The organism is Brevundimonas sp. NPDC058933, assembly GCF_049315965.1.
In the GTDB taxonomy this organism is placed as follows: domain Bacteria; phylum Pseudomonadota; class Alphaproteobacteria; order Caulobacterales; family Caulobacteraceae; genus Brevundimonas.
This window is the reverse complement of sequence record NZ_JBMOSL010000007.1, coordinates 1-57,446: the sequence shown is the minus strand read 5'-3', so window position 1 is coordinate 57,446 and position 57,446 is coordinate 1. Positions and strand designations below refer to the sequence as shown.

Annotated in this window: 46 protein-coding genes (1 of these 46 running past the window's edge); 19 read left to right on the top strand and 27 right to left on the bottom strand. The window is 68.8% G+C overall.

Features of this window, described 5'->3' with window-relative positions; all coding sequences use genetic code 11:
• The 6 genes from gspF to ACOZBP_RS12320 form a co-directional block, all read right to left on the bottom strand.
• On the bottom strand, positions 1–1,153 hold the 5' portion of the coding sequence (gene gspF, locus ACOZBP_RS12345) for a type II secretion system inner membrane protein GspF (RefSeq protein WP_422676733.1). 62 nt of this gene lie to the left of the window's left edge; the window shows 1,153 of its 1,215 coding nt (coding positions 1–1,153); its start codon is at positions 1,151–1,153; the stop codon falls past the left edge of the window.
• Positions 1,153–2,667 carry a type II secretion system ATPase GspE gene (gene gspE, locus ACOZBP_RS12340; protein ID WP_422676732.1) on the bottom strand — a complete coding sequence of 505 codons (1,515 nt, stop codon included), beginning with the start codon at positions 2,665–2,667 and terminating at the stop codon, positions 1,153–1,155. Before gspE ends, gspF begins: the two co-directional genes overlap by 1 nt.
• 5 nt (positions 2,668–2,672) lie before the next feature.
• Positions 2,673–4,787, bottom strand: coding sequence for a type II secretion system secretin GspD (gene gspD / locus ACOZBP_RS12335; protein WP_422676824.1), 2,115 nt, complete (start codon positions 4,785–4,787; stop codon positions 2,673–2,675).
• Positions 4,787–5,662, bottom strand: a complete 876-nt coding sequence (locus tag ACOZBP_RS12330; RefSeq protein ID WP_422676731.1) for a type II secretion system protein N — start codon at positions 5,660–5,662, stop codon at positions 4,787–4,789. The genes gspD and ACOZBP_RS12330 overlap by 1 nt, the downstream gene beginning before the upstream one ends.
• A gap of 124 nt (positions 5,663–5,786) precedes the next feature.
• On the bottom strand, positions 5,787–8,429 hold the full coding sequence (locus ACOZBP_RS12325) for a TonB-dependent receptor domain-containing protein (RefSeq protein ID WP_422676730.1): 2,643 nt from the start codon (positions 8,427–8,429) through the stop codon (positions 5,787–5,789).
• 97 nt (positions 8,430–8,526) lie between these two features.
• Positions 8,527–10,017 carry a hypothetical protein gene (locus ACOZBP_RS12320; RefSeq protein WP_422676729.1) on the bottom strand — a complete coding sequence of 497 codons (1,491 nt, stop codon included), beginning with the start codon at positions 10,015–10,017 and terminating at the stop codon, positions 8,527–8,529.
• A gap of 300 nt (positions 10,018–10,317) precedes the next feature.
• Between ACOZBP_RS12320 and ACOZBP_RS12315 the strand changes: the two genes are divergently transcribed.
• Positions 10,318–11,091, top strand: a complete 774-nt coding sequence (locus ACOZBP_RS12315) for a prepilin peptidase (protein WP_422676728.1) — start codon at positions 10,318–10,320, stop codon at positions 11,089–11,091.
• Here the strand turns inward: ACOZBP_RS12315 and ACOZBP_RS12310 are convergent.
• A complete protein-coding gene (locus tag ACOZBP_RS12310) occupies positions 11,088–11,960 on the bottom strand; it encodes a hypothetical protein (protein ID WP_422676727.1) in 873 nt (290 codons plus the stop codon). The two genes, ACOZBP_RS12315 and ACOZBP_RS12310, sit on opposite strands and share 4 nt — an antisense overlap.
• Before the next feature lie 296 nt (positions 11,961–12,256).
• Here ACOZBP_RS12310 and ACOZBP_RS12305 point away from each other — a divergent pair, with 296 nt between their 5' ends.
• A complete protein-coding gene (locus ACOZBP_RS12305) occupies positions 12,257–12,829 on the top strand; it encodes an OmpA family protein (RefSeq protein WP_422676726.1) in 573 nt (190 codons plus the stop codon).
• 44 nt (positions 12,830–12,873) lie between these two features.
• Here the strand turns inward: ACOZBP_RS12305 and ACOZBP_RS12300 are convergent, their stop codons facing one another.
• Both ACOZBP_RS12300 and ACOZBP_RS12295 read right to left on the bottom strand, forming a co-directional pair.
• Positions 12,874–14,493 carry an acyl-CoA dehydrogenase family protein gene (locus ACOZBP_RS12300; protein WP_422676725.1) on the bottom strand — a complete coding sequence of 540 codons (1,620 nt, stop codon included), beginning with the start codon at positions 14,491–14,493 and terminating at the stop codon, positions 12,874–12,876.
• A gap of 86 nt (positions 14,494–14,579) precedes the next feature.
• The gene (locus ACOZBP_RS12295) at positions 14,580–15,521 is read right to left on the bottom strand and encodes a rhodanese-related sulfurtransferase (RefSeq protein WP_422676724.1); all 942 of its coding nucleotides are present in this window, start codon (positions 15,519–15,521) and stop codon (positions 14,580–14,582) included.
• Between the two features lie 121 nt (positions 15,522–15,642).
• Here ACOZBP_RS12295 and ACOZBP_RS12290 point away from each other — a divergent pair, with 121 nt between their 5' ends.
• Entirely contained in the window at positions 15,643–16,728 is a 1,086-nt protein-coding gene (locus tag ACOZBP_RS12290; RefSeq protein WP_422676723.1) for a protein-glutamate methylesterase/protein-glutamine glutaminase, read from the top strand.
• Entirely contained in the window at positions 16,725–17,531 is an 807-nt protein-coding gene (locus tag ACOZBP_RS12285; protein ID WP_422676722.1) for a CheR family methyltransferase, read from the top strand. The genes ACOZBP_RS12290 and ACOZBP_RS12285 overlap by 4 nt, the downstream gene beginning before the upstream one ends.
• A 236-nt stretch (positions 17,532–17,767) precedes the next feature.
• Here ACOZBP_RS12285 and ACOZBP_RS12280 read toward each other — a convergent pair whose 3' ends face one another.
• The 3 genes from ACOZBP_RS12280 to ACOZBP_RS12270 are packed head-to-tail and all read right to left on the bottom strand — an operon-like array spanning position 17,768 to position 23,038.
• Complete coding sequence (locus ACOZBP_RS12280) at positions 17,768–19,711, bottom strand: PAS domain S-box protein (RefSeq protein WP_422676721.1); 1,944 nt, start codon at positions 19,709–19,711, stop codon at positions 17,768–17,770.
• 22 nt (positions 19,712–19,733) lie between these two features.
• Complete coding sequence (locus tag ACOZBP_RS12275) at positions 19,734–20,201, bottom strand: chemotaxis protein CheW (RefSeq protein ID WP_422676720.1); 468 nt, start codon at positions 20,199–20,201, stop codon at positions 19,734–19,736.
• The gene (locus ACOZBP_RS12270) at positions 20,198–23,038 is read right to left on the bottom strand and encodes a hybrid sensor histidine kinase/response regulator (RefSeq protein WP_422676719.1); all 2,841 of its coding nucleotides are present in this window, start codon (positions 23,036–23,038) and stop codon (positions 20,198–20,200) included. The genes ACOZBP_RS12275 and ACOZBP_RS12270 overlap by 4 nt, the downstream gene beginning before the upstream one ends.
• 169 nt (positions 23,039–23,207) lie before the next feature.
• Here ACOZBP_RS12270 and ACOZBP_RS12265 point away from each other — a divergent pair, with 169 nt between their 5' ends.
• The 5 genes from ACOZBP_RS12265 (at position 23,208) to ACOZBP_RS12245 (ending at position 28,778) form a co-directional block, all read left to right on the top strand.
• Positions 23,208–23,594, top strand: coding sequence for a response regulator (locus tag ACOZBP_RS12265; protein WP_292084241.1), 387 nt, complete (start codon positions 23,208–23,210; stop codon positions 23,592–23,594).
• A gap of 2 nt (positions 23,595–23,596) precedes the next feature.
• Positions 23,597–23,938, top strand: a complete 342-nt coding sequence (locus ACOZBP_RS12260) for a hypothetical protein (RefSeq protein WP_422676718.1) — start codon at positions 23,597–23,599, stop codon at positions 23,936–23,938.
• 163 nt (positions 23,939–24,101) lie between these two features.
• Positions 24,102–25,769: an MFS transporter gene (locus ACOZBP_RS12255; protein WP_422676717.1), complete on the top strand. Its 1,668-nt coding sequence runs from the start codon at positions 24,102–24,104 to the stop codon at positions 25,767–25,769.
• A 2-nt stretch (positions 25,770–25,771) separates the two neighbouring features.
• Positions 25,772–27,373, top strand: a complete 1,602-nt coding sequence (locus ACOZBP_RS12250; protein ID WP_422676716.1) for an alpha-glucosidase — start codon at positions 25,772–25,774, stop codon at positions 27,371–27,373.
• A gap of 151 nt (positions 27,374–27,524) precedes the next feature.
• The gene (locus tag ACOZBP_RS12245; RefSeq protein ID WP_422676715.1) at positions 27,525–28,778 is read left to right on the top strand and encodes a D-amino acid dehydrogenase; all 1,254 of its coding nucleotides are present in this window, start codon (positions 27,525–27,527) and stop codon (positions 28,776–28,778) included.
• A 177-nt stretch (positions 28,779–28,955) separates the two neighbouring features.
• Here the strand turns inward: ACOZBP_RS12245 and ACOZBP_RS12240 are convergent, their stop codons facing one another.
• Genes ACOZBP_RS12240 through ACOZBP_RS12180 form a run of 13 tightly spaced genes read right to left on the bottom strand, consistent with a single transcriptional unit; the run spans position 28,956 to position 39,290 of the window.
• Positions 28,956–29,408: a chemotaxis protein CheE gene (locus ACOZBP_RS12240; RefSeq protein WP_422676714.1), complete on the bottom strand. Its 453-nt coding sequence runs from the start codon at positions 29,406–29,408 to the stop codon at positions 28,956–28,958.
• Positions 29,405–29,995, bottom strand: a complete 591-nt coding sequence (locus ACOZBP_RS12235; RefSeq protein ID WP_422676713.1) for a response regulator — start codon at positions 29,993–29,995, stop codon at positions 29,405–29,407. The genes ACOZBP_RS12240 and ACOZBP_RS12235 overlap by 4 nt, the downstream gene beginning before the upstream one ends.
• Before the next feature lie 4 nt (positions 29,996–29,999).
• A complete protein-coding gene (locus ACOZBP_RS12230) occupies positions 30,000–30,356 on the bottom strand; it encodes a hypothetical protein (protein WP_422676712.1) in 357 nt (118 codons plus the stop codon).
• Complete coding sequence (locus ACOZBP_RS12225; RefSeq protein ID WP_422676823.1) at positions 30,356–30,874, bottom strand: chemotaxis protein CheD; 519 nt, start codon at positions 30,872–30,874, stop codon at positions 30,356–30,358. Before ACOZBP_RS12225 ends, ACOZBP_RS12230 begins: the two co-directional genes overlap by 1 nt.
• A 23-nt stretch (positions 30,875–30,897) precedes the next feature.
• A complete protein-coding gene (locus tag ACOZBP_RS12220; protein WP_422676711.1) occupies positions 30,898–31,287 on the bottom strand; it encodes a response regulator in 390 nt (129 codons plus the stop codon).
• A 9-nt stretch (positions 31,288–31,296) separates the two neighbouring features.
• Positions 31,297–32,337 carry a protein-glutamate methylesterase/protein-glutamine glutaminase gene (locus ACOZBP_RS12215; protein ID WP_422676710.1) on the bottom strand — a complete coding sequence of 347 codons (1,041 nt, stop codon included), beginning with the start codon at positions 32,335–32,337 and terminating at the stop codon, positions 31,297–31,299.
• Positions 32,334–33,200, bottom strand: coding sequence for a CheR family methyltransferase (locus ACOZBP_RS12210; protein ID WP_422676709.1), 867 nt, complete (start codon positions 33,198–33,200; stop codon positions 32,334–32,336). The genes ACOZBP_RS12215 and ACOZBP_RS12210 overlap by 4 nt, the downstream gene beginning before the upstream one ends.
• Positions 33,197–33,670, bottom strand: coding sequence for a chemotaxis protein CheW (locus tag ACOZBP_RS12205; protein ID WP_422676708.1), 474 nt, complete (start codon positions 33,668–33,670; stop codon positions 33,197–33,199). Before ACOZBP_RS12205 ends, ACOZBP_RS12210 begins: the two co-directional genes overlap by 4 nt.
• A 5-nt stretch (positions 33,671–33,675) precedes the next feature.
• On the bottom strand, positions 33,676–35,946 hold the full coding sequence (locus tag ACOZBP_RS12200) for a chemotaxis protein CheA (protein ID WP_422676707.1): 2,271 nt from the start codon (positions 35,944–35,946) through the stop codon (positions 33,676–33,678).
• Between the two features lie 10 nt (positions 35,947–35,956).
• Positions 35,957–36,322: a response regulator gene (locus tag ACOZBP_RS12195; RefSeq protein ID WP_422676706.1), complete on the bottom strand. Its 366-nt coding sequence runs from the start codon at positions 36,320–36,322 to the stop codon at positions 35,957–35,959.
• Positions 36,319–36,600, bottom strand: coding sequence for an STAS domain-containing protein (locus ACOZBP_RS12190; protein ID WP_422676705.1), 282 nt, complete (start codon positions 36,598–36,600; stop codon positions 36,319–36,321). Before ACOZBP_RS12190 ends, ACOZBP_RS12195 begins: the two co-directional genes overlap by 4 nt.
• On the bottom strand, positions 36,600–38,543 hold the full coding sequence (locus ACOZBP_RS12185) for a methyl-accepting chemotaxis protein (protein ID WP_422676704.1): 1,944 nt from the start codon (positions 38,541–38,543) through the stop codon (positions 36,600–36,602). Before ACOZBP_RS12185 ends, ACOZBP_RS12190 begins: the two co-directional genes overlap by 1 nt.
• Positions 38,544–38,561: 18 nt before the next feature.
• Positions 38,562–39,290, bottom strand: a complete 729-nt coding sequence (locus ACOZBP_RS12180) for a TorF family putative porin (protein WP_422676703.1) — start codon at positions 39,288–39,290, stop codon at positions 38,562–38,564.
• Positions 39,291–39,677: 387 nt separating this feature from the next.
• Between ACOZBP_RS12180 and ACOZBP_RS12175 the strand changes: the two genes are divergently transcribed.
• The 3 genes from ACOZBP_RS12175 (at position 39,678) to ACOZBP_RS12165 (ending at position 43,258) form a co-directional block, all read left to right on the top strand.
• Complete coding sequence (locus ACOZBP_RS12175) at positions 39,678–41,132, top strand: ATP-binding protein (RefSeq protein WP_422676702.1); 1,455 nt, start codon at positions 39,678–39,680, stop codon at positions 41,130–41,132.
• Positions 41,129–41,734, top strand: coding sequence for a response regulator FixJ (gene fixJ / locus ACOZBP_RS12170; protein ID WP_422676701.1), 606 nt, complete (start codon positions 41,129–41,131; stop codon positions 41,732–41,734). The genes ACOZBP_RS12175 and fixJ overlap by 4 nt, the downstream gene beginning before the upstream one ends.
• A 69-nt stretch (positions 41,735–41,803) precedes the next feature.
• Positions 41,804–43,258, top strand: coding sequence for an NAD-dependent succinate-semialdehyde dehydrogenase (locus ACOZBP_RS12165; RefSeq protein ID WP_422676700.1), 1,455 nt, complete (start codon positions 41,804–41,806; stop codon positions 43,256–43,258).
• Between the two features lie 24 nt (positions 43,259–43,282).
• Here ACOZBP_RS12165 and ACOZBP_RS12160 read toward each other — a convergent pair whose 3' ends face one another.
• Positions 43,283–43,435, bottom strand: coding sequence for a hypothetical protein (locus ACOZBP_RS12160; RefSeq protein WP_422676699.1), 153 nt, complete (start codon positions 43,433–43,435; stop codon positions 43,283–43,285).
• Between the two features lie 249 nt (positions 43,436–43,684).
• On the opposite strand from ACOZBP_RS12160, the gene ACOZBP_RS12155 reads away from it, so the two are divergent.
• Both ACOZBP_RS12155 and ACOZBP_RS12150 read left to right on the top strand, forming a co-directional pair.
• Entirely contained in the window at positions 43,685–45,358 is a 1,674-nt protein-coding gene (locus ACOZBP_RS12155; RefSeq protein ID WP_422676698.1) for an MFS transporter, read from the top strand.
• A gap of 256 nt (positions 45,359–45,614) precedes the next feature.
• Entirely contained in the window at positions 45,615–48,995 is a 3,381-nt protein-coding gene (locus tag ACOZBP_RS12150) for a PAS-domain containing protein (protein WP_422676697.1), read from the top strand.
• A 161-nt stretch (positions 48,996–49,156) separates the two neighbouring features.
• Here ACOZBP_RS12150 and ACOZBP_RS12145 read toward each other — a convergent pair whose 3' ends face one another.
• Positions 49,157–49,771 (bottom strand): response regulator, encoded by a 615-nt coding sequence (locus ACOZBP_RS12145; RefSeq protein WP_422676696.1) that lies wholly within the window; start codon positions 49,769–49,771, stop codon positions 49,157–49,159.
• 172 nt (positions 49,772–49,943) lie between these two features.
• Between ACOZBP_RS12145 and ACOZBP_RS12140 the strand changes: the two genes are divergently transcribed.
• From ACOZBP_RS12140 to recA, 5 genes are all read left to right on the top strand, one after another.
• Positions 49,944–51,299 (top strand): DcaP family trimeric outer membrane transporter, encoded by a 1,356-nt coding sequence (locus ACOZBP_RS12140; RefSeq protein WP_422676695.1) that lies wholly within the window; start codon positions 49,944–49,946, stop codon positions 51,297–51,299.
• Between the two features lie 27 nt (positions 51,300–51,326).
• Positions 51,327–53,264, top strand: coding sequence for an acetate--CoA ligase (gene acs / locus ACOZBP_RS12135; protein WP_422676694.1), 1,938 nt, complete (start codon positions 51,327–51,329; stop codon positions 53,262–53,264).
• A 258-nt stretch (positions 53,265–53,522) separates the two neighbouring features.
• Complete coding sequence (locus tag ACOZBP_RS12130) at positions 53,523–54,272, top strand: SDR family NAD(P)-dependent oxidoreductase (protein WP_422676693.1); 750 nt, start codon at positions 53,523–53,525, stop codon at positions 54,270–54,272.
• Positions 54,273–54,581: 309 nt separating this feature from the next.
• Positions 54,582–56,108: a CHAD domain-containing protein gene (locus tag ACOZBP_RS12125; RefSeq protein WP_422676692.1), complete on the top strand. Its 1,527-nt coding sequence runs from the start codon at positions 54,582–54,584 to the stop codon at positions 56,106–56,108.
• Between the two features lie 145 nt (positions 56,109–56,253).
• Positions 56,254–57,333, top strand: coding sequence for a recombinase RecA (gene recA, locus ACOZBP_RS12120; RefSeq protein ID WP_422676691.1), 1,080 nt, complete (start codon positions 56,254–56,256; stop codon positions 57,331–57,333).
• Positions 57,334–57,446: the final 113 nt, after the last annotated feature.

The window sequence follows — 57,446 nt, the reverse complement described above, 5'->3', positions numbered from 1 at the left end:
CGACCACGCCGCCCATGACGACGATGATCGCGGGTTCGAGGAAGCTGAGCATGACGGCGGTGAAGGTGCTGAACTCGCGCTCCAGATAGTCGGCGGCGCGCTCCATCATCGGCTCCAGCCGGCCGCTGGCCTCGCCGGAGGCCGTCATGTGGACCAGGATGGGCGGAAAGACGTCGGCGCGACGCATGGCGGCCGACAGGCCCCCGCCCTCGCGCACGGCGTCGGCCATCATCTCGGTCGCGGCGCGCAAGGCCCGGTTCGACACGGTGCGGGCCGTGATGGTCAGCCCTTCCAGCACCGGCAGGCCCGCCGTGATCATGGTCGACAGCGTGCGCGCCATGCGCGCCCCGTGCAGGTCGCGCGTCAGCCGCCCGACGACCGGCAGGCGCAGGATCCGCCGATCCACCGCCAGCCGAAACCTGGGATTGCGCAGCCCCGCGACCAAGCCCGCACCGCCGCCGACCAGCAGCAGCAGGAACAGCCAGCCCCAGTTCCGCATCAGGTCCGAAATCCCGATCACCGCCCGCGTCAGCAGGGGCAGGGTCTGGTTCATGCTGTCGAACTGATCGACCACCTTGGGCACGACGAAGACCATCAGGGCGATCACCACCCCCAGGGCCACCAGGGCGAGGACAGCGGGATAAACGAGCGCCGTGATCACCTTGCCGCGCACCTGCTGGTCGCGCTCCAGCCCGTCGGCCAGACGCTCCAGAATGGGGCCCAGCGCGCCGGACGCCTCCCCCGCCGCCACGGTGGCGCGGTACAGCGGCGGAAAGGCCGCGCCCTGTCGCGCCATGGCTTCCGACAGGCGCTGGCCCTCGACCACGCCCGCATGGACGCCCGAGAGGATGCGGCGCACGTTCGGCCGCTCGGCTTGCAGCATCAGGGTGCGCAGGGCCTCGTCGACGGGGGCGACGGTGATCAGGGTGGCTAGCTGGCGCGTGGTCAGGGCCAGGGTCCGCGCCGACAGCTTCTGGCGCAGGCGCGGGGCCTTGTCGCTCGTCGCGGCGGCTCCTGATGCCCGGCTGAGCGACAGGGTCATCAGGCGACGGCGCTCCAGCGCCTTGCGCGCGCCCGCCTCGTCCGGCGCGGTCAGCACGCCCGCGACGGTGCGGCCCGAAACATCCACGGCGCTGTAGTCGAAGGCGGGCATCAGGCCGCGCTTCCCAAGGCGGGCTCAGGCAGCGGGTGCGCCTCGGGCGTTTCCTGACGGGTCACGCGCACCGCCTCCTCGACCGAGGTCACGCCCGCCAGCACCAGGCCGCGCGCCCGGTCCGACAGGGTTCCGCCCTGGGGGAAGGCGGCGGCGATCAGGGCGTCTTCGTCCGCCTCGGCGGCGATCAGGCGGCGCACCCTGTCGTCGATCTTCAGCGTCTCATAGACGCCGACGCGGCCGACATAGCCGGTGTGGTTGCACGATCCGCAGCCTTGAGCTCGCCACACGGTGGCGCCCTCGGCCACGCCGGAAAGACGCGCCGTCGCGGCGTCGGCGGCCTCGGCGCGGCGGCATTCGCCGCACAGCCGCCGCACCAGCCGCTGGGCCACGATCAGCCGCAGGGTCGAGGCCAGAAGGAAGGGCTCCACCCCCATGTCGCGCAGCCGCGTCACGGCCCCGGCGGCGTCGTTGGTGTGGACGGTGGACAGCACCAGATGCCCGGTCAGCGAGGCCTGGACGGCGACGCTGGCCGTCTCCACGTCGCGGATTTCGCCGACCATGACCACGTCCGGGTCCTGACGCAGGATGGCGCGCAGGCCCGCCGCGAAGGTCATGCCGACCTTGGGATTGACCTGGGTCTGGCCGACGCCGTCGATGGCGTATTCGACCGGGTCCTCGACCGTCAGGATGTTGCGGGTGGCGTCATTGAGCAGCGACAGGCCGGCGTAGAGGCTGGTCGTCTTGCCCGAGCCGGTCGGGCCGGTGACCAGGATGATGCCGTTGGGCTCGCGCAGGGCGTGGCGGAAGGCGTCCAGCGCGACCGGGTCCATGCCCAGATCCTCCAGCCGCAGGTCGGCCTGATCCTTGTCGAGGATGCGCAGCACCACCCGCTCGCCCGCCCGCGACGGCAAGGTCGAGACGCGCACGTCCAGCGTCTTGCCGCCCAGGGCCAGGGGGATGCGCCCGTCCTGCGGCACGCGCTTTTCGGCGATGTCGAGACGGGCCATGACCTTGATGCGCGACACCAGCAGCGGCGTGATGCGCGGGTTCAGACTGAGGCTTTCACGCAGGACGCCGTCGACCCGCATCCGCACGACCAGGGCGCTCTCATAGGGCTCCAGATGGATGTCGGAGGCGCCGGCGCGCACCGCCTCGGCGATGATGCCGTTGATCATGCGGATGACCGGGGCGTCGTCGGCCGAGTCCAGCAGGTCGGCGGCGGCGGGCAGGTCCTCGATCAGGCCGTCGAGGCCCGACGGCATCTCCATCTGCTGATCGCCCGCCGCGTTCAGGTCGCCCGCATAGACGTCGGACAGGCGACGGTCGAACTCGGCCTGATCCATGGCCTGAACCTGCAAGGGCCGTCCCAGAGCCCGGCGCGTCTCGACCAGGGCCAGAGGGTCGGCGCCGTCGCGCAGGCCCACCACGGCGATGTCGCCCGCGTCCAGCAGGATGACGCCGTTCCGCTTGGCGAAACCATAGGGCAGCGTGGGATTGACCAGGGTGATCATGGTCCTCAGCCCTGCGGCGGCGTCGCGTTCTGGGCGGGCGCCAGCGGCGAGATGGTCACCTCCCCGACCGGCGCGGTCCCGCCCGGCGCCGGGTTGTCGATGGCGCGCGGCGCGACCGGCGCCTGGGTGCGCATATAGTCGCGCAGCATCTCGTCCAGGCTGGGCTCGACGCCCGGCTGGGCCCGCAGCTGCTCGCCGCGCATATAGCCCCAGCGGTCGGCGCTCAGTTGCTGGGCGTCGCCCGGCGTGCGGATGATGGTCGGGCGGATGAAGACCATCAGATTGGTCCGCCCGCGCTGGCGGCTGGTCGACTTGAACAGATTGCCGAGCACGGGGATGTCGCCCAGCCCAGGCACCTTGTCGACGGACAGGCGGTCGTTCTGATCCAGCAGGCCGCCGGCGACGGCGATCTCGCCGTCGTCGACCACGAGCGTCGTCTCCAGCTCGCGCTTGTTCAGCACCAGGTCCGAGGCGTTGCTGGTCAGGACGCCGTTGATGCTGGACACCTCCTGGCGCAGGAACAGGGTGATGGAGCCCCCCGCATTGATCTGCGGCTTGACGATCAGCTTGACGCCGATGTCCTGACGCTGGGTCGTGCGGAAGGGGTTGGAGTTGCCGTCCAGCAGGGCCTCGCCCGTCGTGATCGGCACCTCCTGGCCGACCAGGATGGTCGCCTCCTCGTTGTCCAGCGTCATCAGCGACGGGGTCTGCAGCAGGTTGGAGCCTTCGTCCGACTTGGCCGCATTGATGATGAAGCCGAACAGGCCGTCCGAGCCGATGCGCCCGCCGCCCCCGCCGATGAAGCCGTTGGCGCCCAGCAGGCTGTTCAGCGCCAGGTTCTGAAGCTGCTCACGCAGCGGATCATCCTTGTCCAACTGGCCCGCCGCCGCCCCGCCCGCGATCGGCAGCAGAGGCGTCGCGCTGTCGGAATAGTTGGTCAGGCCGATGGGATTGCCGTCCGACCCGGCCAGCAGCCACTGCACCCCCAGCTCGCGCACGGCGGTGTCGCCCAGCTCGACCACGATGGCCTCGATCAGCACCTGCTGGCGGCGGCTGTCGAGCTGGCGGATGACCTCGGCCAGCATCCGCTGTGTGTCGGACGAGGCCGAGATGACCAGGGCGTTGGCGCCGGGGAAGCGGGCGATGCTGGCCTTCTGGCCCGCGACCGGCGCGGCGGGAGCAGCCGCAGGCTGAGGCGCAGCGGCGGCTTCGCCGGTTCCGCGCGCGGCGGGGGGCGTCGCGGTGGCGCTGGCCGCCGTGACCGGCTGGCCGACGATCTGTTGCAGCACGGGCAGCAGCTGTTCGGCGTTGGCGTGTTGCAGGAAGACGACCTTGACGTCGTCGGCCGAGCGGGCGCGGCGGTCCAGATCCTCGACCAGAGGCCGCACCCGCGCCACGGCGGCGGGATCGCCGCGCAGGATGACGGAGTTGGAGCTGGCCACCGGCGTCACCGACACCATCCCCTGCCCCGGCTGGCCGCCGGGCGGGGTCAGGACCTGGGCCAGGACGCCGGCGATCTCGGCGGCGGAGGAGTTCTCCAGCGTCACCACGTCGAACGAGGCGCGGTCCACGTCGATGCGCTGAATCAGGCTGCGGATACGGCTCAGGTTGTCGGCGAAGTCGGCGACCACGACGCTGTTGCCGCTGGGGTTGGCCAGAACCTGGCCTTGCGGTCCGACCAGAGGCCGGATGGTCTCGGCGGCCGAGGCGGCGTCGATGTTACGCAGTTGGAAAACCTGGGTCGAGAAGCGCTCGGACCCGACCGTGGACGGCCCCTGGGCCGCGCCCTGGGCAGGACTGATGCGATAGGCGCCGGAGCTGGTCGGCGTCACCACCAGACCATTGGCGCGCAGGGTCGACAGGAAGACCTCGAACAGCTCGCTCCGGCTCAGCGCCCGCTGGCTGGTCACGGTGACGGTGCCGGTCACGGCGGGGTCGACGATGAAGGTGCGGCCCGTGGTGCGGGCCACATCCTGGATGAAGGCGCGGATGTCGGCGCCCTGGACGTTCAGGGTCTGGCGTCCGCCGTCCTGGGCCATCACCGGCGAGGCCAGCAGCGGGCCTTGGGCCGCGATCAGGGCCGACAGGGCGACGGCGGCGAAAGAGCGGGGAAGGCGCATCACGGGCCGGTCCTTATGGTGGTGGTCTGCACCTGGCCGTTCCGCTCGAAGCGGATCTCGGCGGCGCTGCTGCCGGAAAGTTCGCCGCCCAGTTCGGACAGACGTTCCAGACTGTTCAGTTCGGCCCCATTGACGGCCAGGATGACGTCGCCGGATTGCAGCCCCGCCGCCCGCAGCGCCGCCCCGTCGCCGCGCGCGGCCAGGGTGAAGCCGCGGATGCGAAGCCCGTCCATGCGCGGACGCAAGGACGCCTGGGCCATCAGCCGCTTGGGATCGACCACCGGGCCGGTCGCCGCAGCGGCGGCGGGGGCCGCCGCCGAAACCGGGGCCGGCGCGCCGCTGGTCGGGCTCATGACCTGCGCCGTCGCGGGCGGCGGCGGGGGGGCGGCCGCGCCTGCGGGCGTCTCGGTGAAGACCAGTCGGCTGACCGATCCGCCGCGCGAGACGGTGACGAAGTCTTCGCCGACCGAGGCCAGGGTCAGGCCCTCGGAAATGGTCTCGCCCACGCCGACCGAGACCTGTCGTCCGTCGGGCAGGCCGATGATGGCCGAACCCCCGTCCGCCCCGCCCGCCCGCACGCCGAACAGGCGCAGGGCGTCGCTGTCGGCGCCGGCCGCCTCGGCCAGGCTGCTCTTGTCGCCGGTGCGGAAGAAGGCGTCAAAACGCTGGAAGATGGAGGCGTCCATGGGCGCGGCGGCGGCGCGGCTCGCGACCGCCGTTTCAGGCTCGGGCGCGACAAAGATCCAGGCCAGACGCCCCGCCTGCACCGCCAGCAGGGCGACCAGGGCGATCTCGACCCCGGCGCGAATCCGCCCCGGCCGCGCGGCGATCGCCGTGCGCGCCTGACGCCCCCATTCCCCGACCCGTGCGATCACGCCCGACGCTCCGAACACCCCCGAAAAAGGAGACCCCGGCTGCTTACTCCAGCAGCCGGGGTCGAAGCCTCACGCGCGGATGACGGCGGCGAGACGTTGTTGTGACAACGCCGCCGTATGCGGATCAGAAGGTGGTCGAAAGGTTGAGCGAGAAGGTCGTGCCCAGCTTGTAGGCCTCGACCACGCCCTTGCCGCCGCTGGCGAAGGACTGGCTGCGCTCGTATTCCTCGCCCAGGATGTTCTCGATCTTGCCGCCGACGTCATAGTCGCGGCCGCCGACGGTGAAGGTCTGGCTGGCGACCAGATCCAGCATGATCGGCGGCGTCTCGACCACGTCCGGCAGACGGGTGGTTCCGGTGATGATGCCGGCGTCTGAAATCCGCTCGCCCTGATAGTTGACCAGCAGGGTGGCGCGACGACGGGCGGTCGTGTTCTCGAACCCAAGCTGCAGATTGCCCAGCCATTCCGACTGACCTTGCAGGGCGCGGGTGTAGGACGCGTCCTTTACCTCGGAGTCCGACCAGGTGACGTTGGCCACGACGAAGACCTCGTTATCCTGGAACCAGCCCAGGTTCGGGGCCCAGACGTCCATCGGCAGGGTGTAGTCGATCTCGGCCTCGACGCCCTTCAGCGTGGCTTCCTCGGCGTTCTGGAAGGACCGGCCGAAGCCTTCGCCGATCGGCTGATAGGTGCGCTCGATCGGGTTGTCGAAGGACTTGTAGAACAGACCGATGGTGGCCGACTGACGCTGGCCGAAATACCATTCCCAGCGCAGGTCGTAGTTCTGGATCTCGGCGATCTTCAGGTTCGGATTGCCGCGTTCCAGAGTGTTGGAATCGTCGTCGAGGAAGAGGGCGTTCGACAGTTCGCGCAGATCGGGACGGTTGATCGTCTTCGAATAGCCGAAGCGCAGCTGCATGTTGTCGAAGAACTCCCAGGTCGCCGTCGCCGTCGGCAGCCAGAAGTCCTGGGCCAGGTTGGCGGCGATAGGATCGCCCGCGCCGGTCTCGCCCAGGGGAATGAAGCTGTTCACCTGCTGCTCGGAATCCTCGTAGCGAACGCCGGCGGTGACGCGCAGGTCCCGGATCAGCTCGACTTCGGCCGAGGCGTAGGCCGCATTGACCTCCATCGTGGCGTCGAAGAAGTCCGACGGATCGGTGACGTCGCGCAGGGTGTAGCCCGCGTCGCCGCCGATGTTGTCGGGGCTGAAGATGATCTCCGGCACGTAGCTGCGCAGATCAGGCGTGATGATCACGCCGGCCGCCGGCTGGAAGGAGTAGCGGCGGCTGGCGAAGTCGCGCTCGCGCTCCTGATGCAGGCCGCCGGCCTTCAGGGTGATCTCGCGGTCGGCGATCATGCCGTTCAGGGTGAAGTCGAGACCGAACTCGATGTTCTCGTCTTCCAGGGCGCTGAAGAAGGTGCGGTTGGAATCCGACCCCGGCGTCAGGCGGAAGACGTTGTCCGGCTCCAGACGATAGGAATATTCACGACGATAGGGCGTGTCGCGCGAGGCGGTCGAATAGGCCGCGCGCCAGTCGATCTGCAGCCGGTCCAGCGCCATCGGCAGCTGGAAGACGTGACGACCCGAAAGCTGGTTCGAGTTCATCTGCTGCTCGATCCAGTTCAGACGCTGGAAGCTGCGGATCAGGCCGGGGTCGGCCGAGAACAGGCCGCGCTCGATCAGGGCCTGCTGCCGCGTCTTGCGCAGCAGCAGGGTGGTCAGCTTCAGCTCATGGTTCTCGTTGAACTCGATGCCGAAGGCGCCCAGGGCGTTCAGGGCGTATTCCTGCTCCGTGCGCTGGAAGCCGCAGTTCACAGCGTTCGACAGGCCGCCCGCGCCAGCGCAGGCCTCGGGGCTGATCTGGTCGTTGACGCCGCCGTTGACCTCGAAGGAGTTGCGCACGCCCTCGCGGTTGCGGACCTGATAATCGTAGTCGAGGGCGACGAAGCCGCCCAGACGGACGCCGTTCGAAAGGTCGACGATCTCGGCGCCCGAGATGTTGAAGCCGAAGTCCGGCAGGTTCTTGTCGCCGTCGATCGACCAGATGTTGCGCAGCGAGCGGCCTGCGGCCTGCAACATGACCGGGTCATTGGCGAAGGATTTCAGCGACGGGTCGATGCCGATGAACTTGGGCAGGTTCAGACTGTTGTCGGCGATGCCGATGTTCGACAGCTTGCCGCCGGCATCCCAGTAGAGCCCCTCCTTGCCGGTCGTTTCCGTCTCGGCGGCGATGGAGGCGCCGAAGGACAGGAAGCGTTCGTTGGGAATGGCGCGCGTCGACAGGGCGATCAGACCGCCGCCGAACTCGCCCGGATACTGGGCCGAATAGGTCTTCTGGATCTGGGCGTTCGAGACCAGGGAGGTCGGGAACAGGTCCAGGGGCACGACCCGCTTCAGCGGCTCGGGGCTGGGCAGGGTCGAACCGTCCAGGATGATGCTGGAATAGCGATCGCCGAGGCCGCGCACATAGACATAGCCGTCGCCGACGATGGACAGGCCGGTGACGCGGGCCAGGGCCTCGCCGATCTCCGAGTCGCCCGAGCGCTTGATGTCTTCCTCGGTCAGGATGTTGGCGACCGCCGAGGTCTCGCGCTTCACGTCCGGCACGAAACGGCCGCGCACGACGATGTCCTCGACCGTCGAGACGGCGGGGTCTTGCGGCGCGGGGGTCGAAGGCGCGGCGTCCTGGGCCCAGGCCAGGGCGGGGGCGGTCAGGACGGTGCTGGCGAGCAGGCCGGCGAGGCCGATCGTGCGGGTAGGCGTCATCTCAAGAAGTCCTTCGGTGCGAGCGCCGGAGAGAAGGAGGAAAGGCGAGACGGCGGACGGCCTTTCAGCCGCCCGCCGCTCAAGGGTCGAGAGACCCTTAGTCGTTCAGCCAGCGCGTCCAGTTCAGCGTCCAGTTGGAGGCTGGATCGCGAACAGCGCCGGCGTAGGGGGCGGCGTCGAAGAAGGCGTCGATCGTGCGCGGATCGACCGAGGTCACGCCGTTCTCGTTGACGCCGTTGATGTAGGCCTTGCCGCCCGCCGTGTTGGCGGACAGGGTCGAGGCGCCCGTGCGATTGTTGGCGTCCTTGGCGAAGACGGCCTGGGCCTGGGCGTTGTGGAAGGGCGTGGCCGTGGAGATGTAGAAGGAGCGCAGCGACAGATTGCCCGCGTCCGCCTGGGCGAAGGTGGGGGCGTCGTCGATGCGCAGGCCGCGCTGGAAGTTACCCGACACGACATGGTTGTAGAGCTTGCCGGCGGTGCCGCGACGCAGACGCAGACCGGCGCCGGCCGTGGTGTTGCCCACCAGGGTCACGTTCGAGATGGTCGGGGCCGAACGCGGCAGGATGTCGAAGCCGAGTTCGTTGTTGTCGGCCTCGTAACCGGCGTCGCCGGCGGCCTGCAGCGGGTTCTGGGCGATGACCACGTGCTGCACCTTGCCGGTCCAGCCGAAGGTCCAGTCGAAGCTGTCGTCGTCGGCGCCCGTCAGCACCAGGTGCTTGGCGTTGACCGAACCGCCGAAGAACTCGACCGTGTCGTCGCCGCCGTTGTGGGCCTGGATGTAGTCGACGGTCGTGCCCGAACCGACGCCCCAGAAGGCGATCGAGTTCAGTTCGTTGGTTTCCGAGAAGCGGACGCCGGCGTACTCGACGCGGACGTACTTCAGCGTGCCGGAGTTGTCGTTCGGCACGTTGCCGCCGTACTTGCCCGAGCCGCCTTCGGCTTCGGCTTCACAGACGGCCGGCGCCGCCGGGCAGTTGTTGATCACGCCGCGGCCCAGGATCTGCAGGCCGCCCCACTCGCCCGAATAGGGGTCGTCGCGGACGCCGGCGGCCAGGGGCGAACGGGCGTTGGCCAGACCCAGGGTCGTGGCGTAACCCATGGCGTCGGCGCTGCTCAGGACGATGGGCTGAGCGGCCGTGCCCTGGGCGTTGATGCGCGAACCGCGCTGGATCGACAGCTGGGCGATGCGGGTGCCGCCATAGATGCGCACGCCCGGATCGATCGACAGGACCGCTGAAACGCCGCCGGCCGCCTGGCCGTTGAAGCCGACGTCCTTGCCGACCTTGACGTTGTCGATCAGCTGATAGGCCGGACCGGCCGTCAGGGTCAGGTTGGTGGTGATCTCGCCCGAGATGCGGCAGTGCTCCTCGGTGCCCACCGTGACCTTGGTCACGTTCGGGTGGGTCGGGCAGGCGCCGGTCGAACCGCCGCCGTTGCCGCCGCCGTTATTGCCGCCGCCGCCCGTGCCGGGGTTGGAGCCGGTGTCGCCGGGGTTCTGAAGTTCAGAGGTGCCGTCGCCGCCGCAAGCCGCCAGGGCCAAGGCGCTGGCGGCGACCGCGAGCAGGGTTTTCGTCTTGAGAGCGGTCATCGTCCACCGTGTCTGATCAAATGAGACATGCAGGAGGACGTCCGGACGGATTGTCCGAAACTGGATGATCGGCGCCCGCCTGCCCGGTCCTTCCCCTAGAAGCCGGATGTGACACCGCCGCCGCCGAACCAAGACAGATCAGACGCCGTTCCATGAAGCTGTGGCGCCGCTTGCGTGAAAAGCCGTCCCGATACGGCGCGCATTTCACATTCCGTCGATCCTCAATCTTCGATTTCACCTCCCCCAAATCGCCTGAGCCCGCTAGTGCAGAAGGAGGAACGGACGTCGGGGGAGGCGCGCATGGTGATCTACGCCGCCTTTCTGGGAGGCCTCGGCCTGATCGTCGGCAGCTTCCTGGGCCTGGTCAGCCTGCGTCTGCCGCGCGGCGATGACGTGGTGTTCGGTCGCTCACGCTGTGGCGGCTGCGGCAAGACGCTGAAGCCCTGGCGGATGATCCCCGTGCTCAGCTGGGCGCTCTCGCGGGGACGCTGTTCCGATTGCGGCGCGACGATTCCGGTCCGCTATCCCCTGATCGAGCTCGGCTCGGGCCTGATCGGCGTCTGGGCGGGTTTGCATTCCGCCGACTTCACCATGGCGCTGATGACCGGGGTGCTGGGCTGGAACCTGCTGATCATCGCCCTGGTCGACGCCGAGCATTTCTGGCTGCCCGACCAACTGACCCTGCCCCTGTTCCTCAGCGGCCTGCTGACAGCGGTGCTGCTCTATCCCGGCGGCCTGAGCGCCGCCCTCCCCTCGGGCCTGATCCCGCCGCTGATCGGATCAGCCGTCGGCTTCGGGGCCCTGTGGATGCTGGCCTGGCTCTACAAGCTCGCGCGCGGGCGCGAGGGTCTGGGCGGGGGCGATCCCTTCCTGCTCGGGGCGGGCGGGGCCTGGGTGGGCTGGACGGGTCTGCCCAGCGTCCTGCTGTGGGCCTCGGCGGCGGGTCTCAGTCTGGTCCTGGCCATGCTGATCGCGCGACGCCGGGTCTCGGGGACCGACCGTCTGCCGTTCGGCGTCTTCCTGTCGATCGGCATCTGGATGACCTGGCTCTACGGTCCGCTCGGCCTTTCCTAGTTGAGCAGGTCGGCCCAGCGCCACTGGCCGGTCCCCAAGGCCAGGCGCGGCGCCCCCGCCTGATCGCCAAGGGTCAGCACCACATAGCCGCGCACCGTCTCGGCCTTGCAGGCGCGCGGCGAGAAGCCGACCGTGACGGCCACGGCCTGACGCACGCCCGCCAGCCCCTTGCCCTCCTGGCCGGGGCTCAACACCCAGTCGCCGTCCCAGATCAGAATGGCGCGGCCGTTGGCGCCCGAGTTGCGATAGGCCTCCGTCAGGGCGGAGCGGACGCCGGGCGCGTCGCGCAGGGCGTTCTGCAACCGGCGCACCATGTCGCAGGACCCGCCGGCGCCCGAGCCGGATCCCGAACCGCTGCCGGATCCGCTGCCGTCGCCCGTTCCGCTGCCGCTGCCGGAACCCGCGCCGTTCCCCGCCCCTCCGCCCGCCGTCATGGCGCCGGCCAGGGCGGAGTCGCCCATGAAGACGTAGGAGACGCTGGGCGCAGGAGCCGTGATCGGCACGGGCGCCACCGTGGGAGAGCGCGGGGCCGGTCGGCTGGGTCGAGGCGAGGGCCGCGTCGGCGCCGCCCGCGGGGCCTTGGCCGGCGTCTTCTCCGGCGTCGGCGTCGGTGCGGGCGCAGGGGCCGGCGTCGGGGCCGGCGCAGGCGATCCCCCGCCGCCCTCGTCCGGCGAAGGCGCGGGGACCGGCGCGGGCGGCGGCGGGTCGATCAGCATGACTTCGATCGGTTCATACTCGGGCGGAAACACCGGCGTCTTGACCGGAGCCAGAAGAATGGCGGCCAGCACCAGCAGATGCGCGCCGACGCTGGCGACGATCGTCAGCCTTCGCAGCCGCGCGCGTCGCCGCTCGTGCTCCGGTCCGTTCAAGCAGCGTGTTCCGTCAGATCAGTCCCGAACAAGGTCAGATTGGACAACATGAATATCCCGACGCGCGACCTCAGGATCAGGAGGCGCGCCTTTCGTAACCCGCCATCCGCGGCAGCATGATGGCGGCGCGCCCCAAATAAGCCTTACTTAACAAAACCATCGATTTCTAAAATTTTTGTATGGTTAAGCTGAAACCATCCTCTTCGTTACGCGTCTTCGCTTCGCCGTTCCCTGCATCTGCGGGTGCAGCGCCGCGCAATCCCCGGAGTAGCGCACCGGCACGAAGGAGACTCAACTTGATCAAACTGACATCTAAGGCGGTCGCCGCCAGTGCAGTAGTAGTGCTGGTCGGACTGACCGCGAGCGGGTGTGCGAGCCATCGCTTCGTGCGTGACAATGTTGCTGTCGTCGATGAGCGCGTCACCCAGGTCGACGCCCATCTGACCCAGGTTGAAGGCACCGCCGGCGAAGCGCTGCAACGGGCCAACGCCGCGCACAAGCTGGCCGAAGGCAAGTTCCTGTACGAAGTGGTGCTGTCGGACGACTCGGTGAAGTTCCCGGTCAACCGCGACGCCCTGTCGCCGGAAGCCGAACAGCGCCTGGCGGAACTGGTTCAGCGCCTCAAGGCCGAGAACCGCAACGTCTATCTGGAAATCCAGGGCCACACGGACTCGTCGGGCGACACCCGCGCCAACGAACAACTCGGCCAGTCGCGCGCCGAGGCGGTCCGCCGCTATCTCAGCGATCAGGGCATCGCCCTGAACCGCATGGCCACCATCTCCTATGGTGAAACCAAGCCGGTGGCGCCGAACAACACCCGCGAAGGTCGCGCCCAGAATCGCCGCGTGGCGATCGTCGTCCTCAACTAGTCGGCGGCGGCGGTTCGCGCGCTCGCGAGCCGCCGCCTGTTGTTTCAGGCGGGCAAGGCCCTTTCCAGGATTCCGGCCGCATCAATCTTCGCCTCGAACGCGCCGTAGGCCGCGCCACGAGGCAGAAGACGCAGACGACAAAAGGCCCCGGCGACGGGGCTTTCGTTCGTCAGAAGCACCGCCGCCTGCGCCGCCAGCGCCAGACGCTCGACCACAAGGCGGGTTTTGGCTTCGGAGACGGGCGCGAAGTCCAGCCTGTCCAGCCAGGCGTCATAGACGACATCGCGGCCTCGCGCCGTTTCAAGAAAGCCCTGCAAGGCCGCGACCGCCTCGGGCTCGCGGTCGACCGCCCGCAAGACGTCGAGGGCGATCACATTGCCCGACCCCTCCCATATGGCGTTCAGCGGCGACTGGCGGAACAGGCGCGGCATGGGGCCGGTTTCGACATAGCCCGCGCCGCCAAGGGCTTCCATCGCCTCATAGACCATGCCTGGCGCGCGCTTGCAGACCCAGTATTTGGCGATCGGCGTCAGCAGGCGTCCCAGCGAATCCTCCTGATCGAACGTCTGCGCCAACCGCATCGACAGAGCGGTAGCCGCCTCGCTCTCGATCGCCAGATCGGCCAGAACAGCGGCCATCATCGGCTGGTCGATCAGCCGCCGCTGGAAGGCTGTGCGGTGCTGGGCGTGCCAGACGGCTTGCGACAAGGCCCCGCGCATCTGCTGGGCCGAACCGACGACGCAGTCCAGCCGCGTGTGCTGCACCATGCGGATGATGGCGGCGACGCCGCGCCCCTCCTCGCCGATCCTCTGGGCCAGGGCGCCGTGGTACTCGACCTCGGACGAGGCGTTGGAGCGGTCGCCCATCTTGTCCTTCAGCCGCATGACGCGGAAGCCCCCGTTGCGCGTCCCGTCGGGCAGCCAGCGCGGCAGCAGGAAACAGGTCAGGCCGCCCGGCGCCTGGGCCAGGGTCAGGAAGGCGTCGGACATGGGGGCCGAACAGAACCACTTGTGCCCCGTCAGCCGATACCAGCCGTCCTCGCCCGTCGGCTCGGCGCGGGTGGCGTTGGCGCGCACGTCGGACCCGCCCTGTTTCTCGGTCATGGCCATGCCGATGGTCACGCCCGCCTTGTCCGGCGCGGGGCGGACGGCGGGGTCGTAGCGCCCGCCCCTGATCTTCTCGATCCACGGCGCGCCGACGGCCGGCTCGACCGCCAGGGCGGGAACCGAGGCGTAGGTCATGGTCATGGGACAGCTGGTCCCCGAATCCGCCTGCCCCGTCAGGAACAGGATGGCGGCGTGCAGGACGTGGCCGTTCTCCATGCCGTCCCAGGCGGCGGAGGCCAGCCCCGCCTCCAGTCCCAATGACATCAACTCGTGATAGGCCGGATGAAAGGTCACCTCGTCGATACGGCGGCCGTAGCGGTCGTGGGTCTCCAGCACGGGCGGCACGCGGTTGGCCCGCACGCCCCAGTCGATGACTTCGGCTGAACCACATCGAGCGCCCAGGGCGGTCAGCCGGGCCTCGTGCTGCCGGCCGCCCGCTCGGCGCGCGGCGTCAGCCAATGCCCGGTCGCCGGTGAACAGGTTGAGGTCCTCCAGCGGCGGCGGCTGGTTCGTCACCTCATGGGTGTCCAGATCGGCGACGGGACGGAAGGACGACATGGGCGGGCTCCGGTCAGGCAGGGCGCGAGCATGGCATGGGCGTCGTCCAGCCGCGAGCCTCCCTCTCCCACCAGGAGAGGGCAGGTCTATTTCGGCCCCGCCCCGACGTGCTCGATGCCGAGCCGGGCGGCGATCTCCATCTGCTTCTGCCGCTCGGCATAGCCCTCGCGCTGCTCGTCCGTGCGCGCATCGTGGCAGCGGTCGCAGCAGACGCCCTCGACATAGAGGGGCGACAGGCGGGCCTCGGGGCTGACCGGCATGCGACAGCCGCGACACAGGCTGTGGTCGCCCTCTTTCAGCCCATGCCCGACCGCGACCCGCTCGTCGAAGACGAAGCAGTCGCCGCGCCACAGGCTTTCCGGCTCGGGAATGGTTTCGAGGTATTTCAGGATGCCGCCTTCCAGATGGAAGACCTTCTCGACGCCCTCGGCCTTGAGGAAGGCCGTGGCCTTTTCGCAGCGGATGCCGCCGGTGCAGTACATGGCGACCTTGGGCGGGTTGGGCCGGTCCAGCAGGGCGCGGCCCTCCGTCCTGAACCAGTCGGGAAACTCGCGGAAGGTCCGCGTATGGGGCTGGATCGCGCCCTCGAACGTCCCGACTTCGACCTCGTAGTCGTTGCGGGTGTCGATCACGATGGTGTCGGGATCGGCGATCAGGGCGTTCCAGTCCTGGGGCGAGACATAGGCGCCGACGCCCTCGACCGGGTCGATGTCGGTCACGCCCATGGTGACGATCTCGGCCTTCAGCCGCACCTTCATGCGGTGAAACGGCATGACCTCGGCGGTCGAGTATTTCAGCTCCAGCCGCTCGAAGCCCGGCAGGGCGCGGATGCCGTCCACCACGCGGGCGACGGCGACGTCCGACCCGGCGATAGTGCCGTTCAGTCCCTCGTGCGCCACCAGAAGCGTGCCGCGCACCTCGGTCCCGCACAGGTCCAGCAGCCGCGCCTGCACGGCCTCTCGATCCGCAATCGGCGCGAAGCGATAGAGGGCGGCGACGCAGATGGGCGAAGGGGTTTCAGGCGTCACGGAGAGTGTCCCGGCGGGCGGCGGTGCAAAAAGAAGCGGCCTCTATAGGCCCCGCAGCCCCGCGCGTCACGGCGACGGCTTGTTTACAACTATGAGTTACATTCGACACTCAACCCAGAGGATGACCGCCTTGCTGGAAGCCGCGCCGCCGCCCGTTCGAGATTCCCGCATTCGCGTCATGGTCGTGGACGACAGCGCCATCGTGCGCGGCCTGATCGTGCAGACCCTGGAGCGCGACCCGGCGATCGGTGTGGTGGCGCGCGCCGCCAACGGCGAGGCGGCCCTGTCAGAGCTGGACCGGACGCCGGTCGACATCGTGGTTCTGGACATCGAGATGCCGGTCATGGACGGCCTGACCGCCCTGCCCCTGATCCTGAAGAAACACCCCGAGGTGAAGGTCATCATGGCCTCGACCCTGACAAGGCGAAACGCCCGCATCAGCCTGCAAGCCCTACAGGCCGGCGCCGCCGACTATGTGCCCAAGCCCGAGACCGGGGGCCCGGTCGGGGCCGACGAATTCGCCCGCGAACTGACGGCCAAGGTGAAGGCTCTGGGGCGGCGGGGCGCCGCGCCGACCGCGACAGCGCCAACGCCCGCAACCCCTGTCGTTCGCCTCGCTCCCCTGTCGCCGCCCGTGCGGCCCCAGGTCCTGGCCATCGGCGGATCGACCGGCGCGCCGCCCGCCCTGATGACCCTGTTCGCCGACCTGAAGGGCGAGCTGGAACAGGCGGTCCTGCTGACCCAGCACATGCCGCCGACCTTCACCGCCATGCTGGCCGAACAGCTGGAGCGAACCGGCGAGCGCCCGGCGGCCGAGGCGCGCGACGGCGAGCCCATCCTGCCCGGCCGCATCTATGTCGCGCCCGGCGGCTGGCACATGACGGTGGGCCGCAGCGGCAAGGTGCCGGTCATCCGCCTGAATCAGGAGCCGCCCGAGCACTTCTGCCGCCCCTCGGTCGATCCCATGCTGAGGTCGGCGGCGGCGGTCTATGGCCCCGGCGTGCTGGCGGTCATCCTGACCGGCATGGGCGTGGACGGCGCCGAGGGCTGCCGCGCCGTGGCCGAGGCCGGCGGGCGTTTCGTGGTGCAGAACGAGGCGACCAGCGTGGTCTGGGGCATGCCGGGCGCCGCCGCGCGCACCGGACTGGCCGAGGCGGTCCTGCCCCTGCCCCAGATTGCGCCCTGGGTTCGGAGGGCCTGCGCATGACCGTCGCCTATGAGGGTTTTCGCAAGCTGGTGCTGGACCGTTCCGGCCTCGTGCTGACGGCGGACAAGGACTACCTGCTGAAAAGCCGGCTGGAGCCGCTGGCGCGCAAGGACGGCTTCCTGGGGTTGGATCAGTTGCTGGCCAAGGTCGGCGCCGAGCCTTCGGGGCCGCTGGCCCAGCGCTGCATCGACGCCATGGCGACGCACGAGTCCTTCTTTTTCCGGGACACGACGCCCTTCGAACAGTTGCGCGATACCCTCTTGCCCGACCTGATCGCGGCGCGGACGCAGAGCCGATCCTTGCGCATCTGGAGCGCCGCCTGTTCCAGCGGACAGGAGCCCTATTCGCTGGCCATGCTGTTGATGGAGGAACAGCACCGGATGCCCGGCTGGCGCATCGACATCCTGGCCACCGATATGTCCCTGCCCATTCTGGAACGCGCCCGCACCGGCCTCTACAGCGACTTCGAGGTCAGGCGCGGCCTGACCGAGGCGCGGCTGGCGCGCTGGTTCACACGGGCGGGCGACAACTGGCTGCTGTCGCCGCAGGTGCGGTCCATGGTCCGGTTCGCGCCGCACAACCTGCTGGCCGGGACGGCGGGTCTGGGCCGCTTCGACCTGGTCTTCTGCCGCAATGTGCTGATCTATTTCGACCGCGAGCATAAGCGCGCCGCCCTCAGCCAGATCGCCAATGCGACCGAGCCGCACGGCGCCCTGGTGCTGGGCAGCGCGGAAACCGTCGTGGGGCTGGACAGCGCCTTCGCCCCCGTGGTCGGGCTGCGCGGCGTGTTCAAGCCGGGCTGATCTCGCTTTCCTCCCCATTTCATGGGGAGGGGGACCACGAAGTGGTGGAGGGGGCGACGCCGCCCTGACCTCAATCACACACAATAGCGACCATTGAGTCGCCCCCTCCGTCACGGCCGCTGCGCGCCCGCGCCACCTCCCCATCGCTGCGCGACAGGGAGGAAAGAAAACGACTCAAGGGGCGAAGGCGGGGCCTGCCGCCTTCGCCCCCTCGTCCGGTCGCCGCCCACAGGGGCTCAGGCGGCGGCGAGACGATCCATTTCCGCCGTCAGAGCCTCGGCCTGGCGGGCCAGTTCGCCTGAGGCGTTGAGCAGTTCGGACGAGGCGTCGCTGGTCTGGACCGCGGCGGCGTTGACCCCGGCGATACTGGTCGAGACCTGGCGCGTGCCCTCGGCCACCTGGGTCACGTTGGCGGCGATTTCGCGGGTGGCGGCGGACTGTTCCTCGACCGCCCCGGCGATAGCCGAGGCGATGTCGGCGACCTTGCGGATGGTGTCGGTGATGCTGCCGATGGCCCCGACCGAGGTCTGGGTCGCCGACTGCATGGCCGAGACCTGGGACGAGATTTCGTGCGTGGCCCGCGCCGTCTGATCCGACAGGCTCTTCACCTCGGACGCCACCACGGCGAAGCCCTTGCCCGCCTCGCCCGCCCGCGCCGCCTCGATGGTGGCGTTCAGGGCCAGGAGCTTGGTCTGGCCGGCGATGTCGTTGATCAGGGTGACGACGTTGCCGATCTTCTGCGCCGCCTCGGCCAGGGTGCGGATCGATTCGCTGGTGCGGTCGGCCTCGATCACCGCGTGCTGGGAGATGCTGCTGGATTCCGCCACCTGACGGGCGATCTCGGCGATGGAGGCGGTCAGTTCCTCGCCCGCCGAGGACACGGTCTGGACGTTGACCGAGGTGACTTCGGCCGCCGCCGTCACGGCCCCGGCCTGACGCGTAGTTTCCTCCGCCGTGCCGGCCATGCCCTCAGCGGTCGCCCGCATCTGCGAGGCCGCCGAGGCGACGATGCCCGAGATTTCCGTCACCCGCGCCGCCACCTGTTTCTGGGCGGTGATGTCGGTGGCGTACTTGACCACCTTGAAGGGCTTGCCGCTCAGATCAAGGATGGGGTTGTAGCTGGCCTGGATCCAGATCTCGCGTCCGCCCTTGCCGAAACGGCGGTACTGGCCCGCGTCGTAGTCCCCGCGCCGCAGCTTGTCCCAGAAGGCCATGTAGTCGGGCGAGCGATCCTGGCCCGGCTCGATGAACAGGCTGTGGTGACGGCCCACGACCTCGTCGCGGCGATAGCCGACCGCCGACAGGAAGTTGTCGTTGGCGTCCAGGATCGAGCCGTCCATGGCGAACTCGATCACCGCCTGGGCCTTTGTGATGGCCGCGATCTGGCCCTCGAAGTTGGCCGTGGCCAGCTTCTGGTCGGTGATGTCGACGGCGTACTTCACCACCTTGAACGGGGCGCCGCGCGCGTCGAGGATCGGGTTGTAGCTGGCCTGAATCCAGACCTCGCGTCCCCCCTGGCCCACCCTCTTGTACTGCCCGGCGTCATACTCGCCCCGCCCCAGCTTTTCCCAGAAGGCGCGATAGGCGCCGGACTGCACCTCTGCGGGATCGACGAACATGGAGTGATGACGCCCGACGATCTCGTCCAGCCGATAGCCGACCGTGGCCAGGAAGTTGCCGTTGGCGTGCTGGATCGTACCGTCCATACCGAACTCGATCACGGCCTGGGCCTTGCTCAGGGCCTCCAGCATCCCCGTATGCTTGCGTAGCTCGGTGACGTCGTTCCACTCCAGCACATTGCCGACGTAGTCGCCGACCGCGTCCGTCACCGACATGACCCGAAGGGCGAAGCGCAGGTCGCCGACGCTGATCTCGGCGATGTGCGGCCGGGCCAGGGGTTGGGCCAGCATGGCGCGCTGATGCGCCGGGTCCTTGTGGAAGACGTCGATGGACGTGCCGATCATCCGATCCAGCGACACGCCGGGGAAGGCGCGGGCGAAGGCCGCCTCATTGGCCTTCAGCAGGGCGCGGGTGGCGTCGTTCAGATCGACGATGGTCAGATCGCGATCGACCATCATCAGGGCGGCGGAGGTCGAACGGACCACCGTGCGAGCGAAGGCGTCGGGGTCCGACGCCTCGATCAGGTCGTCCAGCTGTTCAGCAACGGCGGTGCGCGACATGGCAGGCTCCTAGAAGGTCGGTTCAGGCCGCAACGGCCGACGGGGCGGACAGGGTGAAGGTCTGTTCGATGTTGAGGATCAGCAGAGAGGCGTCGTCGTGGCGGTACAGGCCGTCGCACAGCTCGCGCCATTCGGGCGCCAGGGTGACAGGCAGAGGCTCCCTGGCCGCGCGGTCCAGCCACAGGACGTCCCCGACATCCTCGACCTGAAGGGCGTAAAGCTCGCCGCCGCGCTCGACGATGACGCTCATGTGCGGCTGGCCGTTCTCGCGTGGGGGCAGGCGCAGCCGACGCCGCATATCCACCGCCGTGATGATGCGCCCGCGCAGGTTCAGCGACCCCGCCACCTCGAACGGCGCCAGCGGCACCCGGTCGATCCGCACCGGGGCGATCACGTCCTGAACCCGCAGCAGGGGGACGCCGATCATCTGATCGCCGACGCGAACAGAGACAAAGCCTTCCAGGGACGCTTCGGTCGAAGGGGATGTCATGCAGCCTCCTGATCTTGGGCCAGGGTTTCAGCCCCGGTTTCGGAAAGAACTTCAGCGACATCGCTCAGCAGGGCTTCCTGCGGCGGGCCGCCCGAATTCAGGGAATGTGGCGCCTGGACGCCCAGGCCGAGCAGCGGCGTCGTGTGCCAGGCCGATGCGCGGCCAAAGGCGACGGCCATCCGCCGCGCCGCCGGTCCCGCATGGCTGGTGTCGGCCAGGATCAGGTCGAAGGCCGCGCCCGCGTCGTGCAGGACCAGGGCCGCCTCGGCGTCCCGCGCCACCTCGACCTCGTAACCGGCCTGGGCCAGCAGCGGGCCGAGCAGCATCCGCACGAAGGGGCTTTCGTCCACGACCAGCAGGCGTTTGGCGGCCCGGGGCGGGGCGACCTCGACGCGCGGCTCGGTCAGGCCGTCACAACGCCGCCAGTAGAAGTCGACGTCGATCAGTTCCGTCGCCCGACCCGCCACCACGATGCTGCCGGTCACGCCCGTGGACGATCCGACCAGTTCAGCGGTCGCGGCGGCCTCGACGATGTCCACGATCTCCTCGGCCATCAGACCCAGGCTGCGCTCGCCGCGCGAGAAGACCAGCAGCGGCCGCTTGGCCGAGGGCCGCTCGCTCAGGGACGATCCGTCGGCGCACAGCACCGGCATCAACTGGCCGCGATACTGGATCAGCGAGCGCCCGTCGGCCCATTCCAGCGCCGAGGGCTCCAGCTCCTCGATCCGCGCCACCCCCGCCAGCGGCGCCGCCTTCAAGGCGTCGTCGGGCGCGCGGAAGACCAGCAGGGACTCTGAGCGGTCATCGCTGACCGGCGCCTCGATGATCGCCTCATCCCCGCCGTTCAGCAGGGCGCCGGCGCCCGCCTCGACCGCCATGCCCTTGAAGTCCAGGATCATGATGACCGAGCCGTCGCCCAGGATGGTGGCCCCGGAATAGAGTTTCAGGTGACGCAGGATCGAGGCCGTCGGCTTGACCACGATCTCCTCGGTGTCGAACACCCGGTCGACGATGACGCCGAAGGTGAAGGCGCCGACGCGGGCCACGACGATGCAGGCCTCGCCGCGCGGCCCCTCGGGCGCCTCCAGCCCCAGCAGGGTCCCCAAGGAGACCAGCGGCAACAGCCGGTCGCGCAGCCGCAGCACCTCGGCGCCGTTGATCTGTTCGATGCGTCGGCCCGCCGTGCCGTTGGCGCTCACCAGTTCGATGATGCTGGCCTGGGGCATGGCGAAGCGTTCGCCGCAGCATTCGACCACCAGGCCGGCGATGATGCTCAGCGTCAGCGGGATGCGGATGGTGAAGCGCGTCCCCTGTCCCTCGACCGAGGTCAGTTCTATGGCCCCGCCGATGGCCTCGATATTGGTGCGGACCACGTCCATGCCGACGCCCCGGCCCGACACCGCCGTCACCTCCGACGCGGTCGAGAAGCCGGGCAGGAAGATCAGCTGCCGCGCCTCGGCGTCGGTCATGGCCGCGGCCTGAGCGGGCGTGATCAGGCCGACATCCAGGGCCTTGGCGCGGATGCGGGCGGCGGGCAGGCCGCGCCCGTCGTCGGCCATCTCGATCAGGATGGCCCCGCCCTCATGCCGGGCCGACAGGATGATGCGCCCCATCTCGGGCTTGCCCGCCGCGCGGCGTTGTTCGGGCGTTTCCAGCCCGTGGTCGGCGGCGTTGCGGATCATGTGGGTCAGGGGGTCGCGGATCAGCTCCATGACCTGACGATCCAGCTCGGTGTCCTCGCCCGTCATGATCAGGTCGATACGCTTGCCCAGGTCCGAGGCCAGGTCGCGCACCAGACGCGGCAGCTTGGCCCAGGCCCCGCTGATCGGCTGCATCCGGGTGGTCATCACCCCTTCCTGCAGTTCGCTGGTCACCTGATTGAGCCGGTGCAGAGGCCCGGCGAAGGGGGTCTCGGGCTGGTCGCGCAGGGTCTGGATCAGCTGGTTCCTGATCAGCACCAGCTCGCTGACCATGGTCATCAGACCTTCCAGGGTATCGACGCCGACGCGGATGGTCTGCGGTCCCTTGGCCGGTTCGGACGCGGCGCGGTCGGCGCGGTCGCCCCGCACCGGCTCGGCCTCGACCGGCGCGGACGGCGCGGCGGCCAGAAGGTCCTCGACCGCCTCCGCCTCCGCTTCCAGTTCCAGCAGGTTCTGGCGCAGGGCCTGAACAAAGGTCGGTTCATGAGGCCCCATCGCCTCGCCAAAGGTCTCGGCCAGGGCGCGTTGCAGGGCGCCGGGCGCCGCCGTGGCGCGGGCTGTGTCGCACAGGACGCCGCGCCATTCGGCCTGCAACCGGTCCAGGTCGATGCCGGCGAACAGGCCTCCGGTTTCCGGCGCCGATACCAGCATGGCCAGCGCCCCTTCGCAGGCGGCGTCCAGCGTCGCCTCCCCGCCGACCCGTTCCAGCAGCGGGCGCTTGGCCGCCGTCGAGGCCGACGCGCCCTCCCCCGCATAGATCCGGTCCAGCCGTCCGATCAGGGCCGTGTCGTCGCCCTCGGGCTCCACGCCCGTATCGGCCAGCCCTTCGATCACCGTCCGGACCACGTCCACCGCGTGGAGGATGACCGAAACGGATGAGGCGTCCACCGCCAGCGTCCCGTCGCGATAAAGACCCAGGACGTTCTCGGCGGCGTGGGTCACGGTCTGCAACCGCATCAGGCCCAGGAAGCCCGAGCCGCCCTTGAGGCTGTGGATCAGGCGAAAGATGTCCCCCAGCAGTTCCGGGTCATCCGGCGTCTGCTCAAAGCGGACCAGCTTGGCGTCCACGGCCTCGATGCCCTCGCGGGCCTCGGCGACAAACTCGTTGATGACGTCGTCCACAGTCGAGCGCCCCATCCGGGCGACCGTTCAGCCGCCCTTCCCGAATGCAACCATCAGATGAAATCGGTTAAGCCAAGCTTAAGTTTGCACAGCCTATGAGTGTGTGGCCGCCCACTGGAAATCCGGGGCGACGCCTTCTTCATTCATGCGACCTGCGGGTCGCGCCTGTGCAACGAGGGATAGAATGGCCGCGGACAAGAGCATGAACGTCCTGGTGGTGGACGACTACAAGTCAATGGTGCGGATCGTGCGTGGGATGCTGAACCAACTGGGCTTCGTCAACGTCGACGACGCCCCTGACGGCGCGGCGGCCATGGCCCTGCTGAAAGAGAAGACCTACGGCCTGGTGCTGTCGGACTGGAACATGCAGCCGGTCACGGGGCTGGAGCTGCTGAAACAGGTCCGCGCCGAGGAGCGCACGAAGAAGACCCCCTTCGTCATGGTCACCGCCGAGGCCAAGGTCGAGAACGTCATCGCCGCGCGACAGGCCGGGGTGAACAACTACGTCATCAAGCCCTTCACCCTGGCGGTCCTGAAGCAGAAGCTGACCTCGGTCGTGGGCGAGATCTGATCATGACGCCCCCAATGACGCCGATGCAGATTTTGGCCGAGATCGATCAGTTGCGGCGCGAACTGGCCGCCGCCGCCGACCACCTGTTGTCCGCCGCCGAGCAGGGTCTGGCCCTGACGCAGGCCGAGCCGATAGACGCCGAGGCGTTGACCGCCAGCTTTCACCGCATCTTCGAGGCCTGCAGTTTTCAGGATCTGGCCGACCAGAGGATCGACCGGCTGCTGACCGCCCTGACCGGCCGCAAGGCCCCGCCCCGCCCCGACGCCGCCCTGCTGAACGGCCCCGCCATGGCCGGCGAGACCGGGCTGAACCAGTCGGCGGCGGACGCCTTGCTGAGCCGATAGGCGCCTCCCCTTTCCCGATCATCCCGGCGGACGCCGGGGTGAGCGGAATTGAATGAAGCCCATGCCTTGCCAAGCCGTCGCCAAAGGGGTGCAGTAGGGCATCAACCCGCAGTCACCGTTCGGGCGCCGCCATCCTGATCTTCCGCCACAGCCGGTCCGCCTCATGACCGCCCCCGAGACCCCGCCGCGCGTCCGCACGGGGGCGCTGGCGCCGCTGAACCATCCGGTCTTCCGCGCCGTCTGGATCACCAGCCTGGTGACCAATTTCGGCGGTCTGATCCAGTCGGTCGGCGCCGCCTGGATGATGTCCTCCATCGCCTCGGCCCAGATGGTGGCCCTGGTCCAGGCCTCGGTCACCCTGCCCATCATGCTGCTGTCGCTGGCGGCGGGGGCCCTGGCCGACACGGTGGACCGGCGCAAGATCATGCTGGCGGCCCAGACCTTCATGCTGCTGGTCTCGGCCGGGCTGGCGGTCATGACCTATCTGGGGCTGATCACGCCCTGGGTGCTGCTCAGCTTCACCTTCCTGATCGGCTGCGGCGTGGCCTTCAACGGCCCGGCCTGGCAGGCCTCGGTCGGCGACATGGTCCCGCGCGGCGATCTGGCCGGGGCCGTGACCCTGAACTCCATGGGCTTCAACATGGCCCGCAGCGTCGGTCCGGCCATCGGCGGCCTGATCGTGGCGGCGGCGGGCGCGGCGGCGGCCTTTGCGGTCAACGCCGTCAGCTACATCGGCCTGCTGATCGTCCTGTTCCGCTGGAAGCCCGACCGGCCCAAGCAGACCCTGCCGCGCGAAGGGCTGCTGGCCGCCATGGCGGGCGGCGTGCGCTACGCCTTCCTGTCGCCGCGGGTGACGGCGGTGCTGTTGCGCGCCGTGGTCTTCGGGGTCGGGGCCAGCGCGGTTCAGGCCCTGATGCCGCTGGTGGCGCGCGAGGGCGGCGGCGGGCCTCTGGTCTTCGGCCTGCTGCTCGGCGCCTTCGGCGTCGGCGCGGTGGGCGGCGCCCTGTTCGTCGGCAAGCTGAGGGCGAAATACGAGACCGAGACCGTGGTCCGCGTCGCCGGCCTGACCTTCGCCGTCGCGGCGGCGACCATAGGCTACAGCCCTTGGCTGATCCTGACCCTGCCGGCCCTGATGATCGCGGGGGCGGGCTGGGTGCTGGTGCTGTCGACCTTCAACGTCACGGTGCAGATGTCGGTGCCGCGCTGGGTCGTGGCGCGCGCCCTGGCGCTTTATCAGATGGCGGCTTTCGGCGGCATGGCCGGCGGCAGCTGGCTGTGGGGCTCGCTGGCCCAGAGCCAGGGTCTGGATACGGCGCTGGGCCTGTCCGCCGGGGTGCTGCTGCTGTCGGTGGTGATCGGGCTGCGCGTGCCCCTGCCCTCGACCGCCAATCTGAACATGGACCTGCTGCGGCGCTGGACCGAGCCGGAGACGCAACTGCCCATCGAACCGCGCAGCGGGCCGGTGGTCGTCTCCATCGCCTATCGCATCCGTGAAGAGGACATCGACGCCTTCCTGGCCGTGATGGATGATCGCCGCCGCGTCCGCCGCCGCGACGGCGCGCGCCAGTGGCGCCTGCTGCGCCACCTGGCCGAGCCGGATGTCTGGGTCGAGAAGTACCAGACCGCGACCTGGCTGGACTACATCCGCCACAACCAGCGCATCACCCAGGCCGACGCCGACATCGCCGAACGCATCCGCGCCCTGCATCAGGGACCGGACAAGCCGGTCGTCCACCGCCTGATCGAGCGCACCACCGCGCCGCTGGCCGCCAACCTGCACGGCGACCGCCACTTCGGCGAGCCGCTGACCGACCCCACGCGGTCGTCCTGACCATGACGCCGGCGTCCGAACCTCATCGGGAATGGTGGCGCGGGGCGGTGATCTATCAGATCTATCCACGCAGCTTCGCCGATGCGAACGGCGACGGCATAGGCGATTTGGCGGGGATCACAGCCCATCTGGATCACGTGGCCTCGCTGGGGGTGGACGCGGTGTGGATCTCGCCCTTCTACGCCTCGCCGATGAAGGACTTCGGCTATGACGTGGCCGACTACTGCGACGTCGATCCCGTGTTCGGGACCCTGGCCGACTTCGACGCCCTGCTGGCCAGGGCGCACGCCCTGGGGCTGAGGGTCATCCTCGATCAGGTCTGGTCCCACACCTCGGACCAGCATCCGTGGTTCAAGGCCAGCCGTCAGGACCGCGCCAACCCTCATGCCGACTGGTACGTCTGGGCCGACGCCCTGGCCGACGGTTCGCCGCCGAACAACTGGCAGTCCGTCTTCGGCGGGCCGGGCTGGACCTGGGACGCGCGGCGCGGCCAGTACTATCAGCACAACTTCCTGCCTGAGCAGCCGCAGTTGAACGGGCGTCATCCGGCGGTGCAGGACGCCCTGCTGGCCGTGGGCCGGTTCTGGCTGGACCGGGGCGTGGACGGCTTCCGACTCGACGCGATCAACTTCATGATCGGCGACCCCGGCTTGCGGGACAATCCGCCCCTGCCGCCCGGCGGCAAGCGCACCCGGCCCTTCGATTTTCAGGACAAGATCTACAACCAGTCGTCCCCCGACATCCTGCCCTTCCTGGCGCGGGTGCGCGCGCTGACCGACAGCTACGGCGACAGGCGCTTCACCGTGGCCGAGATCGCCGGGGACCACGCCGACCGCGAGATGAAGGCCTTCACCGCCGAGGGTCTTCTGAACAGCGCCTATGGCTTCCTCTACCTCTACGCTGAACACCTGAGCGGCGAACGGGTCGCGGCGGGCGCCGCCATGTGGCCGGGCGCTCAGGGCCAGGGCTGGCCTTCGTGGGCCTTCTCCAACCACGACGCGCCGCGCGCCGTCTCGCGCTGGGCCGAGGGTCGCGACGCGCGGGCCCTGGCCGAGATGCTGCTGCTGCTGCTGGTCTCCCTGCGCGGCAACGTCTTCGTCTACTACGGCGAGGAGCTCGGCCTGCCGCAAGGCGAGGTGCCGTTCGAGCGGCTGCTCGACCCGGAAGCCATCGCCAACTGGCCGCAGACCCTGGGCCGCGACGGCGCCCGCACCCCGATGCCGTGGCGGGCGGACGCGCCCTTCGCCGGCTTCTCCACCGTCGAGCCCTGGCTGCCGGTGGACGCGCGCCACCCGGCCCTGTCGGTCGATGTCCAGAACGCCGACCCCAGGTCGATGCTCAACGCCGCCCGCCGCATCCTGGCCCTGCGCCGCGCCCATCCGGCGCTGCGGATCGGCGAGATGAAGATGCTGACCACCGGGCCGGTGCTGACCTTCACCCGCGAGGGCGGCGACGAGACCCTGCTGGCCGCCTTCAACCTGGGTCATGAGGCGCAGGAATGGACCGCGCCCGAGGGCTTCGCCGTCATCGACAGCGTGAACCCCGGCAAGACCGGAAGCCTGCCGCCCCTGGGGGGCGTCCTGCTACGTAGACAGACGGTGTGACGTGAGGGATTTTTCCGCTCACCCATCCCCGACTTCGCGCCCGACTGTTTCAACAAACACACATGGTGCAGCGCACACGTTCCGGCGACGCTCGACAAACGCAAAAACTGGTCTAGGGATCGCGCGGGTTGTCCGCTGAAGGTCGAGACCAATGAAGATCGCAGTCCTGGGCGCCGGCGTCATCGGCGTGACGACGGCCCACTATCTGGCCAAGGCGGGCCACGAGGTCACGGTGATCGACCGCCAGAGCGGCCCGGCGCTGGAGACCAGCTTCGCCAACGCCGGCGAGATTTCGCCCGGCTATTCCTCGCCCTGGGCCGCGCCCGGCATCCCGGCCAAGGCGGTGAAGTGGCTGTTCATGCGCCACGCCCCGCTGATTTTGCAGCCGCAGGTCGATGTCGCCACCGTGCGCTGGCTGCTGGCCCTGCTGCGCAACTGCACCTCGGCCCGCTATGCCCTGAACAAGGCGCGGATGGTGCGTCTGGCCGACTATAGCCAGGCGGTGCAGACCGCCTTGAACGCCGAGCTGGGCCTGCAATACGACCACCGCACCCAGGGCACCCTGCAACTGTTCCGCACGCAGAAACAGTTGGACGGCATCTACAAGGACACCGAGGTCCTGCGCCAGGGCGGCGTGCCGTTCGAGGTGCTGGATCAGGACGGCTGCATCCGCGCCGAGCCGGGTTTGGCGGCCACGCGCGACCTGTTCGTCGGGGGCTTGCGCCTGCCCAGGGACGAGACCGGCGACTGCTTCAAATTCACCAATGCCCTGGGCGACGTGGCCGCCGCTGAGGGGGTGACCTTCCTCTACGACACCGCCATCACCGCCCTGACCACCGACAAGGACCGGATCAGCGGCGTCGAGACCAGCCGGGGCCGGATCACGGCCGACGCCTATGTCCTGGCTCTGGGCTCCTATTCGCCGCAGATGGTCAAGCCGCTGGGCATGACCCTGCCGGTCTATCCGGTGAAGGGCTATTCGATCACCGCGCCCATAGTGAATGAGCCCGCCGCCCCCGTCTCGACCATCATGGACGAGAGCTACAAGGTGGCCATCACCCGTCTGGGCGACCGCATCCGCGTCGGCGGCATGGCCGAGATCTCGGGCTACAACAACGTCCTGCCCGAGCCGCGCCGCAATACGCTGGAGCATTCGGTGGGGTCGCTCTTCCCCGGCGCCGGCGACCTGAAGGCGGCCAGCTACTGGTCCGGCTTGCGGCCGATGACGCCGGACGGCACCCCGGTCATAGGCAAGACCCGGTTCGACAACCTGTTCCTGAACACCGGCCACGGCACCCTGGGCTGGACCATGGCCTGCGGCTCGGCCCGCGTCATCGCCGACATCGTCAGCGGCCAGACCCCGGACATCGAGACGGCGGATCTGGGGATTGCGCGGTACGGATGAGCAACCTTCCTTCTCCCCTTGAGGGAGAAGGTGGCAGGCGAAGCCTGACGGATGAGGGGTGTGAGCACCGCCCAACCGATCAAGGCCGAACGTCTGATCCACGACATTTCAACCGTCGCGCCGACACCCCTCATCCGGCCCTGACGGGCCACCTTCTCCCACAAGGGGGAGAAGGGCTTAGGTGCGAGTCTTCGCCGCCACCGACCGCAGGCCGGCCAGCAGGGCGTCGCTGGTCGCGTCGGTCTTGCAGCCCGCCGTCAGGATCAGGCGCATGGCCTGGACGTGGACGCCGACCGAGGGCCAGCTCCAGGCGCCGCTGGTCTGCATTCGATCGGCCACGTCGCACAGGCTGTAGCCGGCGTCATACAGAGGGCCGGTGTCGAAAAATCCGGCCGTATCCAGCAGCGACGAGGCCAGTCTGTAAACCTGGGCCTCGCTGCCCGGCGCGGCGGCGGCGGCGACCAGCTCCAGTTCAGTGATGGTTCCGGCGACCGTGATCATTACATCGTCGCGGTGACGTTCCAGCCGCTCGGTGGCGCGACGCTCGACCTCGGCCACTGTGCGGCCGCCCGGCTGGGCCATCTGGCGCGCCAGGGTGGTCTTGATCTTCAGGGTGCGGGCTTCGGTCATAGCGCGACCCTCTGGGGTTTCAGCAGCATATCGATGTCGGACTGGTCCATATTGGCCTCGACGGCGGCGCCGACGTGAGTCGACAGGTCGCCCTGACGGCGGCCCGGAATGCCCAGCGGCGGACCGAAGTTGCGGACGCGACGGTCGGGTCCGACGTAGTTCTCGCTCTCGACGAACTCGCGCTCGTCTCCCGCCAGCCAGAGGATGCGCCGCAACAGGACGGCGGGCGTCAGGGGCTTGGTCACCACGAAGCTGACGCCGCAGTCGCGGCCTTCCTGCACCTTGGCCTGAGAGGCGTGGCCGGTCAGCAGCATGATGGGGATGAAGCGCAAGGGCGCCGGGGTCTCACGCCGCAGCCAGCGGGCGAAGGCGTAGCTGTCCATTTCCGGGTCGGAGCAGTCGATGACGATCAGATCGACCGCGCGGTTCTGGATGATGCGCACGGCGGCCGTGGCCGAGGCGCACTTGATCTGTTCCTTGACCCCGAAGCCCTGGAAGACGGAGCTGAGCATGTCCAGCGCCTGCGGATTGTCGTCGATCAGCAGGACGGTCGACTGCTCGAGATTGACGCGGTCTTGGGCGCTCATCGGATCAGTCGAACAGCAGCAGGTCGCCGGACACGGCGGCGGGAGCCGGGGCCGACGGCGACTTCACCCGCAGCGACAGTTCGCGCAGGCGGTCAGCCATCTCGGCCAGAGGCAGGGCGGCCAGCGCCGTATCCATCGGCTGATCGGCGGCCAGGGCGCCCGCCAGACCCGACAGGGCGTCGACCCTCTGGCTCAACACGTCAAAGGCCTGCATCCGCGTCAGAAAGGTCAGACGTTGCTCCGCGGGCGCCAGGCGCAGCAGTTCGGCCACCAGACCGCCCGCTTCGTCCAGACCGGTGCGGATGTCGGCCAGTTCGGCGGCCACCGCTGTCAGCAAGCCCTTGGTGTCATAGTCGTTCATCAGAACAGCTCCAGCGCGCCGGAGTCGACGGACGGCGGAGGCGGCGGCGCCGGGCGCGGTGCGACCGCGTCCGTGACCGCGCGTTGCAGCGCCCGACCGGTCACCGGCCAGTAATGCAGTCGACGCCCCCCGGCGCCCCTCAGGCTGGCGCCGACGACGGGAATGCCTTCGTCGGCCAGAAAACGTTCCGCGAAATCGGCGTTCGACATGCCCACGTCCTTCAGGGAGTCGAACATGCGGCCGCCGCCGAACAGCTTGGCTTCCAGGCGCTCGCGGCGACCGCCCGCCTTCAGCACGTCGTTGATCAGCAGCTCCATGGCGTAGGCGCCGTAGCGACGCCCCGCGTCGGTGCCCGCCCCTGCGCCCTCGGGCAGAAGGAAGTGGTTCATGCCGCCGATCCCGGCCAGGGGATCGCGCAGGCACATGGCGACGCAGCTGCCGAGCACCGTCGAGAGCACGACATCGGGATCGGACGTCACATGGTGCTCGCCCTGGCCGACATGGACCCGTCGTTCCATCAGTTGCTGATCGCGGGCGAGGTTCACGTCAGCGGGCCGAAGACGCCTTCCAGCTTCTCTTTCAGCTGGGCGGTGGTGAAGGGTTTGACCAGATAGTTGTTGACGCCGAACTGGACCGCGCGCTGCACCAGTTCGCGATCGGCGCGGCCGGTCAGCATGATGAAGGCGGTCTTGGACGTCGGCGGGTGGGCGCGGATGGCGCGCAACAGGCCCAGGCCGTCCAGGTTCGGCATGTTGAAGTCGGAGATGATCAGATGGACCGGCTTGGTGATGGCCGAACGCAGACCAATCTCGCCGTCAGCGGCCTCCGAAATCTCGCGCACGCCGATCTGTTGCAGGCTGTTGCGGATCAGGGAGCGCATGGTCAGTTGGTCGTCCACGACCAGAACATTGAGGGCGGAAGCGGCGGGCATAGGCAGTCCTTACGCAACAGGCTTTGAGGCGGGCGCACCGGCGGCGCACAGTTCGAGAATGGCGGGGGCGAGGCGGGGCAGAGACAGCTGACGCTCGACGGCGCCGATTTCGAAGGCGGCGCGCGGCATGCCGTAGACGACGCAGGAAGCCTCATCCTGACCCAGGGTCCGGGCGCCGGCCTGACGCATGGTCAGCAGGCCCTTGGCCCCGTCCTTGCCCATGCCGGTCAGGATGACGCCCGTCATGGGGCGGCCCAGCCGGGCGACCGAGTTGAACAGGACGTCCACCGACGGACGGTGGCCGTTGACCGGATCGGCGCGGACCAGGCGGCAGCGTCCGCCCGAAACCTCCAGATGAGCCTCCCCGCCCGGCGCGATATAGACATGACCCGCCTTGAGCGGTGCGCCGTCCTCGGCCTCGGTGACGGTGGCGCCGGACGCCTTGTCCAGACGGGCCGCGAAGCTCTTGGTGAAGGTGGCGGGCATGTGCTGGGTGACGACGGTCGCCGGACAGTTGGCGGGGAAGGCCGACAGGATGTTCAGCAGGGCTTCGACCCCGCCGGTCGAGGCGCCGATGGCCAGGATATGGTTCGGATCGGCGCGATAGGCGCCGTCCACGACCTTGGCCTCGCGCGTTTCCAGCGGACGCACGCGCGAACGCGCGGCGATCTTCACCTTTTCGGCCAGGTCGCCGAAGGCTTCCTGGGCCGAGACGCCGGGCGCGGGCTTGGCCACCGCATCGACCGCGCCGATCTCCAGCGCCGCCAGGGTCACGTCGGTCCCGGCCTGGGTCAGGGTCGAGACCATGACCACCGGCATGGGCCGCAAACGCATGATCTTCTCGAGGAATTCCAGCCCGTTCATATTGGGCATCTCGACGTCCAGGGTGATGACGTCGGGGTTCAGTTCCTTGATGGCGGCGCGGGCCTCCAGCGGATCGGCGGCCGTGCCGACAACCGAGATCTCGGGATCGCGGCGCAGGACGGCGCTGATCAGACTGCGCATCGTGGCGCTGTCATCGACCACCAGGACGCGGACGGGGTTGCTCATGCCCGCCCTCCCAGCCTGTAGGCCGTCAGGCCGCAGGTCTGCAGCTGGGCTGTAGCCGGGCCGCTGACGCGCTCGGAGTGGCCGATGTAGAGGGTGGCGCCGGGCGCCATCATCGGGGTGAAGCGGCCCCAGACCATTTCCTGGGTTGCATCGTCGAAATAGATGACCACGTTGCGGCAGAAGATGACGTCGAACTTGCCGCGCATGGGCCAGTCGCCGATCAGGTTCAGTTCGCGGAAGGACACCAGGCGACGCAGGGTCGCATCGGCGCTGAACTGCCCGACGCTTCCCGGCACCGGCGTGAAATGCTTGCGGCCCGAGGCCGGCACCGGCGACAGAAGTTCGTCGGAATAGACGCCAGCCGCCCCCTCGGCCACCATGTTGGGGTCGATGTCGGTGGCCAGAATGCGCACGTCCAGATCCGCCGCTTCCGGCAGGACGTCCAGCACGGTCAGGGCCATGGAATAGGGCTCCTGCCCGTTGGAACAGGCCGCCGACCACAGCCGCACGCGGCCTCCGGCGCGAGCGCGGGCCGCCAGCTCAGGCATGACCTTGTCACGCAGGTGGTCGAAGTGGTGCGGCTCGCGATAGAAGCGGGTGACGTTGGTGGTCAGGGCCGCCGTCATGGCCTGACGCTCGTCGACGCCCTCCACGCCCTCGATCAGGGCGCAGTAGTCGCGGAAGCTGCGCAACCCCAGAACCCGCAGGCGCTTGGCCAGGCGGGAATAGACCAGGGCGGCCTTGCCCTCGCTCAGGGCGATGCCGGCGTGGGCGTGCAGGGTCTGGGCGATGTGGCGGAAGTCCTCGGCGGTGAAGACGAACTCGCCTTCCACCAGGGACGTGCGCCCGGAGGCGGTGGTCATGCGGCTTCGGCTTCGCTTTCAGCCGGCAGGACGTGGTCGAGGTCGATCAGGCTGATCATGCGGCCGCCTTCGACGGCGAAGATGCCCTTCACGAAGGTCTTCACATGGTCGCTGGCGACATCAGGCGTCGGCTGGATGGTCGAGTCCGTCAGCTGCACGATGTCCGACACGGCGTCGACCAGCAGGCCGACCATGCGGTTGCCGATGTGGGCCACCATGATGACGTGGCGGGCGGTCGGCTCGGCGGTGGCCAGGCCGAAGCGGGCGCCGAGGTCGATGATCGGCAGGACGATGCCGCGCAGGTTGATGACGCCCTTCATGTAGGAGGGCGAGCGCGGCAGGGGCGTCGCGGGGGTCCAGCCGCGGATCTCGCGGACGTTCATGATGTCAACGCAGAATTCCTGCTCGCCGATGCGGAAGGCGATCAATTCGCGGTCGGCGCCGGCGACGTTGGAGGTGACTTCGGTCATGTTGCTCAGCTCGCCATCTTCAGTTCGGGGCGGTTGGATTTGCGGCGCCCGGCCAGGACCAGGGCGTCGATATCGAGGATCAGGGCGACGCTGCCGTCGCCCAGGATGGTCGCGGCGGAGACGCCGTCGACGTGGCGGTAGTTGGTTTCCAGGCTCTTGATGACCACCTGGCGCTGACCGTTGATGGCGTCGACCAGCAGGGCGGCGCGCGAGCCGGCCTCGGTCTCCACGATCATGACCACGCCGCCGTTCAGGGTGGTGGCGTCGTCGCGGAAGCCCATGACCCGCCCCACGTCCACCAGGGGCACGAACTCCTCGCGGAAGCGGATCACGGCGTCATGGCCGCCGACATAGTGGATGTCCTCGACACGCGGCGTGAGACTCTCGACGATGGCCGACAGGGGCGCCACCAGGGTCTGCTCGGCGGCGGCCACGACCATGCCGTCCAGCACGGCGAGCGTCAGCGGCAGGCTGAGGGTGAAGGTCGACCCCTTGCCCGGCACCGAGCTGATCGAGATGCGGCCGCCCAGGGCCTGAATGGAGCGGCGCACCACGTCCATGCCGACGCCCCGGCCCGAGACGTCGGTGATGGTCTCGGCGGTGGAGAAGCCCGGCAGGAAGATCAGGTTGTCGACCTCGTCGTCGGTCAGGACGGCGTCCTCGGCGATCAGGCCGCGATCCACGGCGATGCCGCGCACGCGGGGGCGGTTGATGCCCTTGCCGTCGTCGGCGATCTCGATGACGATCCGGCCCGAGCGGTGCAGGGCCGCCAGACGGACGGTTCCTTCAGCAGGCTTGCCGGCGGCCTCGCGTTCCTCGGGACTTTCCAGCCCGTGGTCGATGGCGTTGCGCAGCATGTGGGTGATCGGCTCGGCCAGGCGTTCGACCACGGTCTTGTCGACCTCGGTGTCCTCGCCGGCCGTGACCAGACGCACGCGCTTGCCGGTCATTTCGGCGACTTCGCGGACCAGACGCGGCATGCGCTGGAACACCGACTTCACCGGCTGGGCGCGGATGGCCATGACGCTGTCCTGGATGTCGCGCGTCAGCAGCTCCAGGTCTTCCAGACCCAGGGCGATGTCCGACGAACGGGCCAGGCCGCTCTCCATCACGCGCTGGGCCAGCATGGCCTGCTGGATGACCAGTTCGCCGACCACGTTGATCAGGCGATCGACGCGATCCAGATCGACGCGGATGGTCACCGGCGCGGGACCGACCGGGGCCGCCGGCGCTGCGGCCTGAGCCGGAGCAACAACCGGGGCCGCGGGCTTGGGCGCAGTCACGGGCGCGATGGGGGCCGGAGCCTGAGCCGGAGCAACAGCGGGCGCCGGCGTCATGTCGGTCGCGGCGGCGGTCGCCTGAGCCAGCAGGGTCGCGATGTCGAAATCGGGCTCGACGGGCGCGGCGGCCAGGGCCGGCAGCTCTGGCAGGCCCGGCAGGTCCGCCGAGGCGGCGGGGGCCAGGGCGGTGATGCTCAGGTCGCAGTCCATCTCGACGAAGTCGAAGACGTCGCGCACGGACGCCTCCGAGGCGTCGCCCGACAGGTCGATGGTCCAGATCAGATGGGCGTCTTCGGCGTCCAGCGCGTCCAGCGACGGCAGGCCGCTGTCGTCTAGTTGGACGGAGGTCTGACCCAGGCGGGCCAGTTCGCGCAGCAGCAGGCTGACGTCGTTGGCACTGGCGTAGAGGCGCGGATGCGGACGGAAGACGATGCGCCACCCGGCGGCCGGCGCCGCAGCCAGAGGCGGCAGGTCGAGCGACGGCAGCTCCAGCGACGGCAGTTCGACCGGCGCGCCGAAGTCAGCCAGATCGAGGGTCAGCGGCGTGAAGCCGAAATCATCCTCAACCGGCGCGGCGGCGACAGGCGCAGCCGGCCTGGCCTGACCGTGGGTCAGAACTTCCAGTTCGGCGACCAGACCGGCCGAGCGCGCGGCGTCCACCGGCGGCTTCGTGCCCTGGGCGGCGGCGATATGGTCGGCCAGCACGTCCGAGGCCCGCAGCAAGGTCTTGATCGTGACGTCGTCGCATTCCTTACGGCCCGAGCGCAGCTCGTCCATCAGGGTCTCGAAGACGTGAGCGAAACGCACCAGGTCTTCCAGACCGAAGGCCCCTGCTCCGCCCTTGACCGAGTGGACCGCGCGGAAGACGGCGTTGATCGTCTCGCCGTCGCCCTGGCCGGTTTCAAGCGCCAGCAGATTGGCTTCCAGATCGCCCAGCAGTTCGCTGCACTCCTGGAAGAAGGTGACCTTGATGGCCTCGAACGGATCGTCGCTCATCTTGTAGTCCTCAGGCCGCGACGCGACGGACGGCGTCGACCAGCTTGGCCGGGTCGAAGGGTTTGACGATCCATCCGGTCGCCCCGGCGTCGCGGGCGCGCTGCTTCTTGGCCGCGTCGCTCTCGGTGGTCAGGACCAGAACCGGGGTGGCCTTGTGGTTCGGATCGGCGCGCATGCCTTCGATGAAGCCGAAGCCGTCCATGCGGGGCATGTTGATGTCGGTGATCACGATGTCCGGCCTTTCCGCCTGGAGCACCTCAAGGCCGTGGATGCCGTCCTCGGCCTGAACCACGCGGTAGCCGGCGTCTTTCAGCGCCAGCATCAGCATGTCGCGCATGGTGCGTGAATCGTCGACGGTGAGAACTGTCTTGGTCATGCGAGTTGGCCTTGCGCCGCGAGATCAGAGGCTGAGGCGCCAAAGGCGCCCCATTGCGAGGCGAAAGCCTCGGAGACATTGACGAAGGTCAGGGCCTGACCATCGGCGCGCCAGGTCTGTAGCGCCGACAGCAGGACCTGAAGGCACAGGCCGCCCAGGCGTTCGACCGCCGAAGCGTCCAGCGCCGTCTCCTGGCCGCGCACGGCCAGGAGTTGCGCCTTCAGGGGTTCGGCAGCGCGCAGATCAAGCACGGCCGGAAGGGCGAGAAGGGCCGTCATCAGAACTCTTCCCAGCCGTCTTCGACCGCCTGCGGCTTCAGAGCGGCTCCGCCGCGACCGACGGTCTTGAGCGCAGCGACGGTCTGGGCCACAGGCTGAGACTGGCGGGCAGGCGCCACGGCGGGCCGGTGGGTCGGGGCGGCGGCCGGGGCGGCGGCCTGGCCGGTGCGGAAGCGCGACACCGAGGCGGCCAGGGTGTCGGCCTCCTGGGCCAGCGAATGGCTGGCGGCGGTGGATTCCTCGACCATGGCCGCATTCTGCTGCGTGACCTGGTCCATCTGGTTCACGGCGGTGTTGACCTGTTGCAGACCGGTGGCCTGCTCCTGGGCCGAGGCCGAGATTTCCGAGACCAGGCTGTCGATCTCGGCCACGCGGTTGACGATGCGCTGCAGGGCCTCGCCCGTCTGGCCGACCAGGTTGACGCCCGCGCCGACCTGCTGGCCCGAGGCCGAGATCAGGGTCTTGATCTCCTTGGCCGCTTCGGCCGAGCGCTGGGCCAGGGCCCGGACTTCCGAGGCCACGACGGCGAAGCCGCGGCCGGCGTCGCCTGCACGGGCGGCCTCGACGCCGGCGTTCAGGGCCAGGAGGTTGGTCTGGAAGGCGATCTCGTCGATGACGCCGATGATGTCGCCGATCTGGTTGGACGACTGCTCGATCTGGCTCATGGCGGCGACGGCGTCGCGCACCACCTGACCGCTCTTCTCGGCGTCGCCGCGTGCGGACTGCACCACGCCGGAGGCCTGACGCGCGCCGTCGGCGGTCTTGTTCACCGTGGCGGTGATCTGATCCAGGGCGGCGGCGGTCTCTTCCAGCGAGGCCGCCTGCTGCTCGGTGCGACGCGACAGGTCGTCCGAAGCCTGCGAAATCTCGCTCGAACCCGACCGGATGGCGGCGACGTTGGACACCACCACCGCGACGGCCTGTTCCAGCTGGACAATGGCCGTATTGAAGTCGGTCTTCAGCTGTTCGGCGCGCGGCGCGACCTGGACGGTCATGCGGTGCGTCAGATCGCCGCCAGCCATGGCTTGCAGCCCCTGCCCCAGGGCCGTGATGGCCACGCGGTCTTCCTCGGCGGTGCGGGCCTTCTCGGCCTCGACGCGAGCGCGCTCTTCTTCCGCGGCCGCCCGCTGGGCCACAGCTTCTGCTTCCAGGCGGTCGTTGGCGATGGCGGCGTCCTTGAAGGCCAGGACAGCGTCGGCCATGTGGCCCACCTCGTCCTTGCGACCGATCGCCGGAACCACGATCGTCTTGTCGCCGCCCGCCAGGCGACGCATGGCCGAGGTCATGGCGGTGATGGGCTTGGCGATCAGGCCGGTCACGATGAAGCCGGCGACAGCCGCGATCAGGGCGGCGGCGATCAGACCGATGATCAGGCTGAGCGTCGCGGTGGCGGTGGCGGCGTCCTGCTCGTCGCGCGCGGCCTGCAGGGCGGCGTCGTTCTTGGTGCGCAGGGCGTCGACGGCTTCTTCCACCGGCGTGATGTAGCCGTCGGCGGCGCCGTCAGGACCGACCATGGCGATGGCTTCGGCGCGCGTCGCCGGGTTCCGGGCCAGAGCCGCGCCCTTGGTGACGATATTCTCGAACCAGGCGTCGGCCGCCTTATCGGCCTCGTCGATATGCACGCTGCGATCGGAACCGACCTGGGCGCGAATACCGGTCAGCGCCTTCTTGAAGTTGTCCCGGTGAGAATCGAGGCGCTCAAGATAGTAGTTGTCGGTCGACAACAGGAAGCCGCGCATCGCGTTCTCCTGCTTCGACAGATAGAACTCCGCTTTTGCGGTTTCGCGATTGATGCTGTTTTCCTGACTGCGCTGCTTGTCTGAAATCTCGAGCTGCCAGAGGCTGTAGCCGATCACCGCGCCCATGGCGCCGATGGCCAGGAAGACAGCCGAGAAGGCTGCGAAGAGTTTCCGGGAAACCGGAAGGTTGTTGATAAAGCTCATTGTCTCGATCCCCCGAAATCAGAAAGCGTAGGTCAGGGCGCCGACGAGGCGTCCGTCATAGTTTTCACCCAGGGCATGACTGTCGGTGTCATACCAACGCACGTCCGCAGCCAGCTTTTCAGTCAGCTTGTGCTTCACGCCGACGTTCCAGGCGGCGTATTCCGCGCCGCCGTCCGCCGTGCGGTCAGCGATCGCGGCCGAGGCCTTGGTCTTGGGACCGACAGAAACCGTGCCCTGAAGTTCGACCCACCAGGCTTCCCTGGTCGCGGCGAAACCGTCGGGGGTGTAGTTGATGCGCAGGCGAGTATTGACCGGTCCCAGCTTTCGCGAGGCGTCCGCCTGATATTCCCAGAAGTTGGCGTCCACGCCGGCGCGGGTGCCGGGCAGGTCGCGGTTCACGACCGACAGATCGAACTGGAAGCCCGCCGCATCAGGGCGCCAGCCGATGGCGCTGACGATCTCGGCGTCGGAGCCCTGCGACAGCTTGGCGGTCGACGCGAAGACGCTGGCGTAAAAGTCGCCGCTGGAGACTTCGACGGCGCCGTTGACGCTGGGGTCGCCGGCGCTCTTGCCCAGACCCTTGCCGACATATTCGCTGGCCACGCCGATCTGAACGCTGAAGTCAGGGGCGTCGATGGAACGCGCCTGTGCGGCGCCGGAAACACCCAGGGCGACGGCGAGGCCGGCGAGAAGGGGGACGATGGCCGCGCCGTTCTGGCGCTGAGCGGTACTCTGTTGGACGAGCATTTCTACCTCGGTGACTGTGAGGTCTATCTGGCCCAACAACCGTAGATTTTTGTAAATCAAGCGATACGTAGAAACCCGCAGTCGCCAGAAGTTGCTACAAATGCCCGCCTCGGACGCAAGGCTTCGTTCTTGAACACCAAGGCCCCGGCATCATCGTTAATGGAAAGAAACCATCTTCTCAGTAATTGCCGTTTTTTTGCCGCTATACAAAATGGCGACATCAATTAAGACTTAAGCGTGGCCGACAATTCTCATAGTTAACGTCGGGTTGCGAAACTGCCGACCTATGTATAGAAGGCGCGCTTCGGCGTGATTCTGTAGATTGCTCTTCTACAGCTTCCCCGCTCAACCAACAGAAGTGTGAGGAGAGGCCCCATTCAATCGGTGATGGATAGCATCCTGCCTCTTGCAAGCGCCGTAACGCGTCGACGCTGGAGCGGGATACTGCTGGCGATCATCGCTGTGGCGGGGGCCCTGGGCTTCAGAAGCCTGCTCGAAGGTCTGGGCCAGTTCTACTATCTGCCGATGGTTCCCGCCGTAATGATTACGGCCCTGCTCGCGGGCCGGACCGCCACGGCCCTGGCGGCCATCCTGTCGATCGCGGTCAACCTGACCCTCGTGCCCCGCGAGAGCCTGACCGACGCGGCCACCAACGCCTTCCTCTTCGCAGGGGTTTCCTGGATTCTCGCCGAGGTCTGCTGGGCCATGCGCGCCATGCAGGACCGCACGCGCGACCTGTCACGGCAACTGGCGGCCAAGGACGCCATGCTGAACACCGCCCTCGCCTCCGTGCCCGTCGTGACGCTGGACGCCGGTGGCGCCGTTCAAAGCCTGAACCCCGCCGCCGCGACCCTGTTCGACCTTCCGGAAACCGTCGCCAGGGGACGCCCCTTCGCTCTGCTCGCCCCCGGGTTCGACGTAGAGGCGATCCTAGGCGCAGGCGCATCGGGCGGCGCCCTGGAAGCGCGTGAGGGGCACTGGACCGGGTTGCGCCCCGATGGCGGCGGCTTCCCCCTGAGCATCCAGTACGGACTGGCGCCGGACGCGGACGGCCAGCCGCACATCGCCCTGTGTCTGACGGATCTGAGTCGCTGGCACGCGGCCGACGCCCAGGCCCGCGAACTGCACGCGCAGCTGAACAAGGTCTGGCGACTGAACTCGCTGGGCGAGATGGCCGCCACCCTGGCCCACGAGCTGAACCAGCCGCTCAGCGCGGCCGCCACCTACCTGCACGCCAGTCAGGTGGATATGGAAAGGGCCGGCCTCCTGGGCGACAGCGCCCTGCGCACCGTGGAACTGGCCAAGGGACAGTTGCTGCGCGCAGGCAAGATCATCCGCCGCATGCGCGAGCTGCTGTCGCTGGAAGCGCGCAAGCTGGACAGCGAGCGCGCCTCATCCATGGTCGAGGATCTTGGCCCCATCCTGAACATGATCGGCTCCAGCAAGGGGGTCGCCATCCGCATGGAGGTCGCCGCTGAGGATGACCGGGTCCAGGCCGAGCGCATCCAGTTCCAGCAGGCCATGGTCAACCTGACCCGCAACGCCGTAGAGGCCGTCGGCGACCAGGCAGCGCCCGAGGTCGTCATCTTCGGCCGCCCGGTTTCGGCGACGCATTACCGCATCAGCGTCGAGGACAACGGCCCGGGCATCGCCGACGACCAGATCGAACGAATCTTCCAACCGCTGACCACCACCAAGTCCGGCGGCATGGGCCTGGGCCTGTCCGTCACCCGCACCATTGTCGAAAGCCACGGCGGTCGGCTGCAGGTTTCGAGAAGCGCGCTGGGGGGCGCCGCCTTCTCCTTCACCCTCAATCGCGAATCGAGCGTCGAGAACGCATGAGCCTCCATTCGGTCTTCATTATCGACGACGACGCCGCCGTTCGCGACTCCCTGCTGATGTTGCTACGCAGCGAGGGCATCCGCGCGCGGGGTTTCGCCAGCGGCGTCGACTTCTTCAGCGCCCTGCCCGAGGACGCGACCGCCTGCGTCATCACCGACGTTCGCATGCCGGATATGGACGGCGACGAGGTCGTCCGTCGCCTGGCCAGGCTGCGCGGTCATGCCTGGCCCGTTATCGTTATCACCGGACACGCGGACGTGCCCATGGCGGTGCAGATGATGAAGGCCGGCATCGTCGACTTCATTGAAAAGCCGTTTGATCCGCGCCGCCTGATCGAGACGGTTCGCGGCTGTCTGACCCGACTGAACCACGTGGGTCACGAGCAGGCCGCCCGCGTCGCCGCCGAAGAGCGGCTGACACGACTGACGCCGCGCGAGCGGCAGGTCTTCGACGCCCTGATCCACGGTCACTCGAACAAGGCCATCGCCCTGGAGCTGGACATCAGCCCGCGCACGGTCGAGGTCTTTCGCGCCAAGGTCATGACCAAGATGGAGGCCGAAAGCCTGTCCGCCCTGGTCCGCATGGGGCTCGCGCTGGGCTGATCCTTTGAGGGTTGCAGCCGGACGCGCTTCGGGGCGTTATCGACGGCGACCTGAACGGAGCCTGCCGCCATGCCCTCGCCCGCCGCCGCCGACCGCCTGATGCGCAGCCTCGCCTTCCTGGACGGGGCCTGGGTTGCGGCCGACGACGGCGCGATCCTCGAGGTCCGCGACCCGGCCACCGACGAGATCCTGACGAACGTGCCGAACATGGGCGCCGCAGAGACCCGTCGCGCCATCGCCGCCGCCGAAGCCGCCATGAAGCCCTGGGCCGCCAAGACAGCGGGCGAACGCGCTCGCGTCCTGCGCCGCTGGTTCGACCTGATGATGAGCGAGCAGGAGGCGCTCGGCCGTCTGCTGACCCGCGAACAGGGCAAGAGCCTGACGGAGGCCAAGGGCGAAATCGCCTACGCCGCCAGCTTCATCGAGTGGTTCGCCGAGGAGGGAAAGCGGACCTATGGCGACGTCATCCCCACCCATGATGCTTCCAAACGTCTGATCGCCATTCGCCAGCCGGTCGGGGTGGTGGGCGCCATCACCCCGTGGAACTTCCCCGCCGCCATGATCACCCGCAAGGTCGGCCCGGCCCTGGCCGCCGGCTGCGCCGTGGTGCTGAAACCGGCCAGCCAGACGCCGCTGTCGGCGCTGGCGCTCGCGGTGCTGGCCGAGGAAGCGGGCCTGCCCAGGGGCCTGTTCAACGTCCTGACGGGCTCGGCCTCGGACATCGGCGGCGAGCTGACGTCAAACCCGATCGTGCGCAAGATCAGCTTCACCGGCTCCACGGAGATCGGCCGCACCCTGATGCGGCAGTCGGCCGAGACCATCAAGAAGATGAGCCTGGAACTGGGCGGCAACGCCCCCTTCCTGGTCTTCGACGACGCCGACATCGACGCGGCGGTGGCCGGCGCCGTGGCCTCCAAGTTCCGGAACGGCGGCCAGACCTGCGTCTGCACCAACCGCTTCTACGTGCAGTCGTCCGTCCACGATGAGTTCGTCGCCAAGCTGGCCCAGGCGACCGCCGCGTTGAAGGTCGGCGCCGGGCTGGAAGACGGCGTGCAGATCGGCCCCCTGATCGACGCCAAGGCCGTCAAGAAGGTTGAGGAGCATATCGCCGACGCCGTGGCGAAAGGCGCGACGGTCGTGACCGGCGGCCAGCGGCACGCTCTCGGCGGGACCTTCTTCCAGCCGACAGTGCTGTCGGGCGTCAGGCCCGACATGCTGATCTGCAAGGAGGAGACTTTCGGCCCCGTCGCCCCCGTCGTCCGTTTCGAGACGGAGGACGAGGCGCTGAGGCTGGCCAATGCGACCGAGTTCGGCCTGGCCGGATACTTCTACGCGCGCGACATGGGACGCGTCTGGCGCGTGGCCGAGGCGATGGAGACCGGCATGATCGGCGTCAACACCGGCCTGATCTCCACCGAGGTCGCCCCCTTTGGCGGGATCAAGCAATCCGGCCTGGGTCGCGAAGGCTCGAGCCACGGCATCGAGGACTACCTCGAGCTGAAATACATCTGCATGGGGCTGTAGGACCCCCGCGTCTGCGCCCGGACGTCAGTCCTCGGACGGCTGGGCGTCGTCGTCAGGTTCGCCTGCGGCCTTGGCGGCCTTCTTGGCGGCCTTGGCCGCAGCCTTGGCTTCGGCCTTCTTGGCGTCGGCGCGCTCGCGCTCCTGCCGTTCGAAACTGTAGTTGGGCTTACGGGCCATTGATGTCCTCTCGCGCCGGGTCGCCAATGGCGACGTCAAACCTTCATGTGGCCTCTGTCGCTCGCTGCGACAACACTGAAACGGCGCTTTGACCGATATTTGCGCCGCATCTGTTCGACAGACGCCGCCGTTCGACCAAAGTCGCTCTCTGCAAATCCGCCGCCCTGCTGTCACTCTCCGTTCGACGATCCGGCCACAGGATCGCGAGGAACCGGTCGCGAAACGCGGCCATACAGGAAGGGACTGCCCATGACCGACCGCACCGCAGGTGCGGCGGAGGGCGCGGAACACACGGTCGACAAGAACGACCGGCTCGTGATTCTGGCGTCGTCCGTCGGCACCGTCATCGAATGGTACGACTTCTATCTCTACGGCTCGCTGGCCGCGATCATCACCGTCCAGTTCTTCTCGGGCGTGAACGAGACCACCGGCTACATCTTCGCCCTGATGGCCTTTGCAGCCGGCTTTGCGGTCCGCCCCTTCGGCGCCATCGTCTTCGGGCGACTGGGCGACCTGTGGGGACGCAAGAACACCTTCCTCGTCACCATGCTGCTGATGGGCCTGTCGACCTTCGTGGTCGGCCTCTTGCCCCCCTATGCCGCCATCGGCATCGCGGCGCCGATCATCCTGGTGCTGATGCGCCTGATCCAGGGTCTGGCGCTGGGCGGTGAATACGGCGGCGCCGCCACCTACGTCGCCGAGCACGCCCCGCAGGGCAAGCGCGGCTTCTACACCTCCTTCATCCAGATCACGGCGACGGCGGGCCTGGTGCTCAGCCTGCTGGTCATCCTGGGCGTCCGCTTCGCCGTCGGCGAGGAAGCCTTCGCCGCCTGGGGCTGGCGCATTCCCTTCCTGGTCTCGATCCTGCTGCTGGGCGTCTCGCTGTGGATTCGCCTGAAGCTGGCTGAAAGCCCGTCGTTCAAGCGCATGAAGGCCGAAGGCAAGGGGTCCAAGACCCCGCTGAAGGACAGCTTCATGAAGTGGCCGAACCTGAAGCTGGTGCTGATCGCCCTTGTCGGTCTGACGGCCGGTCAGGCGGTCATCTGGTACACGGGCCAGTTCTACGCCCTCTTCTTCCTGGAGCGGGTGCTGCGGGTCGACGCCACCCTCGTCTATGTCCTGCTGGCCATCGCCCTGCTGCTGGCCTCGCCCTTCTTCATCTTCTGGGGCTGGCTGTCGGACAAGGTGGGGCGCAAGCCGATCATTCTGGCGGGCTGCCTGCTGGCGGCGATCACCTACTTCCCCCTGTTCAACGCCCTGACGGAAGCGGCCAACCCGCGTCTGGCGGCGGCGGCGGCCTCGGCGCCGGTCACGGTCTATGCTGACCCTGCCGACTGCCATCTGCAGTTCGACCCCGTGGGCAAGACGGTGTTCAACCACTCCTGCGACGTAGCCAAGTCCTATCTGGCCAAGGCGGGCGTGACCTACACCAATGTCGCCGCGCCCGCCGGCACGGTGGCCGAGGTCCGCATCGGCGATCAGGCCGTGGTCCCCAGTTTCCGGGGCGACGCCATGACCACCGCCGACTTCGCCGCACAGAAGAAGACCTGGGACGCAGGCCTGGGCGAGGCCCTGACCACCGCCGGCTATCCGGCCAAGGCGGACAGCGCCCTGGTCAACAAGCCAATGGTGGTGCTGATCCTCTTCATCCTCGGCTTCTACGTGACCATGGTCTACGGGCCGATCGCGGCGGCCCTGGTCGAGATGTTCCCGACCAATATCCGCTACACCTCGATGTCCCTGCCCTATCATATCGGCAACGGCTGGTTCGGCGGCTTCCTGCCGACCACGGCCTTCGCCATGGTCGCGGCCACGGGGAATATCTACTACGGCCTCTGGTATCCGATCGTGGTGGCGGTGGCGACGGTCGTGCTGGGCTTCCTGCTGGTCAAGGAAGGCAAGGACGTCGACCTGAACGCGTAACGCCTGGAGTTCGCCAGCGTAACAGGGGCGGCTCGGCTTCGGTCGGGCCGCCCCTTCTTCTTTTGCTCAAGAGCTACTTCTAACCGCTCATCCCGGCGGACGCCGGGATCCAGTGCTTTGGCTGCATAAACCGCCATTTCCGCCGTGGCGACTGTGGCTCCTACTGGATCCCGGCGTCCGCCGGGATGAGCGGGAATAGTGGGAGCTCCCCCTTTTCTCCTTGTCCCAAGGCCCCGCTCAGTCCCAGATGCCGGTCATGTTCAGCCTCGCGACCCTGGCCCTGGTGGCCGCCTATATGGCGACCCTGTTCGCGGTGGCCTGGTGGTACGAACGGCCGTCGATCAAGACGCGCGGCGGGGCGCTGGGGCCGTCGCTCTATGCCCTGTCGCTGGCCATCTACTGCACCTCCTGGACCTATTACGGCGCGGTGGGGACGGCGGCGCGCTCGGCCTGGGAATACCTGCCCATCTACGTCGGCCCGGCCCTGGGGGTGACGGTCCTGTTCCCGCTGTGGAAGCGGATCGCGGCGGCGGCCCGGCGCGAGAACGTCGGGTCGATGGCCGACTTCATCTCCTCGCGCTACGGCAAGAGCCCGGCGCTGGGCGCGGCGGTGGCCGTGGTCGCGATTCTCGGCTCCCTGCCCTATATCGCCCTGCAGCTGAAATCCCTGTCGATGGCCGGCGAGATGCTGACGGCGGGGACGCCGGTGGCGGGGTCCGAGAGCCTGACGGTTCTGGTCATGGCCGGGGTGCTGGCGGGGTTCGCCATCCTGTTCGGCGCGCGCCGTCCTGACCTGACCGAGCACAACCGCGGCCTGATCCAGGCCATCGGCATCGAGTCCATCGTCAAGCTGGCGGCCCTGCTGGCCGTCGCCGTCTTCGCCCTGATCCTGCTGGGGCGCGCCCCGGCCTCGGCCGACGTGACCGCCAGCCTCGGCGACCTGGCGCGCTGGCCTGATCTGGACGGACGGTTCTGGGCCATCGTGCTGGTGGCGACCCTGGCCATCTTCTGCCTGCCGCGTCAGTTCCACGTCGCCTTCGTCGAGGGCGGCGATCCGGCCCAGGTGCGGCGGGCGCGCTGGATCTTCCCCGTCTATCTGCTGCTGACCAGTCTGGCGGTCCTGCCCCTCGTGGCGGCGGGCGGCCTGTTCGCGCCCCACGTCAATCCCGACCTGCTGGTGCTGGCCCTGCCGCTGAACGCCGGACATTCGGCCCTGACCGCCATTGTCTTCGTCGGCGGTTTCTCGGCGGCGACCGCCATGGTCATCGTCGAGGCCGTGGCCCTGTCGGCCATGGTGTCCAACAATCTGGTCTTGCCCCTATTGGCCGCCGAGCGCCGCCGTCGGGGCGAGCGCGCCGGCGACATGGCGCGCGCCATCCTGAACATCCGCCGGATCGCCATCATCGTCCTGCTGCTGATGGCCTGGGTCTATTATCAGGCCATGGACCAGTCGCGGGGTCTGGCGGCCATGGGGCTGGTGTCCTTCGCCGCCCTGGCCCAGCTGGCGCCAGCCCTGTTCGGCGCGGTGCTGTGGCGCGGCGGGCGCGCGCGGGGCGCCCTGGCCGGGCTGGGCGTCGGCATGACGGTCTGGCTGATCATGCTGGCCGCCCCGCAGCTGGGGCCCGGCTTCGGTCTGAACGTTCCGGCCATGATGGGGCTGGCCGACCCCTTTGCGGCGGGGGTCTTCCTCAGCCTGGCGCTGAACCTCGGCGTCTTCGTCCTGGTGTCGAAGCTGGGCCGCCCGCGCCTGATCGACCGGGTGCAGGCCCGCGCCTTCGTCGACCGGCTGGGTCCCGACTGGATGGAGGGGAGCGGCGGTCTGGCCGGGGCCTCGGTCGGCGACCTCAAGGCCCTGGTCGCCCGCTTCATCGGCGACGAGCGGGCTGAGCGGGCCTTCGCCGCCTGGGCGCGCGAGACCGAGATCAAGCTGCGCGACGCCGACCCCGCCGACGCCGGGCTGGCCCGCGCCGCCGAGCGGATGCTGGCGGGGGCCATCGGCGCCGCCTCGGCCCGCCGCGTCATCGCCGCCGCCCTGGCCGCCGGGGGCCGCGCCCCCGAGGACGTGGTGCGGATGCTCGACGAGGCCTCGCAGGCGGTCCAGTTCAACCGCGACCTGCTGCAGACCACCCTGGACAATATCGACCAGGGCGTCAGCGTGGTGGACGAGGACCTGCGCCTGACCGCCTGGAACCGGCGCTATGTCGAGATGTTCGGCCTGCCCGCCGGCTTCGTCCACGTCGGCCTGCCCATCGCCGCCGTCTATCGCCTGAACGCCGAGCGCGGCGAGACCGACGCCGACGCCGGCGACATCGAGGCCTGGATCGAGCGGCGGCTGGAGGCCCTGTCGCGCCGCATCCCTCACGACCACGAGCGTGAGCAGCCTGACGGCCGCATCCTGCGCTCCTCGGGCGCCCCTATTCCCGGCGGCGGCTACGCCACCAGCTACACGGACATCACCGCCCTGCGCCGCGCCGCTCGGGAGCTGAAGGAAGCCAACGAGCGGCTGGAGGCCCGCGTCGCCGACCGCACCGAACGGCTGGAGGAGGCCCGCCGTCTGGCCGAGGACGCCACGGCGTCCAAGACCCGCTTCCTCGCCGCCGCCAGCCACGACCTGTTGCAGCCGCTGCACGCCGCGCGCCTGTTCATCGCCGCCCTGAAGGAGGAGCCGTCACTGGCGCCGGGGTCCGCGGGGCGCGGGCTGGCGGCCAACGCAGACCGGTCCATCGACAGCGCCCACCGCCTGCTGACCGCGCTGCTGAACCTGTCCAAGCTGGAGGCGGGCGGGGTCCAGCCCGCCGTGGCCCCCCTGTCGCTGGACGCCCTGTTCGCCGAACTGAGCCGCGAGTTCGCCCCCATGGCCCGCGCCAAGGGGCTGCGGCTGAGCGTCGTGCCCTCGGGCCTCTGGGTCGCGTCTGACCCCGACCTGCTGAGGTCCATGCTGCAGAACCTGGTCGGCAACGCCATCCGCTATACCGACCGGGGCCGGGTTCTGGTCGGGGCGCGGCGCGATGGCGCGACGGTGCAGCTGCTCGTCTGCGACACGGGACGCGGCATCCCGGATGCAGACCGCGAAAGCGTCTTCGGCGAGTTCGTGCGCCTGCCCGGCGCCCCCGTCGACGAGCCCGGCGCCGGCCTGGGCCTGGCCATCGTACAGAAGCTGTCAAACCTGCTGCGCCACCCGCTGTCGATGGCCTCGCGCGTCGGGCGCGGCACCACCTTCCGCGTCAGCGCGCCCCGCGCCCATGCCCAGGTCGCGCCTGCTGTTCCGGTCGAGAGCGACGCCCGCCTGCCGCTGGCGGGACTTCGGGTGCTTTGCGTGGACAATGAACCGGCCATCCTCGACGCCCTGACCGCCCTGCTGAGCCGCTGGGGCGCGCAGACGACCACGGCGCGCACCGTGGCCGAGGGGATCGCCGCCAAGGGACCGTTCGACGCGGCCCTGATCGACCTGCACCTGGGCGACGGGGCGGACGGGTTGAGCGTGGTCGCCGCCCTGCGCGCACGCGGCCTGCGCCGCATCGGCCTGGTCACCGCCGACACCCGCGAGGGGCTGAAGGAAACGGCGACGGCGGCGGGCGCGACCCTGCTGCCCAAGCCGGTCAAACCGGCGGCCCTGAAGGCGTTTCTGTCGCGCTGAACGAAAAATCTCCCTCCCACTTGGGGGAGGGTGGTCGCGAAACGACCGGGTGGGGAGGGCGTGGCGATGCTGGGCGCCACGCTTGATTTGCCGAAGCGCCCCCACCCGTCTGACGCTGCGCGTCAGCCACCCTCCCCCAAGTGGGAGGGAGAGGCGTCGCGTTACAGGTCGATCGACTGCGCCAAAATCACCGCTTGCGTCCGGTTATGCACCCCCAGCTTGCGGAAGACGCTGGTCAGGTGGGCCTTGATGGTGGCCTCTGTGACGCCGAGGTCGAAGGCGATCTGCTTGTTCAGACGTCCGGCCCGCAACCCTTCGAGGATGCGCAGTTGGGACGGCGTCAGGCTGGCGATGCGGGCTTCCAGATCGCCTTCCTCGGGTCCAGGCGCGCCGACGTCCGGGGCCCAGGCATCACCCGACAGGATGGCGGTGATGGCCTCGACCATGACCGGCAGGGCGGCGGACTTGGGGATGAAGCCCGCGGCGCCCAGCGCCAGGGCTCGACGCACGGTCGGCGCCTCTTCGCTGGCCGAGACTACGGCGACGGGGACGGCGGGATGCTCGGCGCGGATACGGCTCAGCCCGCCCATGCCCTCGCTGTCCGACAGCTTCAGGTCCAGCAGCAGCAGGTCGGTCGCGGCTTCGCCCAGCGCTGCCAGAACCTCGACCAGACTGGCGCATTCCGCAATCACGACGCCGGGCGCGGCCTTTTCGACGGCCGATCTCAACGCCGCCCGAAACAGAGGGTGGTCGTCGGCGACGACGATGCGATCCATGAAAGTCCTTCCCGCACGCGGTTCTTTTCGGGTCGAGGCCGCGCTGTGACGACACCATGCCGCGCCTCGACTTTGGTCGAAACTAGACCAATGGCTAATGGCCGCATACCGCCCCCGCGCGGAATGCTGTCGCCTCGAGGTTCGCATCAGACGCACCCGGGAGGAAGATGACATGGGAAGATACCGCCTGCTGGGCGGCGCGGCTGCGGCTGCGCTGCTGTTCGCCCCCGGGGCTGTCCTGGCCCAGGACGCCAATGCGGCGCTGGAAGCCCGCATCGCCCTGCTCGAAGCCGAGCTGAACAGCCTGAAATCCGAGGTCGCCGCCGCACGCAGCCAGCAGACGACCCAGGCCCAGGACATTATCCGACTCGAGACCAGACCGGCCGCCGCGCCGCCCGCGCCGACGCCCGTGTCGACTGCGACCCGCGAAGAGGGCTTCCGCATCGGCGACCATACGGTCAAGTTCGGCGGCTTCATCAAGGTCGACGCCATGGCGTCGAACTATTCCGACGGCGATCCGCCGAACGGCGACCTGCTGCGCGACTATCACGTGCCCGGCTCCATCCCGGTCGGCGGGGCGGGCGAGGACACGGCCACGGACTTCAACGCCCGCCAGACCCGCTTCTGGCTGACCACCGACGGCCTGGTCGGTGGCCACAAGGTCGGCACGCGTCTGGAGATGGACTTCCAGAGCCTGCCGGGAACCGGCGACCAGCGCATCACCAGCCCCTCCAACCCCGCCCTGCGTCGCGCCTTCGTCACCATCGACAACTGGCTGATCGGTCAGGAATGGACCAATTTCCAGAACACCGCCGTCCTGCCGGAATCGGCGGACTTCATCGGCGCCGCCGAGGGCACGGTCTTCGCGCGGCAGGTGCAGGTCCGCTACACGCGGGGTCCCTTCTCCGTCTCGGTCGAGAACCCCGAGACCACGGTCACCCCCTTCGGCGGCGGGACGCGCGTCGTGGCAGACGACAACAGCCTGCCTGACCTGACCGCGCGCTACGCCATCAGCCGCCCGTGGGGCGATGTTCAGTTCGCGGGCCTGTTGCGGCAGCTGAAATATCAGAACCCGGCGACCAACATCGACGGCACGGCGACCGGCTGGGGTCTGTCGGCCTCGGCCAAGGTCAAGGTCGGGGCCCAGGACGATCTGCGCTTCATGCTGTCGGGCGGCGAAGGCGTAGGTCGCTATCTGGGACTGAACTTCTCCAACGACGCCGTCGTGGACGCCTCGGGCGAACTGGACGCCATCGGCGTGATCGCGGGCTTCGCCGCCTATCGCCATGTCTGGACGCCGGGCTGGCGCTCCAGCCTGATCTGGTCGGCGCAGAAGGTGGACAATGACGTGCTGCTGACGGGGACCGGCGCCAACCGCTCGGCCCAGAGCCTCCACGCCAACCTGATCTGGTCGCCGGTCACGGCGTTTGATGTCGGGGCCGAACTGATGTTCGCTGACCGGAAGCTGGAATCGGGACTGGACGGCGACATGACCCGTCTGATCCTGTTCGCAAAATACGGCTTCTAGAACCGAGAAACTGGGAGGAAAGCGCGCGTGTCTGATCCGGAACTCTATCCTGTCCCCGCCGACCTGGCCGCCCGCGCCCATATGGACCGCGACGGCTATGAGGCGGCCCGGACCGCCGCGCGCGAGACCCCCGACCTCTATTGGAGCGAACAGGCCAAACGCCTCGACTGGATGACCTTCCCGTCGAAGATCAAGGACGTGTCGTTCAACAAGGCGGACTTCCACATCCGCTGGTTCGAAGACGGAGTGCTGAACGTCTCGGCCAACTGCATCGACCGCCACCTGCCCCACCGCGAGAACGATGTCGCCATCATCTGGGAAGGCGACGAACCGACCGACAGCGAGCACGTGACCTTCGGCCAGCTTCATGAGCGCGTCTGCCGCATGGCCAATGTGCTCAAGGCCAACGGCGTCCGCAAAGGCGACCGCGTCACCATCTATCTGCCGATGATCCCCGAAGCCGCCTACGCCATGCTGGCCTGCGCCCGCCTCGGCGCGGTCCACTCGGTCATCTTCGGCGGCTTCTCGCCCGACAGCATCGCCGGGCGCATCGAGGACTGCGGCTCCACCTTCGTCATCACCGCCGACGAGGGCTGCCGTGGCGGCAAGAAGGTCCCGCTGAAGGCCAATGTCGACAAGGCGCTGGAAAAGGTCGCGGGCGTCGACGGCGTCCTGCTGATCCGCCACACCGGCGCGGATGTGGGCTTCGTCGAGGGCCGCGACCGGGACTATGAGACCGAGGCGGCCAAGGTCACGACCAGCTGCCATCCCGAGCCGATGCAGGCCGAGGACCCGCTCTTCATCCTCTACACCTCGGGCTCGACCGGCAAACCCAAGGGGGTGCTGCACACCACCGGCGGCTATCTGTTCTGGGCCGGCTACACCCACGAACTGGTCTTCGACTATCGCCCCGGCGAGGTCTTCTGGTGCACCGCCGACGTGGGTTGGGTGACCGGGCATTCCTATGGAATCTACGGCCCTCTGGCCAATGGGGCCACGACCCTGATGTTCGAGGGCGTGCCCAACTATCCGACCGTCAGCCGCTTCTGGGAGGTCATCGACAAGCATCAGGTCGAGATATTCTACACCGCCCCCACCGCCCTGCGCTCGCTGATGCGCGAAGGCGACGCGCCGGTGAAGGCGACCAGCCGCAAGAGCCTGCGCCTTTTGGGCTCGGTCGGCGAACCGATCAATCCCGAGGCCTGGCGCTGGTATCACGAGGTGGTCGGCGACGGCCGCCTGCCCATCGTCGACACCTGGTGGCAGACGGAAACCGGCGGCGTCCTGGTCTCCCCCCTGCCCGGCGCGACGGACCTCAAGCCGGGCTCGGCCACCAAACCCCTGCCCGGCGTCGAGCTGCAGATCGTCGACGCCGACGGCGTGGTTCTGGAGGGCGCGACCGAGGGCAATCTGGTCATCACCGACAGCTGGCCGGGCCAGATGCGGACCGTCTACGGCGACCACGCGCGCTTCTTCGAGACCTATTTCTCGACCTATCCGGGCAAGTATTTCACCGGCGACGGCTGCCGCCGCGACGCCGACGGCTACTACTGGATCACCGGCCGGGTCGATGACGTCATCAACGTCTCGGGCCACCGGATGGGCACCGCCGAGGTCGAAAGCGCCCTGGTCCTGCACGACGACGTGGCCGAGGCCGCCGTGGTCGGCTTCCCCCACGACATCAAGGGTCAAGGCATCTACGCCTATATCACCCTGAACAAGGGGGTCGAGCCCACCGATGCTCTGCGCAAGGCCCTGGTCGCTCAGGTCCGCGAGGAGATCGGCCCCATCGCCGCGCCTGACGTCATCCAGTGGGCGCCGGGCCTGCCCAAGACCCGATCCGGCAAGATCATGCGGCGGATTTTGAGAAAGATCGCCGAGAACGAACTGGGGGCGCTGGGCGACACCTCGACCCTGGCCGACCCTTCGGTCGTCGACGACCTGGTGAAGAACCGGGCCGCCTGAGGGACGCCCTAAATCCTCCCCCGTTCACGGGGGAGGGGGACCGCCGCAGGCGGTGGAGGGGGCGGATACAGCCGCCCCGCCTTCAAAAATTCGCCAACCCCGCTCCCGACCTTTATCCAAGCTGCCTGACCTCGCCCCCTTCCACCATGCTCCGCATGGTCCCCCTCCCCCGCTCCGCAGGGGAGGATCGCCGTTTCGCTGTTTGAACACGCCTCAAGGCGGCGCTAGACAACCGGCGACAGCGAACAGGAGCAGACCATGAGCGGAACCGTCCTCATCACCGGCGCCACGGCGGGCATCGGCCAGGCTGCGGCGCGCCGCTTCGCCGCCGCCGGCTGGAAGATCATCGCCACCGGCCGCCGCGCCGACCGGCTCGACGCTCTGGTCGCCGAACTGGGCGCGGACGTGGTCCACCCCCTCGTCTTCGACATTCGCGACGAAGCCGCCATCGACGCGGCCCTGGACGCCCTGCCCGAGGGTTTTGGCGACATCGACGTCCTGATCAACAACGCCGGTCTGGCGCTGGGCACCGCCGCCGCCCAGGACGCCGATCTGGACCAGTGGCGCCAGATGATCGACACCAATATCACCGGCCTGGTCACCATCACCCGGCGCCTGCTGCCGCGCCTGATCGCGCGCAAGGGCGCCATCCTGAACATCAGTTCGGTGGCCGCCACCTATCCCTACAAGGGCGGCAACGCCTATGGCGGGACCAAGGCCTTCGTGCGCCAGTTCTCGCTGGGCCTGCGCTCCGACCTGCACGGGACCGGGGTCCGCGTCACCTCCATCGAGCCCGGCATGACCGAGACCGAGTTCACCCTAGTCCGCACCAGCGGCGACCAGGCCGCCTCCGACGCCCTCTACGGCGGTGCCAAGCCGATGACCGGCGAGGACATCGCCGAGACCCTGTTCTGGGTCGCCACCCTGCCGCCCCACCTCAACATCAACGCCCTGGAGCTGATGCCGGTCAGCCAGTCGTTCGCGGGCTTCCAGGTGGCGCGGGCCTGATCGCTCAATCCTCCCCCGTTCACGGGGGAGGGGGACCGCCGCAGGCGGTGGAGGGGGCGGATGCAAACGCCCTTTTCGGCAAATGACCCACGCCGCTCCGCCAAACTACAACGGTAGCGCCCGACCTCGCCCCCTCCACCATGCTGCGCATGGTCCCCCTCCTCCGCTGCGCAGGGGAGGATCACGCGCCCGGTTGCCCCGTCATCCCGGCCCAGCCTCTCGCAGAGAGGCGCCGCCTGCGTTTCCTGTGGTCCCGGATAGCGGCTTCGCCGCTTCCGGGATGACGGTCAGAGGCCTAGACTGCCCCTCATGGCCGCGCCCTCGACGGAAATCGAACTGAAGTTCCGCCTCGGGCCGGGCGCGGTCGTGGGCCTGTCAGGCCATCCGGCGTTGCAAGGGCCGCAGACGACGCAACATCTTCGCTCGGTCTATTTTGACACCCCCGACGGCGTCCTGCGCGCGGCCGGATGCGGCCTGCGGGTGCGGACGACGCCCGACGGCTTCGTCCAGACCCTGAAGCGTCAGGCCGCCCCCGGCCAGACCGCTCGCGACGAATGGGAGGTCCCCGTCGCCTCCGAGTCTCTCGACCTCGCCGCGCTCAAGACCACGCCCGCCCACAAGCGGCTGAAGGGGCGCCGTCGCGACCTGTCGCCCCGTTTCGCCGCCACGGTCGTGCGCCGCATCCGCATGGTCGACTGGGACGGCGCCCGGATCGAGGTCGCCTTCGACGCCGGCGAGCTATCGGCCATAGACCCGGAGGGGGGCGACCGCCGCGAGCCCATCTATGAACTGGAGCTGGAGCTGAAGGCAGGGCCGCCCGCCGCCCTCTTCACCCTGGCGCGCCGGCTGGCGCGCGACCTCGCGATCGTCCCGGTGTTCGAGAACAAGTCGGAACGCGGCTGGCGTCTGGCCGACGGGGAGCGCCGCAGCCCCCGACGCGCCGCGCCCACGCCCCTGTCGCCCCAGACCTCGACGGCGACCGCCTTCCGTCTCATCGCCATGGCCTGTCTGGCCCAGGTCTCGGCCAACGCCGAGTTGCTGCGCATCGTACGCCGCCCCGAGGCCGTGCATCAGATGCGCGTGGCCCTGCGTCGCCTGCGCGCCGCCGTCGGCGTCTTCAAGCCGATGCTGGCCGAGCCTGGACGCGAGCGCATCGAAATCGAGCTGAAGTGGCTGGCGCGAGAGGCGGACGCGGCCCGCGATCTGGACGTCTTCATCCGTGAGGTCTTCCATCCGGCCGCACTGGAGGCTCCCTCGCCCGACCTGGCCCAACTGGGCCGTCACCTGCTGACCGCGCGGGGTCGGGCCTATGACCGCGTCCTCTCCGCCATAGGCTCGCCGCGCTACGCCCTGCTGATGCTGGAGACGACCGCCTGGATCGAGACGGCGGCCCTGCCCGACGATCCGGTCGCGCCCTTCGCCGCCGAAGCTCTGGACCGACTGCACCGTCACGTCGAGCGCCGCGCCCGCGACCTGTGCGGTCTGGACGTCCAGGCCCGCCACAGTTTGCGTATCCGCGCCAAGCGCCTGCGCTACGCCGCCGAGTTCTTCGCCGATCTGTTTCCCGCCCGCCGCCGCCGCGCCCGCTACCTCAAGGCGCTCGAACGGGTGCAGGACACGCTTGGCGCCTTGAATGACCTGGCCGTGGCGCGCGACAGGATCCCCGTCGTGGCCCAACTGGACGACGCCGAGGTCGCCTTCGCCGCCGGTCGCGTCATCGGCCGGCGCGAGCGGGACGAGGCCGCCCTGTTGGCCGCCGGGATCAAGGCTTGCGGGCGTTTCCACGACGCCAGACCCTTCTGGACCGGGCGCCAGTCACGTCAGAAACGGTCGTAGTCCACATTTGTTCTCACCCGCTCAAATGAGAACATCTTGTGAACCAGAACAAACCATGCACATAGTCCTTCTCACAGAGGGAGCGGGTCCTTGGCGGGTCTCTCCCAAAGCCCAGAATGGAATCATGGCAAGGGAGAGAAAACCAATGGCACAGGCGGCATTGAAGCTCGTGGGTAAAGAAGACGGTGACAAGCAACGCGCTCTGGAGGCGGCGATCGCGCAGATCGATCGCGCCTTCGGCAAGGGCTCGGTAATGAAACTCGGCAAGGCCGGCGTCGTGGCCGAGATCGAAAGCGTCTCGACCGGCTCGCTGGGTCTGGACATGGCGCTCGGCATCGGCGGCCTGCCGATCGGCCGGGTGATCGAGGTGTTCGGCCCTGAATCCTCGGGCAAGACCACCCTGGCCCTGCACACCGTGGCCGAGGTCCAGAAAAAGGGCGGCGTCGCCGCCTTCGTCGACGCCGAGCACGCGCTCGACCCGGTCTATGCCCAGAAGCTGGGCGTCAACCTGGACGACCTGCTGGTGTCGCAGCCCGACACCGGCGAACAGGCCCTGGAGATCGTCGACACCCTGGTGCGCTCCGGCGCCGTGGACATCGTGGTCATCGACTCGGTCGCGGCCCTGACGCCGCGCGCTGAAATCGAGGGCGAGATGGGCGACAGCCTGCCCGGTTTGCAGGCTCGCCTGATGAGCCAGGCCCTGCGCAAGCTGACGGCCTCGATCTCAAAGTCCAAGTGCATCGTCCTCTTCATCAACCAGATCCGTCACAAGATCGGCGTCATGTACGGCTCGCCGGAGACGACGACGGGCGGCAACGCGCTGAAGTTCTACGCCTCGGTCCGCCTCGACATCCGCCGCACCGGCGCGATCAAGAACCGCGACGAGGTCGTCGGCAACACCACCCGCGTCAAGGTGGTCAAGAACAAGGTCGCCCCGCCGTTCCGCGAGGTCATCTTCGACATCATGTACGGCGAGGGCATCTCCAAGCTGGGCGAGGTCATCGACCTGGGGGTCAAGGCCGGGGTCATCGACAAGGCCGGCAGCTGGTTCAGCTATGACTCGACCCGGATCGGTCAGGGCCGCGAGAACGTGCGCGAGTTCCTGAAACAGAACCCGGACATGGCCGCCGCCATCGAAGCGGCGGTGCGCGCCTCGACCAACAAGATCGCCGACGAGCTTCTGGGCGCGCCCGAGCCCGACGAGGGCCAGGATCTGGAAGGGTGATTCCGGAGGGGTTGATCCAGCCCCTCCCTTAAAGCTTCCGTCCGCCGCTCCCGCGACCCGCCTACCGACCCCGCGGGGTCGGTCGGACGGAGCAGGCCCGCCCGATCCGCATC

Coding starts and splice junctions, on each gene's coding strand:
- gspE (WP_422676732.1), bottom strand. CDS start 2,667: ATGATCACCCTGGTCAATCCCACGCTGCCCTATGGTTTCGCCAAGCGG.
- ACOZBP_RS12220 (WP_422676711.1), bottom strand. CDS start 31,287: ATGCCCGCCGCTTCCGCCCTCAATGTTCTGGTCGTGGACGACCAACTG.
- ACOZBP_RS12285 (WP_422676722.1), top strand. CDS start 16,725: ATGACCGTCGCCTATGAGGGTTTTCGCAAGCTGGTGCTGGACCGTTCC.
- ACOZBP_RS12190 (WP_422676705.1), bottom strand. CDS start 36,600: ATGACGGCCCTTCTCGCCCTTCCGGCCGTGCTTGATCTGCGCGCTGCC.
- ACOZBP_RS12145 (WP_422676696.1), bottom strand. CDS start 49,771: ATGGATCGCATCGTCGTCGCCGACGACCACCCTCTGTTTCGGGCGGCG.
- ACOZBP_RS12140 (WP_422676695.1), top strand. CDS start 49,944: ATGGGAAGATACCGCCTGCTGGGCGGCGCGGCTGCGGCTGCGCTGCTG.
- ACOZBP_RS12165 (WP_422676700.1), top strand. CDS start 41,804: ATGCCCTCGCCCGCCGCCGCCGACCGCCTGATGCGCAGCCTCGCCTTC.
- ACOZBP_RS12230 (WP_422676712.1), bottom strand. CDS start 30,356: ATGAACGACTATGACACCAAGGGCTTGCTGACAGCGGTGGCCGCCGAA.
- ACOZBP_RS12320 (WP_422676729.1), bottom strand. CDS start 10,017: ATGACCGCTCTCAAGACGAAAACCCTGCTCGCGGTCGCCGCCAGCGCC.
- ACOZBP_RS12200 (WP_422676707.1), bottom strand. CDS start 35,946: ATGAGCGACGATCCGTTCGAGGCCATCAAGGTCACCTTCTTCCAGGAG.
- ACOZBP_RS12260 (WP_422676718.1), top strand. CDS start 23,597: ATGACGCCCCCAATGACGCCGATGCAGATTTTGGCCGAGATCGATCAG.
- ACOZBP_RS12280 (WP_422676721.1), bottom strand. CDS start 19,711: ATGTCGCGCACCGCCGTTGCTGAACAGCTGGACGACCTGATCGAGGCG.
- gspD (WP_422676824.1), bottom strand. CDS start 4,787: ATGCGCCTTCCCCGCTCTTTCGCCGCCGTCGCCCTGTCGGCCCTGATC.
- ACOZBP_RS12175 (WP_422676702.1), top strand. CDS start 39,678: ATGGATAGCATCCTGCCTCTTGCAAGCGCCGTAACGCGTCGACGCTGG.
- ACOZBP_RS12160 (WP_422676699.1), bottom strand. CDS start 43,435: ATGGCCCGTAAGCCCAACTACAGTTTCGAACGGCAGGAGCGCGAGCGC.
- ACOZBP_RS12210 (WP_422676709.1), bottom strand. CDS start 33,200: ATGACCACCGCCTCCGGGCGCACGTCCCTGGTGGAAGGCGAGTTCGTC.
- ACOZBP_RS12325 (WP_422676730.1), bottom strand. CDS start 8,429: ATGACGCCTACCCGCACGATCGGCCTCGCCGGCCTGCTCGCCAGCACC.
- ACOZBP_RS12155 (WP_422676698.1), top strand. CDS start 43,685: ATGACCGACCGCACCGCAGGTGCGGCGGAGGGCGCGGAACACACGGTC.
- ACOZBP_RS12150 (WP_422676697.1), top strand. CDS start 45,615: ATGTTCAGCCTCGCGACCCTGGCCCTGGTGGCCGCCTATATGGCGACC.
- ACOZBP_RS12185 (WP_422676704.1), bottom strand. CDS start 38,543: ATGAGCTTTATCAACAACCTTCCGGTTTCCCGGAAACTCTTCGCAGCC.
- ACOZBP_RS12270 (WP_422676719.1), bottom strand. CDS start 23,038: ATGGGGCGCTCGACTGTGGACGACGTCATCAACGAGTTTGTCGCCGAG.
- ACOZBP_RS12125 (WP_422676692.1), top strand. CDS start 54,582: ATGGCCGCGCCCTCGACGGAAATCGAACTGAAGTTCCGCCTCGGGCCG.
- ACOZBP_RS12315 (WP_422676728.1), top strand. CDS start 10,318: ATGGTGATCTACGCCGCCTTTCTGGGAGGCCTCGGCCTGATCGTCGGC.
- ACOZBP_RS12240 (WP_422676714.1), bottom strand. CDS start 29,408: ATGACCGAAGCCCGCACCCTGAAGATCAAGACCACCCTGGCGCGCCAG.
- ACOZBP_RS12235 (WP_422676713.1), bottom strand. CDS start 29,995: ATGAGCGCCCAAGACCGCGTCAATCTCGAGCAGTCGACCGTCCTGCTG.
- ACOZBP_RS12255 (WP_422676717.1), top strand. CDS start 24,102: ATGACCGCCCCCGAGACCCCGCCGCGCGTCCGCACGGGGGCGCTGGCG.
- recA (WP_422676691.1), top strand. CDS start 56,254: ATGGCACAGGCGGCATTGAAGCTCGTGGGTAAAGAAGACGGTGACAAG.
- ACOZBP_RS12275 (WP_422676720.1), bottom strand. CDS start 20,201: ATGACATCCCCTTCGACCGAAGCGTCCCTGGAAGGCTTTGTCTCTGTT.
- ACOZBP_RS12205 (WP_422676708.1), bottom strand. CDS start 33,670: ATGACCGAAGTCACCTCCAACGTCGCCGGCGCCGACCGCGAATTGATC.
- ACOZBP_RS12130 (WP_422676693.1), top strand. CDS start 53,523: ATGAGCGGAACCGTCCTCATCACCGGCGCCACGGCGGGCATCGGCCAG.
- ACOZBP_RS12290 (WP_422676723.1), top strand. CDS start 15,643: ATGACCGCCTTGCTGGAAGCCGCGCCGCCGCCCGTTCGAGATTCCCGC.
- ACOZBP_RS12265 (WP_292084241.1), top strand. CDS start 23,208: ATGGCCGCGGACAAGAGCATGAACGTCCTGGTGGTGGACGACTACAAG.
- ACOZBP_RS12180 (WP_422676703.1), bottom strand. CDS start 39,290: ATGCTCGTCCAACAGAGTACCGCTCAGCGCCAGAACGGCGCGGCCATC.
- ACOZBP_RS12245 (WP_422676715.1), top strand. CDS start 27,525: ATGAAGATCGCAGTCCTGGGCGCCGGCGTCATCGGCGTGACGACGGCC.
- ACOZBP_RS12300 (WP_422676725.1), bottom strand. CDS start 14,493: ATGTCGTCCTTCCGTCCCGTCGCCGATCTGGACACCCATGAGGTGACG.
- ACOZBP_RS12225 (WP_422676823.1), bottom strand. CDS start 30,874: ATGGAACGACGGGTCCATGTCGGCCAGGGCGAGCACCATGTGACGTCC.
- ACOZBP_RS12250 (WP_422676716.1), top strand. CDS start 25,772: ATGACGCCGGCGTCCGAACCTCATCGGGAATGGTGGCGCGGGGCGGTG.
- ACOZBP_RS12215 (WP_422676710.1), bottom strand. CDS start 32,337: ATGAGCAACCCCGTCCGCGTCCTGGTGGTCGATGACAGCGCCACGATG.
- fixJ (WP_422676701.1), top strand. CDS start 41,129: ATGAGCCTCCATTCGGTCTTCATTATCGACGACGACGCCGCCGTTCGC.
- ACOZBP_RS12195 (WP_422676706.1), bottom strand. CDS start 36,322: ATGACCAAGACAGTTCTCACCGTCGACGATTCACGCACCATGCGCGAC.